At 39.8% G+C, this 57,671-nt stretch carries 45 protein-coding genes (2 of these 45 only partly in view); 4 read left to right on the top strand and 41 right to left on the bottom strand.

Going from position 1 to position 57,671, the window contains the following annotated elements; translation table 11 throughout:
- From metE to KJR31_RS00560, 11 genes are all read right to left on the bottom strand, one after another.
- A protein-coding gene (metE, locus tag KJR31_RS00610; protein ID WP_214261611.1) for a 5-methyltetrahydropteroyltriglutamate--homocysteine S-methyltransferase crosses the window boundary here: on the bottom strand, window positions 1-2,192 show its 5' portion. The gene continues 58 nt to the left of window position 1, outside the view; 2,192 of the gene's 2,250 nt are visible here — the first part of the coding sequence; it begins with the start codon at window positions 2,190-2,192; the stop codon falls past the left edge of the window.
- A gap of 352 nt (window positions 2,193-2,544) precedes the next feature.
- Entirely contained in the window at window positions 2,545-2,838 is a 294-nt protein-coding gene (locus KJR31_RS00605) for a helix-turn-helix domain-containing protein (protein ID WP_000797745.1), read from the bottom strand.
- Window positions 2,828-3,193 carry a type II toxin-antitoxin system RelE/ParE family toxin gene (locus KJR31_RS00600; RefSeq protein ID WP_214261610.1) on the bottom strand — a complete coding sequence of 122 codons (366 nt, stop codon included), beginning with the start codon at window positions 3,191-3,193 and terminating at the stop codon, window positions 2,828-2,830. Before KJR31_RS00600 ends, KJR31_RS00605 begins: the two co-directional genes overlap by 11 nt.
- A 156-nt stretch (window positions 3,194-3,349) precedes the next feature.
- Complete coding sequence (locus tag KJR31_RS00595) at window positions 3,350-3,715, bottom strand: TIGR02328 family protein (RefSeq protein WP_214261609.1); 366 nt, start codon at window positions 3,713-3,715, stop codon at window positions 3,350-3,352.
- Complete coding sequence (locus tag KJR31_RS00590) at window positions 3,699-4,103, bottom strand: YbgA family protein (protein WP_214261608.1); 405 nt, start codon at window positions 4,101-4,103, stop codon at window positions 3,699-3,701. Before KJR31_RS00590 ends, KJR31_RS00595 begins: the two co-directional genes overlap by 17 nt.
- 182 nt (window positions 4,104-4,285) lie before the next feature.
- The gene (locus KJR31_RS00585; RefSeq protein ID WP_214262535.1) at window positions 4,286-5,707 is read right to left on the bottom strand and encodes a hypothetical protein; all 1,422 of its coding nucleotides are present in this window, start codon (window positions 5,705-5,707) and stop codon (window positions 4,286-4,288) included.
- 12 nt (window positions 5,708-5,719) lie between these two features.
- Window positions 5,720-7,240 (bottom strand): hypothetical protein, encoded by a 1,521-nt coding sequence (locus KJR31_RS00580; protein WP_214261607.1) that lies wholly within the window; start codon window positions 7,238-7,240, stop codon window positions 5,720-5,722.
- Window positions 7,237-8,274, bottom strand: coding sequence for a hypothetical protein (locus KJR31_RS00575; RefSeq protein ID WP_214261606.1), 1,038 nt, complete (start codon window positions 8,272-8,274; stop codon window positions 7,237-7,239). The genes KJR31_RS00580 and KJR31_RS00575 overlap by 4 nt, the downstream gene beginning before the upstream one ends.
- A 75-nt stretch (window positions 8,275-8,349) precedes the next feature.
- Window positions 8,350-12,717 carry an Eco57I restriction-modification methylase domain-containing protein gene (locus tag KJR31_RS00570; protein ID WP_214261605.1) on the bottom strand — a complete coding sequence of 1,456 codons (4,368 nt, stop codon included), beginning with the start codon at window positions 12,715-12,717 and terminating at the stop codon, window positions 8,350-8,352.
- A gap of 6 nt (window positions 12,718-12,723) precedes the next feature.
- The gene (locus KJR31_RS00565; RefSeq protein ID WP_214261604.1) at window positions 12,724-13,398 is read right to left on the bottom strand and encodes a methylase; all 675 of its coding nucleotides are present in this window, start codon (window positions 13,396-13,398) and stop codon (window positions 12,724-12,726) included.
- Between the two features lie 72 nt (window positions 13,399-13,470).
- Window positions 13,471-16,116 carry a DEAD/DEAH box helicase family protein gene (locus KJR31_RS00560; protein WP_214261603.1) on the bottom strand — a complete coding sequence of 882 codons (2,646 nt, stop codon included), beginning with the start codon at window positions 16,114-16,116 and terminating at the stop codon, window positions 13,471-13,473.
- Between the two features lie 136 nt (window positions 16,117-16,252).
- On the opposite strand from KJR31_RS00560, the gene KJR31_RS00555 reads away from it, so the two are divergent.
- Window positions 16,253-16,873, top strand: a complete 621-nt coding sequence (locus tag KJR31_RS00555; protein ID WP_214261602.1) for a TVP38/TMEM64 family protein — start codon at window positions 16,253-16,255, stop codon at window positions 16,871-16,873.
- A 41-nt stretch (window positions 16,874-16,914) separates the two neighbouring features.
- On the opposite strand, the gene KJR31_RS00550 is transcribed toward KJR31_RS00555, so the two are convergent.
- The 19 genes from KJR31_RS00550 to KJR31_RS00460 all read right to left on the bottom strand — a co-directional run bounded on the left by KJR31_RS00550 (window position 16,915) and on the right by KJR31_RS00460 (window position 39,540).
- Window positions 16,915-18,069, bottom strand: coding sequence for an MFS transporter (locus tag KJR31_RS00550; RefSeq protein WP_214261601.1), 1,155 nt, complete (start codon window positions 18,067-18,069; stop codon window positions 16,915-16,917).
- A gap of 179 nt (window positions 18,070-18,248) precedes the next feature.
- Window positions 18,249-19,175 (bottom strand): permease-like cell division protein FtsX, encoded by a 927-nt coding sequence (gene ftsX / locus KJR31_RS00545; RefSeq protein ID WP_214261600.1) that lies wholly within the window; start codon window positions 19,173-19,175, stop codon window positions 18,249-18,251.
- Complete coding sequence (gene ftsE / locus KJR31_RS00540; RefSeq protein ID WP_214261599.1) at window positions 19,168-19,860, bottom strand: cell division ATP-binding protein FtsE; 693 nt, start codon at window positions 19,858-19,860, stop codon at window positions 19,168-19,170. Before ftsE ends, ftsX begins: the two co-directional genes overlap by 8 nt.
- Before the next feature lie 15 nt (window positions 19,861-19,875).
- Window positions 19,876-20,971, bottom strand: a protein-coding gene (gene prfB, locus KJR31_RS00535; RefSeq protein ID WP_214261598.1) for a peptide chain release factor 2 whose coding sequence is annotated in 2 segments (ribosomal slippage) — window positions 19,876-20,898 and window positions 20,900-20,971 — 1,095 coding nt in all. Because the reading frame shifts where the segments join, the coding sequence is not laid out codon by codon here.
- Between the two features lie 180 nt (window positions 20,972-21,151).
- Window positions 21,152-22,411, bottom strand: a complete 1,260-nt coding sequence (locus KJR31_RS00530) for a TRZ/ATZ family protein (RefSeq protein ID WP_214261597.1) — start codon at window positions 22,409-22,411, stop codon at window positions 21,152-21,154.
- 121 nt (window positions 22,412-22,532) lie between these two features.
- Window positions 22,533-24,281, bottom strand: a complete 1,749-nt coding sequence (locus KJR31_RS00525) for an ABC transporter ATP-binding protein (RefSeq protein ID WP_214261596.1) — start codon at window positions 24,279-24,281, stop codon at window positions 22,533-22,535.
- A gap of 1 nt (window position 24,282) precedes the next feature.
- A complete protein-coding gene (locus KJR31_RS00520) occupies window positions 24,283-26,007 on the bottom strand; it encodes an ABC transporter ATP-binding protein (RefSeq protein ID WP_214261595.1) in 1,725 nt (574 codons plus the stop codon).
- Window positions 26,008-26,056: 49 nt separating this feature from the next.
- Window positions 26,057-26,995 (bottom strand): peptide-methionine (R)-S-oxide reductase MsrB, encoded by a 939-nt coding sequence (msrB, locus tag KJR31_RS00515; protein WP_214261594.1) that lies wholly within the window; start codon window positions 26,993-26,995, stop codon window positions 26,057-26,059.
- 125 nt (window positions 26,996-27,120) lie between these two features.
- Window positions 27,121-27,990 (bottom strand): homoserine kinase, encoded by an 870-nt coding sequence (gene thrB, locus KJR31_RS00510; RefSeq protein ID WP_214261593.1) that lies wholly within the window; start codon window positions 27,988-27,990, stop codon window positions 27,121-27,123.
- A gap of 1 nt (window position 27,991) precedes the next feature.
- A complete protein-coding gene (locus tag KJR31_RS00505; protein ID WP_214261592.1) occupies window positions 27,992-29,278 on the bottom strand; it encodes a homoserine dehydrogenase in 1,287 nt (428 codons plus the stop codon).
- A 287-nt stretch (window positions 29,279-29,565) separates the two neighbouring features.
- Window positions 29,566-30,288 carry a peroxide stress protein YaaA gene (gene yaaA / locus KJR31_RS00500; protein ID WP_214261591.1) on the bottom strand — a complete coding sequence of 241 codons (723 nt, stop codon included), beginning with the start codon at window positions 30,286-30,288 and terminating at the stop codon, window positions 29,566-29,568.
- A 79-nt stretch (window positions 30,289-30,367) separates the two neighbouring features.
- The gene (locus KJR31_RS00495; protein ID WP_214261590.1) at window positions 30,368-30,532 is read right to left on the bottom strand and encodes a DUF3953 domain-containing protein; all 165 of its coding nucleotides are present in this window, start codon (window positions 30,530-30,532) and stop codon (window positions 30,368-30,370) included.
- Between the two features lie 119 nt (window positions 30,533-30,651).
- A complete protein-coding gene (locus tag KJR31_RS00490; protein ID WP_214261589.1) occupies window positions 30,652-31,062 on the bottom strand; it encodes a peptide deformylase in 411 nt (136 codons plus the stop codon).
- Between the two features lie 107 nt (window positions 31,063-31,169).
- The gene (locus tag KJR31_RS00485) at window positions 31,170-33,854 is read right to left on the bottom strand and encodes a cation-translocating P-type ATPase (protein WP_214261588.1); all 2,685 of its coding nucleotides are present in this window, start codon (window positions 33,852-33,854) and stop codon (window positions 31,170-31,172) included.
- Window positions 33,855-34,045: 191 nt separating this feature from the next.
- On the bottom strand, window positions 34,046-34,786 hold the full coding sequence (locus KJR31_RS00480) for a hypothetical protein (RefSeq protein ID WP_214261587.1): 741 nt from the start codon (window positions 34,784-34,786) through the stop codon (window positions 34,046-34,048).
- Complete coding sequence (locus KJR31_RS00475) at window positions 34,780-35,913, bottom strand: beta-carotene 15,15'-monooxygenase (protein WP_214261586.1); 1,134 nt, start codon at window positions 35,911-35,913, stop codon at window positions 34,780-34,782. The genes KJR31_RS00480 and KJR31_RS00475 overlap by 7 nt, the downstream gene beginning before the upstream one ends.
- Window positions 35,914-35,926: 13 nt before the next feature.
- A complete protein-coding gene (locus tag KJR31_RS00470; protein WP_214261585.1) occupies window positions 35,927-36,904 on the bottom strand; it encodes a glycosyltransferase family 2 protein in 978 nt (325 codons plus the stop codon).
- On the bottom strand, window positions 36,897-37,901 hold the full coding sequence (locus KJR31_RS00465; RefSeq protein WP_250319661.1) for an acyltransferase family protein: 1,005 nt from the start codon (window positions 37,899-37,901) through the stop codon (window positions 36,897-36,899). Before KJR31_RS00465 ends, KJR31_RS00470 begins: the two co-directional genes overlap by 8 nt.
- A 28-nt stretch (window positions 37,902-37,929) precedes the next feature.
- Complete coding sequence (locus KJR31_RS00460; RefSeq protein ID WP_214261583.1) at window positions 37,930-39,540, bottom strand: hypothetical protein; 1,611 nt, start codon at window positions 39,538-39,540, stop codon at window positions 37,930-37,932.
- A gap of 156 nt (window positions 39,541-39,696) precedes the next feature.
- Between KJR31_RS00460 and KJR31_RS00455 the strand changes: the two genes are divergently transcribed.
- The gene (locus tag KJR31_RS00455; RefSeq protein ID WP_250319660.1) at window positions 39,697-40,947 is read left to right on the top strand and encodes a cation diffusion facilitator family transporter; all 1,251 of its coding nucleotides are present in this window, start codon (window positions 39,697-39,699) and stop codon (window positions 40,945-40,947) included.
- A 121-nt stretch (window positions 40,948-41,068) separates the two neighbouring features.
- On the opposite strand, the gene scrK is transcribed toward KJR31_RS00455, so the two are convergent.
- Together scrK and KJR31_RS00445 are read right to left on the bottom strand one after the other, a co-directional pair.
- The gene (gene scrK / locus KJR31_RS00450) at window positions 41,069-41,956 is read right to left on the bottom strand and encodes a fructokinase ScrK (RefSeq protein ID WP_214261582.1); all 888 of its coding nucleotides are present in this window, start codon (window positions 41,954-41,956) and stop codon (window positions 41,069-41,071) included.
- A gap of 141 nt (window positions 41,957-42,097) precedes the next feature.
- Window positions 42,098-43,993, bottom strand: a complete 1,896-nt coding sequence (locus KJR31_RS00445; RefSeq protein WP_214261581.1) for a sucrose-specific PTS transporter subunit IIBC — start codon at window positions 43,991-43,993, stop codon at window positions 42,098-42,100.
- A 364-nt stretch (window positions 43,994-44,357) separates the two neighbouring features.
- On the opposite strand from KJR31_RS00445, the gene KJR31_RS00440 reads away from it, so the two are divergent.
- Both KJR31_RS00440 and KJR31_RS00435 read left to right on the top strand, forming a co-directional pair.
- On the top strand, window positions 44,358-45,812 hold the full coding sequence (locus KJR31_RS00440) for a sucrose-6-phosphate hydrolase (protein ID WP_214261580.1): 1,455 nt from the start codon (window positions 44,358-44,360) through the stop codon (window positions 45,810-45,812).
- A complete protein-coding gene (locus tag KJR31_RS00435) occupies window positions 45,793-46,758 on the top strand; it encodes a LacI family DNA-binding transcriptional regulator (RefSeq protein ID WP_214261579.1) in 966 nt (321 codons plus the stop codon). Before KJR31_RS00440 ends, KJR31_RS00435 begins: the two co-directional genes overlap by 20 nt.
- Before the next feature lie 36 nt (window positions 46,759-46,794).
- On the opposite strand, the gene KJR31_RS00430 is transcribed toward KJR31_RS00435, so the two are convergent.
- The 9 genes from KJR31_RS00430 to KJR31_RS00390 form a co-directional block, all read right to left on the bottom strand.
- Window positions 46,795-48,069: a hydroxymethylglutaryl-CoA reductase, degradative gene (locus KJR31_RS00430; protein ID WP_214261578.1), complete on the bottom strand. Its 1,275-nt coding sequence runs from the start codon at window positions 48,067-48,069 to the stop codon at window positions 46,795-46,797.
- A complete protein-coding gene (locus KJR31_RS00425; RefSeq protein ID WP_214261577.1) occupies window positions 48,069-49,241 on the bottom strand; it encodes a hydroxymethylglutaryl-CoA synthase in 1,173 nt (390 codons plus the stop codon). The genes KJR31_RS00430 and KJR31_RS00425 overlap by 1 nt, the downstream gene beginning before the upstream one ends.
- 162 nt (window positions 49,242-49,403) lie before the next feature.
- On the bottom strand, window positions 49,404-49,853 hold the full coding sequence (locus tag KJR31_RS00420) for a threonine/serine exporter family protein (protein WP_045615322.1): 450 nt from the start codon (window positions 49,851-49,853) through the stop codon (window positions 49,404-49,406).
- 1 nt (window position 49,854) lies between these two features.
- A complete protein-coding gene (locus KJR31_RS00415) occupies window positions 49,855-50,613 on the bottom strand; it encodes a threonine/serine exporter family protein (RefSeq protein ID WP_214261576.1) in 759 nt (252 codons plus the stop codon).
- Window positions 50,614-50,699: 86 nt separating this feature from the next.
- Complete coding sequence (gene pknB, locus KJR31_RS00410; protein ID WP_214261575.1) at window positions 50,700-52,577, bottom strand: Stk1 family PASTA domain-containing Ser/Thr kinase; 1,878 nt, start codon at window positions 52,575-52,577, stop codon at window positions 50,700-50,702.
- The gene (locus KJR31_RS00405; RefSeq protein ID WP_214261574.1) at window positions 52,574-53,311 is read right to left on the bottom strand and encodes a Stp1/IreP family PP2C-type Ser/Thr phosphatase; all 738 of its coding nucleotides are present in this window, start codon (window positions 53,309-53,311) and stop codon (window positions 52,574-52,576) included. The genes pknB and KJR31_RS00405 overlap by 4 nt, the downstream gene beginning before the upstream one ends.
- Before the next feature lie 15 nt (window positions 53,312-53,326).
- Window positions 53,327-54,640 (bottom strand): 16S rRNA (cytosine(967)-C(5))-methyltransferase RsmB, encoded by a 1,314-nt coding sequence (gene rsmB / locus KJR31_RS00400; protein WP_214261573.1) that lies wholly within the window; start codon window positions 54,638-54,640, stop codon window positions 53,327-53,329.
- Window positions 54,633-55,568 (bottom strand): methionyl-tRNA formyltransferase, encoded by a 936-nt coding sequence (gene fmt / locus KJR31_RS00395; protein WP_214261572.1) that lies wholly within the window; start codon window positions 55,566-55,568, stop codon window positions 54,633-54,635. The genes rsmB and fmt overlap by 8 nt, the downstream gene beginning before the upstream one ends.
- 11 nt (window positions 55,569-55,579) lie before the next feature.
- Window positions 55,580-57,671: the 3' portion of a primosomal protein N' gene (locus KJR31_RS00390; RefSeq protein WP_214261571.1), read on the bottom strand. Its footprint extends 305 nt past the window's final position; only the last 2,092 of its 2,397 coding nucleotides appear in the window; its start codon lies off the right edge, out of view — the gene reads right to left on this strand; it ends in the stop codon at window positions 55,580-55,582.

Genomic DNA, 57,671 nt, shown 5'->3' with positions numbered 1-57,671 from the left:
GTTTCTGGAATACCACGTGTTTTCAAACCACAGTCAGGGTTGATCCAAACTTTTCTGCTTGGCACTTTAGCAAGGATTGCTTCGATTGTGTGGTCGATTTCGCCTTCGTTAGGCACACGAGGTGAGTGGATATCGTAAACCCCAGGTCCAACTTCTGTTTGGAAGTTTTTCGCTTTGAGTTCGTCCAAGATTTCAAGATTTGAACGGCTAGCTTCAAATGAGATAACGTCAGCATCCAAGTTGTCGATAGCTGGGATGATATCTGTAAATTCTGAGTAACACATATGAGTGTGGATTTGTGTGTCTGGTGCTACTGTTGAGTGTACCAAACGGAAGGCTGGAATAGCCCAGTCAAGGTAATCTTCGTACCAGTCGCTACGACGAAGTGGCAATTTCTCACGAAGAGCAGCCTCGTCGATTTGGATGATTTTCACACCTGCAGCTTCAAGGTCAAGAACTTCATCCTTGATTGCAAGAGCGATTTGAAGAGTAGAATCCTTGATAGAGATGTCTTCACGTGGGAATGACCAGTTAAGGATTGTAACAGGTCCAGTCAACATACCTTTAACAGGTTTGTCCGTACGGCTTTGTGCGTAGCTAGACCATTTCACAGTGATTGGGTTGAGACGAGTCACATCGCCCCAGATGATTGGTGGTTTAACCCCACGCATACCGTATGATTGTACCCAACCATTCTTAGAGAAGAGGTAACCTGACAAGTTTTGACCGAAGTACTCAACCATGTCGTTACGCTCGAATTCACCGTGTACAAGCACGTCAAATCCAACTTCTTCTTGCCATTTGATCCATTCGTCGATGGTTTCAGCAAGGAAGGCATCGTATTCTTCTTGTGACAATTCACCCTTACGGAAGGCCAAACGTTTGGCACGAACTTCCTTAGTTTGAGGGAATGAACCGATTGTTGTTGTTGGAAGGGCTGGAAGTTTGAATGCATCTTCTTGGATAGCTTCACGTTCTGCGAAGGCTGGCAAACGAGTGTAGTCTGCGTCTGTCAATCCAGCGATACGCGCACGAAGTTCCGCATTTTCACCAACACGTTCAGTCGCAAAGAGTTCTTTGTTCGCTGCAAGAGCTTCTGCACCTTGACCGTTGCGGATAGCATCCAAGTCACGGATTTCATCCAATTTTTCTACTGCAAATGCAAAGTGGTTCAAGATAGCTGGTTCAAATTCTTCGTTAGCAGTTGTAAATGGCACATGAAGAAGTGAACATGAGCTTGTCAAAACAATGTTTTCAGCAGGGATTTGCTCAAGAACAGCCAAGCTCTTTTCATAGTTGTTGCGCCAGATGTTCTTACCATTGACAATACCTGCATAGAGAGTCTTGTCAGCTGGGAAGCCACCTTTAACGAGTTCAAGAGTTTTCTTACCTTCAACGAAGTCAAGACCGATGGCATCTACTGGCAATTTCACAAGGTCAGCGTAAACGTCACGAACGTCACCGAAGTAAGTTTGAAGCAAGACTTCAAGACCTTTTTTATCAGCCAAGAGTTTGTTGTAGATGTTCAAGAATAGGGCTTTTTCTTCTTCTGTCAAATCTTTGACAAGAGCAGCTTCGTCCAATTGGATACGAGTTGCACCAAGTTCAGCCAATTTTGCAAAAACATCTTGGTAAGCAGCTACTAAGCTATCCACGAAATCTTCTGCTTTCACACCTTCTTCAAAGTCTGACAATTGAAGGAAAGTGAATGGGCCTACAAGGACAGGACGAGTGTTAAGTCCAAGCTCTTTTGCTTCTTGGAACTCATCAAAGATCTTGTGACCAGCCAATTTTACTTGAGTGTCTTTTTCAAATTTTGGAACGATGTAGTGGTAGTTTGTGTTGAACCATTTCTTCATTGGAAGGGCACGAACATCCCCTTTTTCTCCTTGGTAACCACGTCCCAAAGCAAAGTAACGTTCAAGATCTGACAATTCCAAGTTTTGAACAGATGCAGGAACTACGTTGAAAAGGAAGGCAGCATCAAGGAAATTGTCGTAGTGAGAAAAGTCATTTGATGGGATTTCAGTGATGCCTTTTTCTTTGACGATGTTCCAGTGTTTTGCACGCAATTCTTTCGCAGCAGCCAAGAGTTCTTCTTCTGAGATTTCTTTTCTAAAGTATTTTTCAGTTGTAAATTTTAATTCGCGGAATTCACCCAAACGAGGGAAACCGATAATTGTAGTTGACATGTTTTGTCCTCCAAAAATTGTTGTTGAAACTATCTTAACAGAAAAGAAATCATCTGTATAATTGTAAAAAATTAGGCTTTGATATAGTTTGAAACTATATCGCTTTTTGAAGCACAAAAAAGGATTTGGAGAAAATTCCCTAAATCCTTTGATAGACAATGATTAACAGATTTTCAAGATAGTCCTGTTCATAGTCAAACTTGAGTAAACTGAGAGTTGACTATGGCTTGGTATTAGAAAAGACTATAGGTTGATTTTTCTTTTGTAATTCTGATATTTCCCTGAAAAAGTGCGGACGGGAGGTAAAATTATCCGGTGGATGATTTTAGCAAACCAAGTAATTTCATCCCTATCAACCTTTTTCCTGTTCAAGCGGTACAACTGCTAGTGTCTTTCCTAAACTGGCTAAAACTTTTAAGACGGTATCTAACTGAGGACTGGTCTTGCCAGTTTCCATCCTGGCTATGACAGGCTGGCTCACTCCACTAAGTTCTTCTAATTTTTTCTGACTAATTCCTTGCTCATGTCTAGCTTCAATTAACTCACTCATGATAGCCACTCGCATATCACTTTCAAGGATTTCCTCCTTGGTAAAAAGTTCTGACCGGACATCCTTCCAATTACTCCCAATGGCACTATTTTTCATCACTTACTCCTCTTTCTTTTAAGTCCTTCAGTTCACGCTTGGCTTTTTCAATTTCTCTTCTAGGAGTCTTTTGAGTCTTTTTGGCATAATGATGTAAAAGAACAAAACTCCCATCAAGCCAAGCGACAAATAAAATCCTATCCCTAAGAGGTCTTAGTTCCCATATCTCATCTTCTAAATGTTTAATATAGGGTTCACCAGCTCTAGTACCATGCTGACTAAGTAGCTCGATATAGTCGTTTAGTTTATTGAGTTTTATGCGACTATCCTTACTTTTACGACAGGCCAATTCTCTCATATAATCCAAGACTGGCTCATTTCCATTTTTGTCCTTATAGAAGTAAATCGTGTGCACCAAGCAACCTCTTTTCAATTTAATTATAACTCAAAAGTTATTAAAAGTAAATCTAAATATTTATAAAAAGAAGACCTTAGAATCATTCTAAAGGTCTCATTTTTATTATTCGAAAAAATTACGAAAAGAGTTCTAAATTAGAGTTAATCCTGACTCTTACTCCAGCTCTATCCCCTTGTCACGGAGATTAGCCAGACACTCCTCATAGTAGGCATGGTCATGCTCGCTATAGATAGGACTGTTCAGCTTTTCCTCTGCTAAGTCTTGATACGGAGGGCAGGTCTTGCCGCGATAGTTCTTGTCCAGCCACTCTGGACTGACATTGTAGCCACGGCCAGCCATCTCCTCCATGATCAAGCGATGATAGGCATAGAGACGATAAGGCGAGTGGGTAAAGACATAGTCAACCGTCGCATGCTTTCTGCCCCAGCCATTGCCACGCAGAGCGCAGCACTCTCGATGTTGCCCCAAGAGCTGCGGACGTGGAAGTTGTGGAATCAAAGCCTCATGCCAAAGTCTCATGGGAGTCTCCTTTCAACAAGGTCGAATCTTGCAGATAAACATTTGGGTAACGCTCAAGCAAGTCTCGAGTGCTAGCAATCAAATCTTCCTTGGAAGCTTGACCAAAGCGATAGCGATCCAGCAGGAGCATGTAGTCTTTGCGCTCATCAAGGCTGGCTTGCTTTTTAAAATAGCCCCAAATATGCTGAAAAGCGTTGCAAACTTGACCCCTGTGTTCTGGAATCTGGCAGGCGCGGTCAATCATCTCTTGAACCTGACTCAGCTCCACTACTTCTTGCTTGAGATACTGGCGAATGTCCTTGTAAATATTGCTAGAATGGCTTAAAACAAGGTATTTATTTTCCGCCCAGAGTTGCTGACAAAGGGCACGTTGGTTGTTAGTTTCCATATTTCTCCTTAACTTCTACTAGTTCCCAGGAAATATGGAAACAAAGTTGTATCTATAAAATGAGCGAATTATAAGTGAATCAACTAGCCCCATCACCCTTTAAAGTTTTTCAAAAACTCTTTGAGTTCAGCATCGGCTTCTGGTGTGGGGCAATTCTTAAACATATACAAAATGACTTTTTTCTAAAACACTTTGTTATTTATTTCCGAAACATTGTTTTTCCCAGCTCGGCCATCACTTGGTGTTTTTGCCATGGTAATAGTATAACGGTTATCATCAAAATAAGTTAGTTTATAATGTTTACCTTCATCAGAAATAGTGAATCCCAATTGTTTCAAATCTTGCTTCAACTTTCCTGTTAAACCACTATAGTCAGTTAGAAGACGTTTAACTTCTTCCCTCTTCTTACTAAGAACATCTTCACTATTATTTTGCTGAATAATATCCTGAACGATATGTTTTTTGCGTGTGTTATCTTTAATACTTGCTAAGCTATCAGATAATACAGATAGAATAAATTCTTTCTTCTCATCTTGGAAAAATTCTTTTTCACTTCCACTAGATAAGAAACCACTATCATAAACAGTTTTATTGTTGAAAGCATCTCTATAGAAAGCTAACTCACTTTCCAGATCAGAAATACTACTACGTAAACGACCATTTTCTTCCGTTAACTCATCAAAATCATTACTAAAACTATCTAGGAGTTCTTCTGTCTCCTCTTTGGTTCTCTCAGCTTTCGTACGTTTAGATTTTTGACTTTCAAAACGATCTCGAAGTAAAGAAGTTAGTACGCCATCCCAAGTGTACAAAGGATCAATGCTTTGCTGATTTGTAAAATTTATAATCTCTTTTACAATGTTTTGTCTAGTTATAGTTGGATCAAAATATTCATAATTTAGAAACCTCTTATGTTTCACTACATCTGATTGATAATAGATTCCAATTGCTCCATTATACTCGTTAGTACTATTACATTGCTCTCGAATAAAAGTATTGGTTTCAAGATCTTCTTGAACAAAAATATGTGCTACCCCTTTAAGAGCATATGCTAATTTATCGACGTCAATGGGGATATTGTTTGAGAATGTTTTTGATACATAAACTACCGGTAAATCATAGAATTTTGTACCATTTATCACAGCAGTCAAAACACTGAGATTCTCACAGCCAATCAGATGGGGATTCATCAATATAGGAAGATCATTGTCATCTACAACGTATCCTTTTTCAATCAATAATCTAATAAATAATGGAGTTGTGAATGAAGGATCAACACCAATAGCATCTTCAGTAAAACTACGATCTAACATGATTGACATTTTATAGTCCTTAAAATTCATGATGTAATCTGTTTTCCAAATAATACCATCATCCAGTTTTTTTACATATCTTACAGCTACGATTTCTTCATTTCTGTATTCTTTAAATTCAAGTGAGATTGTATCATCACCGAATTTTTGATTGTAGGATCCATCCCAATTCAAATTGGGTATAACATTATTTTCGTGTGGGCTTCCTTGATTCCATTCAATCACTAAATTTAAAAAAGCTTCTTTAGTCAATGACTTATCAATCTTTAAAATTGTAGAAAAAAGTAACATTTATTTTCCTTTCTATGGTCTATATAAAAACGTAAATGAATGAATAAGAATTTTCCAGAATTGTTGTTTAGCAACCTGATAAAAGTCTATAAATTTGATATTAGAAACAAAACTATTTAATAGTATAATAATAGTAATTAGTAGAGAAACTCCCAACAGAACTCCCCATATCCAATTTATTATTCTTTTAAAATTTTTAACTTTCTCAATTTCATAATCAAGTTGAATACTATTAAAGATATTTTCTATTTCTCTCTCAAGCAAGACATCCTCATAATTTTTTTTCAAAACATCAAATAGTTCTTTAAAATTTTTCAAATCGTTTCTAAATTTCAAATTTGATATAAGCCAAAAAATGATTGAACCAATCAAAGCAATAACAATTATTATTAGGATATCTTTTGTAAAAATTTTATCTAATTCTCTATCTGATATTGCATTTGCCAAAATAACTGAAAAAAAGAAACCTATTATTGCATACAGATTTTTAAGAAAAGTTTCCAATATGGTATTTGTATAATTTTTTAATTTAGAAATAGATTCAATAATATACTCTGATAAGTCTTTCTTAGCATCCAAATAAATATTCACTTTTTCTTTAATATAGATATTATAAGATTTTTGAAGATCTAGAATCACATTATTATTAGAATTAGAATCAAAAATATCCATACATAAATATTCAAAAACAGAACGAGCAATAGATGATTTATCAATATAGTTATCAGTATTGTAAATCCAATTATAAATCTCGAAAATTGTAGGGTTGTATTCTAGCTTATCATTTAAATTCACTTTTAGTGTTTTACCAATATCATTTAATTGGTAAAATAGGATATCTTCTTTTATTTCTGATGAAGTCGCAATATAAATTGCTCCTAAAATCATCTCTATCCTACTAAAATATTTTTTAAGACGACTTGAATTTTCATTATCTGACAACGTTTCTGTAACATGAAAATCATCTGGTAATAATTCATACTTATCTTGATTATAAAATGAACATGTATTTTTTACTTTAAACAGCCTAGAGGATCTGTTAAAGACAATTTGTGATTCATCCTGAATAACATCAAAATAAATGGATTTCGTATGCAATCTAAACTCTGATACATTAGGATCCAAGATTTCAAATTCAATTTTTTGATTATCATTAGAAAACAAACAATGAAAATATGATAACGTTTCTGAAATATTTTTTTCTATTAAATGTTTTATGAATGAGTCCAAAAAATAAATAGATTGCTTACCATCAATTATTTGTTTATCAATTATCAGAGAGATTTTCATAGTTTCAGATGAACTTATATATTCTTTGAAATCGTATTCCTGAGTTCCCCTTTCGAAAATAAAGATATCGTCATTTTCATTTTGAAAAGTAAATTTACCATTATCTCGTGAAGATATACTATCTAAAATCTGAGTAAAAAAACTAAAATTTTTAAATTCATTTCTATCAAATAAGCATACGTTGGCCTCAAATCGCCTTCTATGATCCCTACACTCGAATATTTTAAATAATTCAGGGTTCATTCATCTATCCTCTTATATGTACCAAAAGTGCTAAATGCATCGTTATTTATAGTCTCTACGATGATATAATGTACTCCGTCTTCGCTTTCAAACGACTGAATCTTTTCTAAATTATCTTCAACTCTTAATTTAATTCCAGGATAAAGGTCGTACGTTGTTCTAATTCTAGCTTTTAAAGCAGTCAACGATACAGTAAATAAACTGTCAAACCCTTTTTTTGAAGGTAAGGATAAAAGATGTTCTCGAATACTCTCTTGCTCAGTTTTTTCAATTGATACCGATTGATAATTATCAAAAATATCAGAAATCATTTTTTCAAAATCTATTAATTCATGAGTTCTAAAATAATTTATAAATGTATTTCGAATGACTGTTCTATCTTCAGGGTATTTTTTCTTCATTGTCCTATTCAAATAAGAGTTAATTGATTTAAAAGCCCGATCCGTATTAATTTCATCCGATGTCTTTTCTTGAAGTTCTAAAAAATCATCAAACCAATATTTCGCAACATTATCAAGATAAATTTTCACCCCCTTAACACTATATGTTTCTCCGTCAATTAGAAAGATACAAGATTTAAAAACCTTCTTTAATTCTTTTTGAAATCCAGTTTGAAATGAATAGTCCTCATCATTAACAAAACTGGTATGCTCAACCTTTGCTAGTAAATATAAATATTCTTCTGAATCATCATTATAAAAAACAGCCTGAATTAGTGAACCAATTTGTAGCTCAATATTTAATTGATTTACTCTTTCTTGTGCATCTAACTCTTTTTCCAGTAGTCTTTGAGCAATATCTTTAAAATACTCTTTTGTTTTTTTCTCAACAGATTCATTAAAAAGAATCTGTTTTATCTTTTCTAAAACAAACGTATTTTCATCCCGTGGTTCATATTCCTTTACGACTTTATTATTAGTTATTGTATCGAAAATTTGCTGTAAATAGAGCGCAAACTCAGCTGGAATTTCTTTTGATTGTGTAGTCTTTTTATCACGATCAATCACTCGAATATCACTTAAAATAAGTTCCATCATTACTCCTAATATATTACATTCTATAGGTGTTTATTAATAAAGCACTACAGATCAAGTCTCATGATCATTGTCTCACTCCATATCTTTAACTTTATCTTCAATAAAAGTAATTTCTTCATCACTCAACCCATACTTTTTATACAATTGCTGATCTATCTCAGATATAGATTTTGACCAATCTATATCTGAACCAATTGTAAAATTCTGTAGAGGGACATTTTCCCACGTGGATGCAGTCTCATTATGCTGGGTAATTTTCAATGTTCCCAACATAACTCTTAAAAATTTAGTTTTTACATATTTTAAACAATTCTCTGCTTCATTTATTTTTTCAAATGCACCAAATGAGATAAAGGTTTGAGTATGCCCAACACCTTGGTCACCAATGATAGGACTTGATAGTGGCTCTCCGAGAGTACCGCTACCGTTAGAACCCGCTACGAACACCTTATATTTATCTAAATTAGGATGACTTTGAACAAATTTGCGATTAATAAACCTATAAACTCGTTCATTTAACAAACGACCATAAATCTGTATATCACTATTTGATTGGCGTTTGTCATAAAAAACTTCAGGTAATCTTGAAAATATATTTGTTAACATATAGGTTCTAGTTTGTGGACTAACAACCCTGTTTTCAAATTCTGGATACTCATCATATATTAATTCAGTTAACTTATAACTATTAAAGCCATATAAAATCTCATTCAACGATTTATGTCTTGAACAAACCACTTTTTCTACAATTGAATTAAGTATAGGATAAGGGGTAAAAGTTTTTATAGCATTAAATTTTTTTTCATTATCCCTATATGTAACAGCAACCCCACCTTTAATATCGGTATTCGGAAAAACTTCTGAACTGTTTTGTGTAAAATATACTACTTTCAAATGTTCATCTTTAAGCATTTTCCTATTCCAGGATTTCGGTGTCTGACCAGCATTAAATAAAAACCTTGCTGGGTGAATCATGATTGCCTTCGACGAAAGAGTTGACGATAAATCTAAAAATTTATGATAAATTGGTTCAGGTCTCTTTCCTAATGCCTCCTCCTGATACGGTGGATTCCCAATCACAACATCAAATTTCACTTTATCAAAGGCCTCCTCTACTTGTTTTTTACCTTCTTCTATACTTGATTTTAATGTATCTGAGAAGTTTTCGATATAGGCTACATTGGTCTTATATTTCTTATAGCCTGTTAAAGTTCTTTCTGTAATAGTCTTAGCCATTGGTGTTTTTGCAATGGCATAAATGTTGTTTTCTAAGATTCCACGATAGACACTGTCAGCATCAAATCTATTATCATCATTATTTTGTACATATTGATAATAGAGACTCATAGCAGCATGCAAAGGATAGAGACCTGTCTTAGCATTAATATCAATAATTTTAGTCTCTGGATGGTAAACATTATTAGTAACATCTGTTTCAACCCAATGGAGATTTGGCTTAGCGCCATCTGTCATTGACTCAAAGTTATCATCATAGAAATTAAGGCCACCAATACCTTTTGCAATTTGCATATTAACCACGCGCCATGGTGTCAAAACAGTTTCCTTATCGGGATTCTTGAAGCTACCAAATAAGGTTGCAACTTCTTCGGCACGTTCAATAAAATCAAGACTATCAAAAGATTTAGCTCGTTGACGAATGATTCGACCTGCTTCAATAAAGACCTCTGCGTCATAGTACTTGGTTATATCTTTGAACATGCCTTTTGTGAATCCAGCAGGCATAAATTCTTTCCAAGATTCGTCATCGACTTCTTTGATAAAATCTTCGATTGTGATATCTTTACTTAAATCGACATCCATTCCGTAGATCATCATTGGAATACGAATAGAAACTCCTCGTAAGATAGAAATCATCGTTTTCTGTTGTTTACGAGCCTCTTTGAGTTTTTCCATTGCGTCTTTTTCCTCTTGACTACGCTCACGAGGACGCTTTTTCTTTGCACGTTCAGCCTTATCATACTCTTCATCAGTCAAACCATTATCATTTATTGTCACCTTGGTCGGTGTTTTTTGTTTTTGAGTTTTACCAACAATAGCATTTAGTTTATTAAGACGTTCAGCATCATCAGAAGTAAGTGTCAAAAGTCTATCATTATAAAGACTATCATCTTCAAAACCTGAACGTACCGCTTTTTCAGCGTATACTTTCTTAATTTGTGTTAGCATGCGATCAACATCAAAAGGTTGCATGCCATTATCACCTTTGCCCAAAATTGGTAAAAAGTTAAGCAGATTTGACATTGCTTGTTTCTGTTGCTGGGTATTTTTCTTACCAACACCTGAGTTAATTTGAGCACTTTCAGCCATTACTGTCAAAGCACGGTCTGGAGCAAAATCAAAGATGTAGCAACGCTTCTTCATCCCTAATTTTTCATGAGAGAATGGTGTCTGCGCGCGAAAAGCAGCTTGCAAATAGTTCATAGAGCTACTTGTATTTGAAAGAAACATGACGGCTGTCCACTCTGGAATATTGACGCCTGTTGTTAACCTGCGAACGGTCAAAGTGATTGTTTTTGTTTGCGAAGGATCATCCGTAATCGCTTGACGTACCTTCGAAAGATCATCCTCTGAAGTATCTAAGATATTATCACTCTTATCATTTCGTACAACATTAACAATCTTATAATCCATCCCAAACACTGGATGTTCTGTTAAAAGCCTTTCAAAAGCGTTAGCTTCTTTAACTCCTGGCATAAGCCATAGAGTATGACGGAGTTCATCACGATATTCTCTTGTTGAAAAAGGATACTTAGTGTCACTATTTGGGTTAGTAATATTATCCAAAAAACGTCGAACATCTGCTTTATAGACTAATTCTCCCTTATCATCAACTCTAAAAAATTCTCGAAAATTAAAAGCTTTATTTTCATCAGTAAATTTTTCCTTATGTTTCATCTCAAAAGTATACATAAGCACTTCTGGAAGTTGTTCATAAGGGTTAGGTTTATCAGGATTTTCCAAGTCCCATTTCAGTTTGGCTTGTTGTTCCATAACATAGTCCCAAGTGTAGACTTGTTCAGGTGCAAACTGATCAAGAAGGTTAAATGGTGTACCAGATAATTCTAGAATCTTGGTGTGACCTTCTTTAACTAAAGCTTTCATGACTGTATCACTTAGTTCAGTTTGAGTTCCTTCATGTGCTTCATCAATAATGATTAAATCCCAGTCTATATCAGTAAATTCAGGAAGATTAGTTTGAGCACCTTTATACCGGAGGAGCTGAATAGAAGCGAAATAGATAAAGGGTTTGTCTCCCTTTTTCAGTGTTGAAAGTTTTTCCCCCTCATCAACTGAACCATATAAATACCCAGCGTTTGCCATATCCATTTTTTTGTAGTCTTCAAACCATGAATCACGAACTACTGGTCTATGCGTCATAATTAGAACACGTTGAAAACCTTCTTGTTTAATAAGCTCCAAAGAGGTTAAGGTTTTACCAAAACGCATCTTGGCATTCCAAAGCATTCGATTTTTTTTCTTATATGTTTCCTGTGTTTGCTTAACGGCAGCATTTTGTTCTGGTCTAAGAATAATATCCGACTTATCTGCTATATATTCAGCCGGTAAATCACTAATAAATGACCGTCCATCTTTGACAGCCTTAATAGCTTCCTTAGCTGTCTCTAAATCAGTCTTAAACCATTCATTACCCTCTAAGTGCTTTGGATGACCAATACCTGAACGTTTCAACACTTCATGAACCTCGTGATCATGAAACCATGATTTTGTTGATTTTTTATATGCTAGTTCAACCCATCCAAGCTTAAATGGAAGACCAGAAGTTCTCATATATTGTTTAATACGTCTAGGTGCTACACTACGTAAAAAATCACTATTAGGGGTCCAGTCTGCTTCAATATCGTCAGAAGCTACAGATCCTTCTCCAATTTTTTGAGCCCCTTCATAAGCAGCAAATTCCCCACTTTCATTATTCACAGTCTGAACATAGATAAACTTGCGTTCGGCAGTTGTATAACGCTCTTGCGCTTTGGGTTCTAAGAAATTCTCATACAAAGAAACTTTAATTTTCTTATCAACATACTCAGTCATGAACCAAACTAAAATCATATAAACTAACTTTAATGACTTTAGTGCATTCTCTTGTGTTGCATCTTTAGGATTTAGTTCATGAGCTGAATTATTTCCATGCCCTTTAATTTCAAAAAATGCATCTACAATAGCCTTGTTATTAATATGATATTTGATGATTTGTAATTTATCATGAAAACTAGAACGAGACGGTAATTCAATGAATAGACGATCGGCAAATAGGATTGCTGTATTCTCAGCAACTTTACGAACTTTAGTCAACACACCCTCGTAATCTTGTTGAGTATAGTTGTTCTCAGCCATATTTATAGTTGAAAAAAGTTCTGCTGTTTCTATGTTCACTCTTAAAAAATCAAAATTCGAAGCCATAATTCTTTATTCTCCCAATGTATAAACCTTTTGAATAACTACTTGTTCCATTTTGCCAACGCTCAAATTTTCATCTAACTCTTCAAAGAGGCTTAGTTGTCCTTCAACAACCTTATCCTCTCCATCAATATTTTCACCAAAAAGTTCAGCAAAAGCAAATCGTTTTTCTTCAACAAGACTAGGGTATCCCTTTACTCGCTTCCACTCACTAAACATAATAAGTTCATTTGAATCAGGATGACGCTTTGTCAGAGTGTTCCCTCTAACAATATTCTTTTTGATTAAGTAATGAGCAGATTTATAGATATCAGTATTGCTACTCAATCTCTCACCAAAAGAGTCTTCATACCAATCCAAATAACACAAAAACATCCTTGCTCTAGCAACTTCAAGATTATCTTCAAGATATTCAATTCCATAAATTGATGATAAAGCAAACAGAGATTTTGTTTTCCAATTTTTCTTGTCGTAATTCCTAGTAACAGCAGAGAGTTTTCTTTCAAGTATTGCTTCTAAAAAATTCCCATCTCCTGCTGAAGGTTCCAGAAAAGTCGCATAAATATCTTCTGTTTTTTCCCTTATTCCAGGAGTATCTAACATCTTTTGTACCATCCACGATGGTGTAAAAACTTCCCCATGTTTCTGTACTCTATCTTTAGATTTTATTATATTCTCTTCCATCGATATCCTCAAATTTATAAATATTCCTTATTTCATTATACCATTTTTATATGAATATTCGTCGTATTCTCCCTACTTCAAAGCACTTTTGACCTTTTTCTTGGTGATGATTCGGTCGTTTTTGTTGGCTAGGGATTTAAGTCTGGCTTCGAGCAGGATTTTTCTACCTGTTTCGTTGCGGGTGTAGACGAGTTGGTAGTTGCCTATATGCGGTGCGACGGCATTTTGGAAGAGCTGGGCATCTTCCTTGCGTTTTTCAAAGAGACTAGGGACTACGAAATACTTGGACTGGCCGGCCGGTGCTTTTTGAGCTACTAAGAGGTATCGTTGATTGTCCACTGGCGCAAAGAATTCTCCTAAAACCTTTGAAAAGAGCTCCTTGTCTCGCATACTGCCACCTTTTAGATAGGCAAAGACATTAAAGCTTTCCTTGTCCTCATCGACTTGCACGCGCGACTGGTCATCAGACAAATGCCCTGCAGTCACCATGACCTTACGAATAGCTTCTCCAATCTGGCGCAAGCGTTTATAGGGACTCTTGTAACTGTAATAGCGAAAGGCTGTGATAGCTAGGACGATAACACAAAGAGCTGTCAACCATGGCAAGGCAAAGAAGGTTAGTCTAAAGACATAGGCTAGGAAGCTAATGGCAGATACCATCAGAACATAGCGAAGCCACTTTTCAGCATCCGCTAGGGCAAGCAGAGGGATTCGTTTACTGTCGGTCGCCACTTCATTGACAATCTCGATCTTATCAGCAACGATGAGAGATTCCTGCCATTTTTTACGAAGGGAGGCGCGATCCTTGGATAGTTCCTTGATCTTCTCGTTATAGTCTTCGAGTTTCTTTTTCTTAAATGGGAACTCAGGAAAGTTCAAGCGATCCAGACCTGTTTCAATGGTATCTTCCTTATAGGACAAGCCAAGAAAATGGTCCATCCGACGGGCAAGGGTTTGCAGGTCCTGATATGGATTGAGGTCTTGTTCTTCTTGATTTTCATTTGAAAAGGCTGGATTTTTGTAAGGTTTGATGGCTACTAGGTGCCAAATATTGCTGGTCTTATCTGGATGTCCTGGCCAGATACGGATAGCACGGCCTCGCATCTGATTACTCAGCATAAAGCTTCCGACAAAACTTCCTAGGATGAGAGAGTTGACACAAGGCGCATCCCATCCTTCTCCCAAGAGAGACTTAGTTCCGACCAAGACCTGGATAGAACCACGTTGGAAGAGCTCGGTCACTGCTGCGACCATCCCCTTAAAGCTAGATGGAAATCCTACTTGGAGATAGGCATCTTGGTCGAGTTTTCCGATGGCTGAGAAGGTCAAGTTGGTATTTGGGATGAGAGCTTCCAGTTCTTCCTTGACACTGGCTGGTATGATAACGACACTACCTGAAAGGACTGCTATAGGGACAGAAAGACCTTGCTTTTGCGCACTTCTACGAATGGTTTCAAAGTAAGGGAGGACACCTAATTGCGTGATTGGTGCTTGGTCATCTCCCAGATAACTGGCAAAATCCTTACGGATATAGTCCGCTAAGACTAACTGTCTCAAGTCCTGACCTAGACTGGCATACTCGGTTTCAAAGATAGATGCGATGCCAGTCAGTTTTCCTAGAGATTGATTGAGGATTTGGTCATTGGCCTTGGACTTGACCAAGAAGACCTGACGTTTTTCAATCAATCCTCTTGATTTCAACTCGGCCTCTATCTTTTTCTTTGTCTCCTGTGGATCCTCATACCAGTCGGGTGTCTGATAGAGAAGACCTTGCAAGAGGACTTCGAGCCAGTAGTAATTAAGAGCAGGCAAGCCTTTCGCCCCCAGTAAATCTCGTAAATACTTAGGAATTTCCAGTTTTTGAGCCTGTAGATAAATGAGGAGGGCTGAGAGATACTTGGGATCTTCGAGAAGCATATCCGCAGCGATTTCCCCTTTTAGAACCTTGGAACTCTTAATCAACTCTTGAAAATCAGGATCAACCACTAGTTGGCTGACATATTGCCACTTGGTGTCCTCAAATTCTTCCAGGCGCTTGTCTTCTTCCTTGGTCGGAAAACAGATATAGACAAAGTCCTGATGAGGGCAGAGGGTGTCTTCCTTGACCAGTTCTGGCACTGTGATTTCTTGGTCGATCTCGCCACACATCTGGAGATAGCGATCCCAGAGTTCTGGCTCACTGTCATAAGGCGGTGTTGCCGTTAGAGAGATGACTTGCAGTTGTTGGTAGTTTTTACGGAAGTCTTCTAGGCTTTTCCACCATTCATTTCTCAAGTGATGGCATTCGTCCAGGCAGAGGGTTTCGACACCCCTTTCCTTGAGTTTGGCAAGCAGGTCAAAGCCGACAAAGTCCTCAACCTCGCCATTATCTTCTTGAGATTGCACCTGTTGCATGGCGCTGTGAAAGGCTTGATAGGTAGCGATGGTGATCTGCTTCATGTCCTTGAGATTCTGAGACACGAGACTGGTAACCTGGTCCTCATTCTCTAAAAAAGCCTGGCGAATCCTATCCACCCATTGTTCCCGAATGGTAACCGTCGGCACCAAAACCAGAGCTGGTTTATCAAAGCGGGCAATCAACTCAATCCCAATGGTTGTTTTTCCTGAACCTGGTGCTGCCACCAAGTGGATATGGCCATCTGCTTGGTGTTCCTGAAAGTTATCCAAGACTTGTTTTTGATAGTTGCGCCAAGTGCCGTTAAACTTCAATCCTAACATGATTTTCCTCATTCTAAGCGGTCATTTTCTTATTCCCATTTTACCATACTTGAGGCAAAGTCACACGAAGTATCTCATGTAGTCTTTCTCCCTAAAATATGATATAGTAGAATCATACTACACAAGAGGAGTTTACATGTCACACGATAAAGAAATGAAAGCTGTTTCTCCCCTTCTACAGCAAGCCATTCATATTTCCTCCATCGTCGGTGGAGTTGGTACCTTAATATTCTGTATCTGGGCCTATCAGGCTGGAATTTTGCACTCCAAGGAAACCCTATCTGCCTTTATCCAACAGGCGGGTATCTGGGGACCACCACTCTTTATTTTTTTACAGATTTTGCAGACGGTTGTTCCCATCATCCCAGGTGCTCTGACATCCGTTGCAGGTGTCTTTATCTACGGTCACATCATTGGAACGATTTATAACTATATTGGCATTGTCATTGGTTGTGCCATTATCTTTTACCTAGTACGTCTCTACGGAGCACCCTTTGTCCAGTCCATGGTCAGCAAGCGCACCTATGACAAGTATATCGGTTGGCTGGATGAGGGCAATCGCTTTGATCGTTTCTTTATCTTTATGATGATTTGGCCAGTTAGTCCAGCTGATTTTCTCTGTATGTTGGCTGCTCTGACCAAGATGAGCTTCAAGCGTTATATGACCATTATCATCCTGACCAAGCCCTTTACACTGGTTGTTTACACTTATGGCTTGACCTACATTATCGATTACTTTTGGCAGATGTTTGGCTAATAGACAAAAAACTCAAGGATGAATCCTTGAGTTTTTCTTTGTTAGGCTTCTTTTTTTAATAAAAGGGAAACAAGCACTGATGTAGCAATCATCCATGCTCCTAGAATGATAAAGGTCATTCGACCATCTGTAGTCACCAAGCCAATCCCTGAAAGAACGAAGGGGGTTAATGATGCTCCAGAAGAACATCCCAAAACAGCATAGGAAGTTGCTTTGTTGAGGAGTTTTGCAGGAATTCGCTCAGATATCAACTGAAAGACTGTCGTCAGAGCGATACTGTAGGCAAATCCTCCCAGGATAGAACCTGCAACCACCACCCAGAGTGAAGGGGAAAGAGCAATGATGATTTGTCCGATACCAAAAGTAACACCAGCGACCAATAGAAGTCTTTCCTTGAAGGTCGAAATCAGGAAAGAAAAGCTGATTCCAGCTAGAATCCCAATCAACTGCATGGCACTGAGTACCAAACTCGACAACTGAGCATCTCCAAAACCTGCCTCAATCATGAGACTAGGGATACGGAAGGTAATGGCAGTATTGGTACAAACAATCACTGCAGCTACAGTAGCGAGAAAGAAAATGAGCTGTTTCATAGAGCGAGTCAATCTCACTGCTTCTTCTGTCTGATGATTGGACTCATGAACTTCTGTTTTGCCATAAGGGACAAAGAGAAGGAAGAGTACCAGAACCACTAGACCAGCTGCATAAGCTAAGAAGGTTGCGGTCCAGCCAAAGGCCAAGAGCTGACCGACTGCCAAAGTCAAGATAGAGGCTCCTACTACTTCAGCTGACCCACGAAAACCAAGCATCTGGATACGGGTTTTGCCATGGTAACGTTCACTGATAATGGAGATAGCCTTGGCATTGAGCATTCCAACTCCGATTCCAAATAGCAAGCGGGTCGCAAAGACAAAGTAATAACCCTGATACCAGAAAGGTGCTATTCCACTGATTGACAAGATCAAAAGTCCCAAGGTCAACTGGAGTCGTTCAGGAAATATACGCTCTAAAACTCCGTTTAGTAGAAGCATGGCCATAATCCCAAAGGATGGGAGACTGACCAAGAGTTCGACCTGACCGGTCGAATAGCCCTGATAATAGTCAAACATGGCAGGTAGGGCACTAGAAATAGAAAACGATGTGATCAATACTAACGATAGGGAGAGTATGCTCACTTTTTCCAAAAATTGTTTCATCTTTTCCTCATTCATTGTTCATTTTTCATATTAGTAAAAAGGTCCTTTCCTATCATACACTCTTTAGCCAAAATTGGCAAGCGACTGAGCACCAAGACCAAAAGAAAAAGCGGGGCATCAAGAGCTGTGAAGTCTTGATGACATCCCACTTTTTTATGTGTTTTATCCAGTTATGTGACTTAGATTTTCAAGAATCGACGCATTGAGATTCCTGAACCAAGTGAACCGATACAGATTCCGATGAGGAACAAGAGTCCGATCATCAATGGAATAAAGGTATTCGGTGTAATCAAAGATAGGTTTTGACCAACCAAGGATGGGTTGACAGATTGGAACACTCGGTTATAGATCAAGTAAACCAAAGCCGATGGGAGGGCTGCTCCCAACAATCCGATAAAGGCACCTTCTAGCAAGAATGGGCCACGGATGTAACCGTTCTTGGCACCAACCAAACGCATGATTTGGATTTCACGACTACGTGAAATGATGGTAATACGGATGGTATTTGAAATCAAGAAGACTGCGATGAAAATCAAGAGTCCTGCGATTACCAATCCCCATACACGGATAAAGGAAGCCAACTTGAAGAGACGTTCGGTATTGGCACCACCGTCTTGAACTTCAGAGACACCTTCGATCTTCTTAGCTGCTTCAGCTACTGGTTTTACATCACTTGGTGAATTGGTATCTACGATGTAGGCATCATGGAGAGGGTTTGCATCTCCTTCAAATACCTTCCACTCATCACCCATAGTTTCAGTCAGCTTTTGGTACTGTTCTTCTTTACTTGAGAAGGTTACATTTTTAACAGCTGGCAAAGCTTTGAGGGCATCGTAGACCTTGTGGTAGTCATTGTTCGTGACTGTTTGGCCTTCTTTTACAATGGTTTCACTGTTGTCCTCAACGTCTTTACGAACATAAACCATGACGCGGACGTTGTTTTCGATATCAGTTGCTAATTTCGCAGTGTTAAAAATAACTGAAGCAAAGATAGCAACCAAGGTCAAGGTAATCATTACTGAACTGATGGCAGCAATGGTCATCCATCCATTACGCTTTAAACTCTTTAAAGCTTCAAACAGATGGCGGAAAAATCTACTAATCATCGTATCCGTACTCTCCTTTCGCTTCATCACGTACCACGCGACCATTTTCGATGGCAATAACGCGGTGGCGTAAGGTATTTACGATTTGGCTGTTGTGGGTCGCCATCAAAACAGTTGTCCCTTGAAGATTGATACGTTCCAAGAGGTTCATGATTTCCCATGAGTTATCTGGGTCCAAGTTACCTGTTGGTTCGTCAGCAATCAATACTTTAGGATTGTTTACAATAGCACGCGCAATGGCGATACGTTGTTGCTCACCACCTGAAAGCTCATTTGGGAATGAACGAACCTTGTGCTTCAAACCGACAAGGTCCAAGACTTCCATAACACGTTTTTTGATGTTACGACGACTTTCACCAACAACCTCCATGGCGTAAGCAATGTTCTCATAAACGGTTTTCTTTGGCAAAAGTTTGTAATCCTGAAAGACTACTCCGACATTTCTACGCAAGTACGGAATATCTTTCTTTTTAATCTTAACCAGGTTATAACCTGCAACTTGCAAGCTTCCTTTGTCGATTTTGACCTCACGATACAAGGCACGGATAAAAGTTGATTTCCCAGCACCTGAAGGTCCTACGATGTAGGCAAATTCTCCTGCATCGATATTTACAGTGATGCCACGTAGGGCTGTTGTCCCGTTGTCGTATTTTTTGACAACATCTCTCATTTCAATGATTGACATGTGACTTCCTTTCTTTTAACTGATACGCCATTTCAGATAAGCATCGATGAAACCATCTAGGTCTCCATCCATTACCTTATCTACTTGCGCTACTTCAAAGTTGGTACGATGGTCTTTTACCATTGTATAAGGCGTAAATACATAGGAGCGGATTTGGCTTCCCCATGTAATTTCCTTTTTCTCACCCTTGAGCGAGTCTACCTCAGCAGCTTTCTTTTCCTGCTCCATCTGGTAGAGTTTTGCCTGAAGCATCTTCATAGCACGGTCACGGTTTCCGTACTGAGTACGGTCGACGGTTGATGCTACGACGATCCCTGTCGGAATGTGAGTCAAGCGGACACCTGTTGAAACCTTGTTGACGTTTTGTCCACCTGCTCCACCTGAACGGAAGGTATCCATCTTGATATCATCCTCACGGATTTCAACTTCGATGGTATCATCCAACTCTGGCATCACTTCTACAGAAGTAAATGAGGTGTGGCGACGTTTAGCAGAGTCAAATGGTGAGATACGGACCAAACGGTGAACTCCCATCTCTGACTTGAGAAGACCATAAGCATTTGGTCCTTCAAAAGACAAGGTTACTGACTTGATTCCTGCCTCATCGCCTGCTTGGTAGTCTAAGACCTCAACTTTGAAACCTTTGGCATTTCCATAGCGAGTATACATACGAAGGAGCATATCGCCCCAGTCTTGAGCCTCTGTCCCCCCAGAACCAGGATGGATTTCAAGGATGGCATTGTTGTGATCATAGGGTTCTGACAAGAGAAGGGTCATTTCGTAGCTGGTCATCATCTGATTTAACTCAGATAGTTTTTCAACCAGCTCATCCTTAACGGATTCATCCTCTGCTAAAAAGTCCAGTAAAATCTCAACTTCATCCTGTAGCTCATCCATCTTGTGGAAGGTATTATAGGTATTTTTGAGTTCGTTTAATTCTTGCGACGTTTTTTGGGCCGCAATATTATCGTTCCAAAAATCAGGTTCTGTCATTTTGTTTTCCAAAATGGCAATTTCTTCCTCTAAACCTTCGAGGTCAAAGAGACCCCCTGAAAGAAGCTAATTTTTCACGATTTGCGTCAATTTTTTGACGAATTTCTGAAATGTCCATACATACTCCTTTAATTGTATCGTTTTATTATACCACAATTTTTCTTATTTATCTAATCGGTGTTTTTTAAAATTTAGTATCAATATATTTCTGTAAGAAGTCAAACAGGCTTATTTCTAGCAAAACTTTAAAAATCTCACAAGAAATTTCCTATGAGATTTAGTAATTTTATGCTTATTTTTACAAGTTAACAGTCAGCACTTGACCGTCTTTTACGACTTGTTCACCAGCAATATAGACATGATCAACATCACTGGATTTGACAGCGTAAACTAGGTGAGACAGCATGTTTTCTTGAGGTTGGAGATGGATTTTGCCTTGAGGCTGGATGACGAGGAAATCAGCCTGCTTGCCAACTTCCAGACTACCGATCTCATCTGCCATTCCTAATACCTTAGCTCCCTCGATCGTCAGGGCCTTGAGGGCAGTTTCGATTGGAAATTGGCTGGCATCGCCACTCTTCATTTTCTGTAAAAGAGCTGCTGTGCGTCCTTCCTCAAACATATCGAGGTTGTTGTTAGACGCAACGGAATCTGTCGCAATACCGACTGGCACTCCTGCTTTTTGAAGTTGGACGACTGGTGCAATGCCTGAGGCTAGCTTGAGGTTGCTGATAGGATTGTGGGCAATAGCAACTTGCGAATCTGCCAAGCGCTCAATCTCTTTTTCATTTAACTCCACACCATGGGCAAAGACAGCTTGATGGTCTAAATATCCGAGCTCATCTAGAAAAGCTAATGGGCGTTTGCCATAGCGTTTCAGGATAATTCCTGACTCTTCCTGAGTTTCTGCCACGTGGATATGAAGGGGAATATTTTCTTCATTCGCTAGGTCAAGACTTGCTTCAAGCAACTCTCGACTACAACTGTAGGGCGAATGAGGGGCTACCATGGCCTTGAAATTTGGATCCTGATAACCTTTGATTGTCTCGATGACAGCTCGAGTTCTAGCTATGGTCTCAGCCGTCGTCTCGTTTTCTGAAGAAAAGAGAGTTGGAGAAAAATAGCAACGCATCTTGGATGTCTTGACAGCCTCATATATCTTCTCTATCTCCACACCATTGGGATTATACATGTCATTGAAGGTCGTTGTCCCTGATTGGAGCATCTCTGTCAGAGCTTCTTTGACAGCCTTTGTGGTCATCTCTGGTGTAAACTGAGCTTCTGCTGGCCAGATATATTCCTCCAACCATTCGTGGAGATTGCTATCATCACGAATCCCTCTCAAGCCTGTCATGGCAGAATGGGTATGGCAGTTGACCAAGCCCGGCATGATCCAGGCTCCCTGATAGTCTATCAGCTGTTCAGCTTGATCTAAGATTTCTTGTTTCTCTTGGCCGACATAGACGATTTGAGATCCTTTGACCGCTAAAATCCCATCTAGATAGACATGGAAATCTTGGTCACAAGTCACGATATTTACATTCTGATAGACTTTCATCCCTAGGCTCCTTTTCTATATAAGTATTCATACTGGATAATTTTTCTAGCTATTGTAACAAAAAAGTCACCCGAAGGCAACTTTTCTTGTTTGTTTATTGTCTCTAAAAACCTTTTACCATTTACTCTGGACTAAATGCTGCTGCTTGCTGCATTTGATAGTATTTGCCTTTTCTCGTCATCAGTTCCTTATGATTGCCATATTCGACAATATCTCCATCGACCAAGACAAGAATCAAATCAGCATCCTGAATGGTCGACAAACGATGGGCAATGATAAAACTTGTCCGCCCCTTCATGAGTTTAGCAAAGGCGTCCTGAACCAGCACCTCTGTCCGAGTATCGATGGAGGAAGTCGCTTCATCTAAGATAAGAATCTTAGGGATGGCTAGAAAGACACGTGCGATGGTCAAGAGCTGAGCCTGACCGACTGACAGTGATTCACCCGCATTTTCAAACTTGGTATCATAACCCTGAGGTAATTGTTGGATAAAGAAATCTGCGTTGGCTGCCTTGGCTGCTGCAATGACTTGCTCTCGACTAGCATCAGGATTTCCAAAGGCAATATTGTCATGAATGGTTCCTTGCTTGAGCCAGGTTTCTTGAAGCACCATCCCAAACTGCTGTCTCAATGAGGCTCGGGTATAGTCATAAATCGAGCGACCGTCTAGTAATATATCTCCTGAGTTAATAGGATAAAATCGCATGAGAAGATTGATGAGTGTAGACTTACCAGCACCCGTTGGACCAACGATGGCGACCTTACTACCAGCTGAGATATCAATAGACAAGTCCTTAATCAAGATCTTTTCAGGATTGTAGCCAAAAGAAACATGTTTAAAGGAAATGGCACCCTTGACTTGGTCACTAGTCAATTCTTCCAGACCAGTTTCTGTAACTTCAGGACTTTCTAGAACTTCATAAACACGTTCTGCGCAAGCTAAGGCGCTTTGCAACTCTGCTAAGACTGATGAAATATCGTTGAAGGGTTTGGTATACTGCTGTACAAAGTTTAAAAAAGTTACCAAACGACCAATGGTCAAAGTGGAACCCGCCATGATGCGTAAGGCTCCTACCCCAGCAAGAAGGGCATAAATGAGAGAATTGACAAATCGCGTTGAAGGATTGACTGTTGACGAATAAAAGATAGCCGATTGAGAATAACCTGAGTAGTTGTCATTAGCTTCATGAAGTCTATCGATAAATTCTTCCTGAGCATTAAAAGACTGGATAATGTTTTGCTGACTAAGTGACTCTTCAATCAGCTGGGTTTGAATCCCCCTAGTCTCCGTCTGCTTCTGAAAGAGATGGTAGGACCTCTTAGCGATAAAGCGTGAAATGATCATAGACAGAGGTGTTAAGAGCAGAACTAAGAGCGTCATCAAGAGATGAATTTGGAGCATGGCAAGAATGCTGACCAAAATCATCAAAACTCCGATGAAAAATTGGTTGAAAATCATATTCAGACCCGCTGCCAACTGTTCAATATCTGTCGTCACACGGCTGACCATTTCCCCACTACCTTGTCTATCTACAAGGGCAATCGGCAAACGATGGAGTTTTTCAATGATTTTCTCCCGCAAATCTCTGGTGTATGAAAAGATGAGACGATTATAAAGGAGCGGGTTGATCCATTGTACCAGCGTATTTCCAATAACCACCAAAATCATCTGGAGAAAAATCTGCCAGAATACCTGAGATGAGCCTGTCACCAAGACTTGATCAATCACCTGTCCAATCAAGATTGGTAGATAGATGGATAGGGCCACCTGGGCAATGGTTCCCAAGAAAGCCAGGAAAAGAAGGACGGGATGGTTTGCTAAATCTTTCGCTAAGCGTTTAAGGGTTTGACTTGCATGTTTGCCTTTCATTCTAGTCCTCCTTTCCATGTTGGGAAGCATTGATCTCACGATAGACTTGACTCGTCTTCATCAATTCTTCATGATTTCCAAGTGCTAATTGTTGACCCTTCTCTAAAAGAAGAATCTGGTCTGCAATCTTCAAGGTCGAAGTTCGTTGGGAAATCAGGATCAAACTAGTATTTGGCAAGTTTTCCTGAATGGCCGTTAGAAGATTAGACTCGGTAATGGTATCAAGGGCAGAAGTCGCATCATCCAGGATAAGAAAAGGTGCTTGGCGTAAAACTGCTCGGGCAATGGACAAGCGTTGTTTTTGTCCACCTGAGAAATTACGACCTCCTGCTTGGACCTCTGCGTCCAAGAGCCCTTCTTTTTCACTGACAAAGTCCTTGGCCTGGGCAATTTCCAAAGCCTGCCAGAGTTCTTGGTCAGAGACTGTTTCTTCCATCCCCAAAGTCAAGTTAGAACGAATGGTTCCCTTAAAGAGTTCAACTTTTTGAGGGACATAGGCCATCCAGGACCGCCATTCAGAAAGATTGCGAGGACTACGTCCATCTCGATAAAGGGAAATGCTTCCCTTATCTGCCGGATAAAGGCCAAGTAGGACCTGAACCAAGGTTGACTTACCAGAACCCGTCCCACCGATGATCCCAAGAATTTGCCCTTCTTTCATTCCAAAAGAAATATCTCTTAGAGAAGGTTGAGCTGCATCTGGATAGGTAAAGGTCAAGTGACTGGCTTGTAAAACTTGGGCAACAGACACTCTTCCTGCCTGAATCTCAGAATGAATATCTTCAGGTTCTTCAGCAAAAACTTCCTCAACCCGCTTGGCAGAAATATAAGACTGGTTGAGTGAATTGATGAGCATGGCCAGTTTGATTAACTCTACCAAGATTTGCAGGAGATAATTAATCAGGGCAATCAAGGCACCTTGACTGAGCCAACCTCCTTGGATAGAGATATAGCCATTCCAGATAATCACTAACAAGGTTCCGTTGACGATCAAATAGGTCAAGGGCGTCAAAAGACTAGACCAGTATCCTGTTTTCATTTGGATAGCAGTATAGACTTGATTGAGTCCTTGAAAATGTTCAATTTCTCTTTTTTCTTGACCAAAGGCACGAATCACGCGCATCCCTTGTATCTGTTGGCGCGTTTCCTGAACCAGCTGGTCTGTCTTCTTTCTCAAGCTACTATATAGAGGATTGACCAAACGTGATAGACCTACAATGATAATGGTTAGAATGACCACCATGACCAAAAACCAGAAGGTCAATGCAGGCGATAGGCGATAGGCCATAAAGATAGCCCCAAAGACGATAATAGGCGCTCGTAAAAATAGACGTAAAAATTGATTGATGCCCGTTTGAATCTGATAAGTATCTGAAGTCAAACGCGTCACCAAACTCGAAGTGGTCAAGCGGTCTCTAGTGTCCTTGGGCAAGGAGAGAATGTGGCGATAGAGGTCATTGGTCAACTCCTTGGTAAAGCCTACTGCTGCCTTGGCTGAGTAAAACTGGGCGACTAAAGCTACCAAAACACCAATAACTGCGAAAACAAAGAGGAGCCCCATTTGCATCCAGAGGTGACCCTGATCTTTTTGGGGGATAGATTGGTCGACAATCCCAGCTATCACCATGGGAACCAAGAGTTCAAAAACGGCTTCTAGCAGCTTAAACAAGGGCGCTAGAAACGACTCCTTGAGGTAGGGTTTAAAGTAAGAAAGTAATTGTTTCATGTGTCCCTTCTATTTCCAAAATGAAGAAGGTGGAAAAACCACCGTCTTTTTACTTATTCAAATATGGAAGTAGGTAGCCATAGCCAGCTGCTTCCATTTCATCCTTAACGACAAAACGTAAGGAGGCAGAATTGATACAGTAACGAAGACCACCTAGTTCCTGAGGGCCATCTGTGAAGACATGACCCAAGTGAGCATTCCCCGAACGTGAACGAACTTCGATACGCTCCATCCCGTGACTCAAGTCTTGATAATAATGGATAAGCTCTTTAGAAATTGGTCGGCTAAAACTTGGCCAACCACAGCCAGAGGCAAACTTATCCTTGGCAAAGAAGAGGGGCTCCCCAGTCGTGATATCGACATAAATCCCTTCCTCAAAAGTTTGGTCATAGGCATTGCTAAAAGGAGCTTCCGTTGCAGCCTCTTGGGTAACTCGGTAGGATTCCTCAGATAGTTTTTCTTTTAGCACTGCTTGACTCGGTTTTTCATAGTTGGCCGCATCAATCAAGGGTTTCTCTGCATCTCTCACATCAATGTGGCAATAACCACCAGGATTTTTCTTGAGATAGTCTTGGTGATAGTCTTCAGCCAAGATGTAGTGACGTAGTTTCTCCACTTCCACTGCTATTTTACGACCGATGAGGAGTTCTTGTTCGCGAACTACTGTATTGATCGTTGGTAGATCAGCTTCTTCTAGGTAATAAATCCCTGTGCGGTATTGACGACCACGATCATTTCCTTGTTGATTGACAGATAATGGATCAATAACTCGGAAATAATAGAGTAAAATCTCACGGAGCGAGACTGCCTTTTCATCATAAATGACTTGCACAGTCTCTGCGTGATCTGTTTCTTTGATCAGTTGATAATTGGTGGTTTCTACCTGACCATTGGCATAACCAACACTTGTTTGCAATACTCCAGAAATACGGGAAAAGTATTCCTCTAAGCCCCAAAAACAACCGCCTGCTAAATATATTTCTGCCATTTCAAATCCTCCTTGACCGTCTGTCGGTCACTAAACACGGGAAATAGTTCAGTTCCCATGTTTCCATTTTCAAAAAAAGGACAGGAAGCCCTCTAATAGAGAGTTTCCCCATCCTATTGCTCTGTTTATTTTGCTTCGACGCGAACGCCTTGTGTATCTACTTGCAAATCATGAAGCTTGCCTTTGAAAGGTTGCTTTTCAAGCTCTGCCTTAATCTTAGGCATCTTGTCAGGATCAGCCAAGACCATGACGGTCGGACCAGCACCAGAGAGGTAGGTCGCATAAGCACCATTTCTCTTGGCAATTTTCTTGATAGTCGCAAATTCTCTCACCAGTTCTTGACGGTAACGCTCATGGAAAAGGTCACTCTCAATAGCCTGGCCTGCTTTGACCATATCTCCAGTCAGTAGGGCTGCAATTGCCACATTGGCGATAGAACTTGCTGCAACAGCTTCCTTGTATGAGAGTTTCTTAGGCAAGACACCACGACTATCGCGAGTTCGCAATTCATAGTTTGGAATATAAGCTAGGAAAGCACACTCTGGGAAAGGCACCACAACAGCTGAAACCTGACCTTCTACCGAGCTCGCAATGACCAGATTTCCATAGATAGCAGGTGCAACATTATCAGGATGTCCTTCAATCTTAGTTGCCAATTGCAACTTCTCGTGATCCGTTAATTTAAGATTTCCTAATTGATTTGCCAGTTCAATCCCAGCAACAATGACTGAACTAGAAGAACCGAGTCCACGCGCAAGAGGAATATCACTGACCATCTTCAAACGTCTTGGTTGTAGGTCTGGAGCAATTTGTAGAGCAATCTTGAGCAAAAGATTACGCTCGTCACGTGGAATCCATTTGCCTAATTGATGCTCAATCATCCATTCTTCACGTTCCTCACAAACCTGAATTTCTAGATACTTAGTTACAGCTACACCAACCGAGTCAAAACCAGGACCCACATTGGCACTTGTAGCAGGTACAATAATCTTCATCTTATTCTCCTAAAACCTTGAAGGTGTTGAGAAGTTCAAATTCAGCTACACCCTTCAAGGCTGCTGTAATATTTTCAAGCTGTGCCTTGTTAATCTTATGGGTAATGATGACAATGCGAGCCTTGCCTTCTTGCTTACCATCTTGAAGGATTTGCTTGAAGGAAATATCTTCTGCATTAAAGAGCTCAGCCAATTTCAAGATTTGACCTTTTGAATCTGGAGCCAAGATTGAGAAATAGTAGTTTGCTTTGACATCTTCTGGCTTAGCTAAGATTACTGGGCGGCTATACTCATTGAAGGCTTTCCCAATTGTGCCATCATTTATACGACGAACGATACGTGCAATATCAGCCACAACACTTGTTGCAGTTGGTTTTTGACCTGCACCTGGTCCATAGTACATAGACTCACCGATACCAATAGATTCCACAAAGACAGCATTCATAACACCATTAACACTTGCAAGTGGGTGAGCTTTAGGAAGGAAGGTTGGCGTAACCTCAGCAGCAATACCAGAAGCTGTTTCTTCGATAGAACCAACTAATTTCACAACATAACCAAGTTCTTGAGCTACTGCTACATCTTCTGGAGTGATGTTGCGAATTCCTTGGTGATCGACATCTTCAAACTTGACGTTCATCCCAAAGGCGAATTGGCTGAGGATGACCATTTTGTAGGCTGCATCAATCCCGTCAACGTCATTGGTAGGATCGCTTTCAGCAAAGCCAAGTCGTTGGGCTTCTGCCAAAGCATCTTCATAAGACCAACCTTCTGTTACCATTTTGGTCATCATGAAGTTAGATGTCCCATTGACAACACCAAGAACACGTGTGATTTTATCTGATGCTAGTGAGTTAACCAAGGTACGAAGGATTGGAATCCCTCCTGCAACAGCTGCTTCGTAGTATAGGGCAACATTGTGCTCTTTGGCTACCTCAAGCAATTCTGCACCATGGACTGCCAAAAGATCCTTGTTGGCTGTTACGACGTGTTTGCCTGCTTCTAAAGCACGAGTGATAAATGTTTTAGCAGGTTCGATACGCCCCATCAACTCAACAACAATTGTGATGTCTTTATCTGACAAGATTTCATCGATATTTGTTACAAAATTAAAATCATTTCCTGCTTCAAGCAAGCGTGCTTTCTCTTGATCGTCTTTGACCAAAACTTTAGCGACTTCGATTTCTGACTGGGCTGCTTGAACGATTTTTTCTTTATTTTCCTTTAGCAAGAATGGCACACCACTGGCTACTGTACCAAATCCAAGTAAAGCAATCTTAACTGACATATTTGTCTCCTCGAAATTTTCTAACAGTCCTATTATACCAAAATTGTGTGAAAATTCCTACCATTCTAAACTAAAAATAGGACTACCAAATCACAAAAAGAGGCTGGGACAAAAGTCCTAGCCTCTTTATTGTCTTTGGATTGTCGAGCAAGATGCAGTGGTTGAGTGGGCTCTACTAGGCTGATTTCATCAGCTTTTACAGCCCTACTCAACTGTGCGGAGGTGGGACGACGAAAATCGAATTCTAACGAATGACCGATTTCTGTCCCACTCTCTCTATTTTCAATCTATTTCACAAAAGCCAATTCCTTGTCACTAGACAAGTCTTCTCGATAATTGAAACCCGCAAAGCTGAGCTTTTTAATCTCTTCAACCGAAGTTACCTGACCTTCCATCAAGGCTGTTAAGAAATCCCCTCTAGCTTTTTTAGAAATGGTTGAGTGGATTTTTAGTTTTCCATCTCTATCTTCCATAAACTTGAAGGTCACCATTTTCTTACGGATTTCTTTAGGAAAGACATTTTCAAATTCCGAAGACAAGAGAGAAAAGATTAAATCCTGGTCTTTCATTGACTCCTCATAGGCTCCTTGCCAGTGACTTTTCAGGGTTTTTCCAGCGACTTTAAGTTTCATCAAAAAGTCCAGTCTGTGAGGTGCAATCGGCGCAAAGGCTGGAATCACACCATAGAGAGCTGACGTTATCATGAGGTGTTTTTCGAGATAGGCTTGCTCCGCTTTGGTTAGATTATCCCGTTTGATATTGCGATACATGAGTCCATCAAAGAGGTGCAAGGCTGGATAGTTTGTCGCAGTTTCATTTTTCAAGGCCTGGATATGGTCATACTCCTCTTGTGCTTTTTCGGCAGATATCTTGTAAAAGCTCTCCAGTTCTTGGGCAGAGTATGTCGCCAATGCATCCAGCACTGCCTGACTTTCAGGACGCAAAGGTTGCGCCTCTAAACTAGGGATTTGGGTATTCATTTCTTTTGCAGTTGGGATTAGAATTTTCATAGTGTTAGTGTAGCATATTTTTTTAGGACTACCAAGGATTTGCACTTAAAAACCTCGGTTACTACCGAGGCTTCTTTCCTTATTTTGGCAATCCTAACCAGATTGCAAAGAGAACTAGTGCTGTTCCAAGGCAGCTCGTCAAGATAGATGAAAGAGTAAACTTTTTCTCCTTTAGGTGAGAAAATCCTATCTTCAAAGCAAAAAGACCAAGCAACATCGAACCAATCATCAGATAAAATCCCATTTGACTGTCCTCCATTTATTATTCTTTCATTTATTATCACAAATTTCAAACAAGAGTGCAAGAAAAACGATGTTGTTTCCTTAAGCTTGAAGGATGGACCCTGATCTAGGATACAAGGCCTATATGATAATCCCTTCCAAATGATCGAGTTCATGCTGACAAATCTGCGCTGGAAAACCCGTCAGGGTAATGGTCTGCTCTTGCCAATGGATATCCCGATAAGCCACGGTAATTTTTTCGTAACGAGTTGTCGGTCTGACTCCTGTCAAAGATAAACATCCTTCCTCCGTCTTATAAGGACCTTCAAAGGATTGGAGAATAGGATTAAACATGACCATGGGAATCATTCCGATATTGAAAATAATGGCGCGTTTTTGTACCCCAATCATATTGGCGGCTAGTCCAACACAAGTTTCTCGGTTGGCCTGTAGGGTATCCTGCAAATCCGTTGCTAGGGGTAAATCTTCCTGACTAGCTGGCTGAGATTTCTGCGACAAAAACAAGATATCTGTTACAACTTTCTTTTCCAAAATTCTTCCTCCATCTGTATCATTCTACTTGATTATAGCATAAAATCTTTGGCAGTTTATATTTACATAAAAACAAAAAGCCATCCGAAGATGACTTTTCATAGTGCTTAAATAGCGTTTTTATCTTTTCCAAGCGCTCGTTGAACTGCTTTGACAATCTCAACAAGAACCACAATCATGAGTGCTCCTACAGCGACCGCCATCCACTGAGTCAAACTCAAATGAGAAACGTGGAAGAGACTGTTAAATCCTGGAACTACAATCGTAGCCATCAAGAGGACAAATGCAACTGGGATTGACCAGTTAAAGGTTTTGTTCTTGAAGAGTCCAACCGTAAAGATTGATTGGTAAACAGACTTGACGTTAAAGGCATGGAGCAATTGGATCAAACCGAGAGTTGCAAAAGCCATGGTAAGGGCATCTGCGTGGATTTCACTTTGAACTTGATGCTCTGGGAAGAGAAGAGCCCAACCATAAACACCAAGCACTAAGATGGTTTGGAATACACCTTGATACATGATGGCACCGAAGACACCACCGTCAAAGAAGTTGGATTTACGTCCACGAGGCTTGTGAGTCATGACTCCTGGTTCAGCTGGTTCAACACCAAGAGCGATAGCTGGTAGCGTATCTGTTACCAAGTTAATCCAGAGTAGATGCACTGGTTGCAACACATCCCAACCAAAGAGGGTTGCAAAGAAAATGGTGAAGACCTCAGCCATATTGGCAGACAAGAGGTATTGGATGGATTTTTGGATATTAGAGAAGACCTTACGTCCTTCTTCTACCGCTACGATAATAGTTGCGAAGTTATCATCAGCAAGGACCATATCAGAAGCTCCCTTAGAAACCTCTGTACCAGTAATCCCCATACCGATACCGATGTCAGCTGTCTTAAGTGATGGCGCATCGTTAACTCCATCACCTGTCATGGCAACAACCTTACCTTCTTTTTGCCATGCTTTCACGATACGAACCTTGTGCTCAGGTGATACACGTGCATAAACAGAGTATTGCTTGAAGACTTTTTGGAACTCTTCATCAGAGAGTTCATTCAACTCAGCACCAGTAAAGACATGATCTTCCGTATCATTTGGATCGATGATACCGAGACGTTTAGCGATAGCTTCCGCTGTATCTTGGTGGTCACCAGTGATCATAATCGGACGGATACCCGCTTCCTTAGCGACACGAACAGCTTCTGCTGCTTCAGGACGTTCAGGGTCAATCATTCCGACCAAACCAGAGAAGATGAGGTCAGACTCAACGATTTCAGATTCCAAGGTTGGAATTTCGTTACTTGTCTTGTAAGCCATCATCAAGACACGAAGGGCTTGTTTGGCCAAATCTTTGTTGGTAGCAAGGATGGCTTTCTTATCTTCTTCTGTGATTGGACGAACTTCCCCATTGACTTCGATACGAGTCACGAGCTTGAGCAATTGGTCAGGCGCACCCTTCACAGCGATGAAGTAAGAACCGTCTGTTTCCTTATGAATGGTAGACATGAGCTTACGGTCTGAGTCAAATGGCAATTCAGCCACACGTGGCTCATCCTTCAAGACTTCACGAACGTCAAAGTTGTGGTCCAAACCAAACTGTACAAGAGCTGTCTCCGTTGGATCACCAATCAATTTGCCAGATGGATCCACCTTGGTATCATTGGCAAAGTTCATGATACGAAGGGTATTGTTGCTAGCAGCAATTTCAGATGCCGAGCTTTGCAATTGACCGTTGGTATAAACCTTTTCAACCGTCATTTGGTTCATGGTCAAAGTACCTGTTTTATCAGATGCGATGATTTCTGTTGAACCAAGTGTTTCAACTGCTGGTAATTTACGAACAATCGAATTACGTTTGGCAAGGGTTGTTGTTCCCAAAGATAGAACGATGGTAACAATGGCAGGAAGACCTTCTGGAATCGCAGCAACCGCAAGAGCAACCGCAACCATCAAGCCTTCCAACGGATGTTCACCACGAACGAATACACCAACCAAGAAAGTAATAACGGCAATCACAACAATCAAGTAAGTTAAGGCCTTAGATAATTGTTCCAAGCTTTGCTTCAACGGTGTCTCTGTCTCGTCGGCATTAGCCAACATATCTGCAATCTTACCAACTTCTGTATACATACCAGTATTGGTTACGACACCAATACCACGACCGTAAGTTACGTTTGAGTTTTGGTAACCCATATTGACACGATCACCGATACCAGCATCTACCTCAACAAGTCCTGTCACATCTTTTTCAACTGGGACAGACTCCCCTGTAAGAGCAGCTTCTTCGATTTTAAGCGAAGCTGCTTCAAACAAGCGCATATCCGCAGGAACGACATCTCCCGCTTCTAGTAAGACAATGTCCCCAGGTACCAATTCTTTTGAGTCAATCTCAATAACATGACCATCACGACGAACACGGGCCATGGGACTAGACATATTTTTCAACGCTTCAATGGCTGCTTCTGCTTGACCTTCTTGGTAGACCCCGAAGGCAGCATTCAAAACAACAACGGCCAAGATGATGATGGCATCTGTTAAACCATCCATCCCTTCTGTAATGACCGAAAGTGCCGCTGCCGCAAGCAAGATGATAATCATCAAATCCTTAAATTGATCAAGGAATTTAGCTAGTAGGCTACGTTTCTCTCCCTCTTCCAACTCATTACGACCATAAGTCGCTAAGCGTTCTTGAGCTTGAGCAGTTGACAAACCTTCGACAGATGAGTCCAAGTTCTTTAGGACTTCTTCTGCGGTCTGGGTGTAAAACAAGTCTTTATTTTGTTCTTTTGACAAAACAGTCTCCTCCTTTTTGGCCTCTTTTTACAAAAAAAGAGACCTGTTTTTTAAAAAAACAAGTCTCGCTGTTTAATATAGTACCGGAAATGATTTCGTAATGACGACACTATCGCGGTTTCCCGCCAGCTACTCCCTTGAGTAGTTCTATTATATCAGAATTTCAAAAGTTTTCAAGGGTTGAGGTGGAATCACTCATCACTCTCATCATAGATGCGATCACTAGTAATATTTCTTGAACCACACTTATTTTCTAGATAGATTCTTCCGATATAGTCACCAATAACTCCAAGACTAATGAGTTGAACACCCCCAAATAAACTTACTATTGCATAAGTGCTTACCCATCCAGCAACATCTGTGCCAACAAGATTACTCCAAAAAATCCAAATTATCATTAAAAAACTAAACAGTGAAGTTATGATTCCCAAGCTAATAATCAAGCGAATCAGTTTAGTAGACTGGCTAGTAATTACATCTATTATCAGACCATGCACTTTAGAGATTTGATTGTGGCTCTTATCTGCTATCCTTTTCAAAATAGGTATTGATTCCAGTTTCTCTAATCCTTTTGCAGCAGAAGGAATCAAGAGTAGGACATAAATGTAGACATATTGACTCTTTGTTTCCCAGAAGATATGGAAAAAGAATCCTCCGAGAAAGAAAATAATTGTAAACAGTTCAAAAGCAGAAAACTTTTTACTTCTAATATTATAGACTACAGAAATCAAAGTTAGTAAATAGATTGAAACCGTAAGAACTTTACCAAAAGAATTCAAAAAATGGTATCCATTTTTTTCTTCATAAATACTCTTCAAAATTCTAGAATTCTGGACATTTCCTAAGTCAGGAAGTGGACCAGTCCATATTGATTGGAAAGTTGGTTCCAACCATGTTGATAGAATTTTTTTATAAAAAAATTCTATCAACATGGTTGATTATAAAAAGTTAGCATATTTTTTTTAAGATCATTTTTTGCTTGTTCAACAGCTTTAGGTCTATCAAAATCATTATTTTTTAGTAGCCATGTATTGTAACCATCCCACCAACCTCCGATACTAGGTGCGACAGGACTATCTTGTGTCCCCATAGTAACATAAGCAAGCATAGGTAACCCTTGAGAAATGGGAACATGAGTAACACTTTGATAATAACTCTTCAAAAGGAATGAAGATGCAGGAATACTTATTACTATTAGGAATGTTACAATTAATTTCCGCCAATTAACATTTTCTAAAAAATTGAAAACTTGTATCAATGTAATCGCGATGACGAAAATAAAATAATTATTTCTAATCAGACATGCTATAGCGAAACTTAGTATACTAATCATCGCATTAGAATAGTGAGAAGTTTCATTGTATTTTAAAAGGTGATAGTATCCCAATAAAACAAAAAATAACCCTGGTATAGTTCCATAAGCAAATAGCTGGAAGAAAAAATGTGGGAAAAATAAGAACGACAATATAATGGTGTAATTCGTTACTAACTTATTTTTAAAAAGCTTCAAACTAATTCTATAAATAAAGAAATTTGTTCCTAAAATAAAGAGGAGGTTAAAAAAATATATAATTCTTTCATTCTTAAAATACTGAAAGAAAAAAGCGTATATCCTGTCAAATGTGGTTAATCCTAATTGATGTGGATATACATACAAATAAGCACCCTCTTTAGTTAAACTACTAAAATTACCGTTATTAAAATCTACTGCAGTATTAAAAACAATGGAAGCATCGGCTCTTAATCCACCAACTATACGAATAATAAGAAAGAGTCCTAAAACAAAATAGACAATGGACAGGATTAAGAATAATTTTTCGGATGAGATTTTTTCGATTAACTGTTTACTTTTAAAGAATAACAGTATAAATAGCATAATTAGTATTGGAAAATACCAAGTTGAATATGAAAATTCAATTCTTTCTTTTGCAGATAAAGGCATATAAACCGTAAATACTAACGAAGATAAAATTAGCCATGAAAGAATAGCGGATGTTAAATAAAAGATAATTTTATAAAGTAATGATGCTATTTTATTAAATTTGTTATATAGTTTCATTGTATCAATCTTTCTATTCTCCCTCTACCTCTGTACTCTGATATGTACGTTCGCTAATAATATATCTTGGACGGCGCTTGGTTTCTAGATAGATTTTTCCAATATATTCCCCAATTACACCAAGACTAATCAGTTGAACCCCGCCAAGCAAGCTTACAATGGCGTAGGTACTAGCCCAACCAGCTACAACCGTTCCTGAAAATTTACTCCACAAAACCCAGATTATCAACAAAAAACTAAAGAGGGAAGTCATAACACCCAAGCTGGTAATCAAGCGTATGGGTTTAATAGACAAACTCGTAATTCCATCCATTGCTAGGCCGAGCATTTTAGAAAGTGGATAGTGGCTCTCACCAGCAATCCGCTCATGGCGTTTATAAGTTACATATGAATACTTAAATCCTACAAGTGGCATAATTCCACGAAGGAACAAGTTTACTTCTTTAAACTTAGCAAGTTCATGAATAAATCGTTTGGAGACTAAACGATAGTCCGCATGGTTAAAAACGACATCCGCTCCAAATAGTTGCATCACTTTGTAAAAACCTTCTGCAGTAATCCTCTTGAATGCTGAATCTGTATCACGATTATCGCGAACGCCGTAGACTATCTCTGAACCTGTCTTATATTCAGCAATCATCTGATTCATACAATGAATATCATCCTGTCCGTCTGCATCAATGGTAATCACGATATCCGCAAATTCTGCAGCTTCATACATTCCAGCAAGGACACTACTTTGATGGCCTCGATTTCGGCTCTGTGAAATACCTACTACATATGGATTTGATGTAGCATATTCTTGGATAAGCTCCCAAGTTTGATCCTTACTTCCATCGTTGACATACATGACCTTACTTAATGGATGGACTTCTTGGTTTTTCACAAGCTCCTCAATTTTTCCAACAAACATTGGGTTAGTATGAGGTAATACTTGCTCTTCGTTATAACATGGAATCACGATATATAAAATCGGATTATTTCTACTCATTTTTGACTCCTAACCTTTTAATCCCAAAGGGAAAGTTTGTCCCTCTAAATACCCTTACAATCAATTCACAACCTATTAAAGTCAATATTACCACAACACTTGTTGTAATATAACCATTCACAAAAATACCGGTGTATCTTGTAGATAATTGTAAAACTAATTTTTCAACCAGTACTAAAACAATCGGAGCATGTACACCATAGTATATTAAGGTTCTTTGACCAATTGATTTCAAGAGAGTCAGTTCAGGGATTGATTTAAAAAATATGAGGGTGGACCATATACCTGAAATTGCAGCAATGTAAAATAAGAGATGGTTCCCTATCCGCTGATAGTAGAGATCAACAATCTGTTTTTCACTCAAATGATAGTTCAATCTACCAACAAATATAGTTAGCAATAAGGCAAGTGGCAGATAATAAATTGCAAAAAACTTTTCTAGTTGCGCTATATATTTTCTCAATCCTACACCTAAGAGTGTAAAGATAGTGGCTACAGGGACTAAGTCAATATTCCAGATAAGATAAAAATTCCAGGCATAGATTTTTTGTCCCAAAATAACTAAAAATAAGAGTGATACACTAATCAAAAACCATTGGATGATGGTCCATTTTTTTCTGAGAATAAAGTAACTAAAAACATGTGCTAAAAACATGACATTCAGAAACCATAACTGAAAATAAACATGCAAGCGGTCTGACAACAATAACTGTTTAGCAAAATGAATAAGATTAAAACTAAACACTTGTTCAGGGTACATGACAAAAAGTTGAAAGAGAAAAACAAAAATATTCAGGCAAAAAAAGGGAACAACCAAACTTTTCACCTTGCTAAGAAAATACTCCTTAAATGTTTTGTATTTAGTCACATTTAAAGTAAAACCTGACAAGAAGAAAAATAAGGGGATATGAAAAACATAGAGAAGTATTTTGGCACGAAGAGGTACAAAACTACTGTGTCCTATAATAACAAGTATGATTGCTAGACCCTTAGCCATATCTAGGTAGCCTATTCGCTTTTTCATCCTATCTATCTTCTCCTGTTCTTAGTCGATAAAGATTCATATCAGAAGTGACTTCCTCAACTTCTTCAAAATAAACATCTTTCTGGTAATGTTCTTTCATAATTTTTTTTACTCTATCCATATTTCCTGAGGAAGGTGACCAGAAGAATAGGATATTCTCCTTATCAATAGCTGAAGAAAGAAGATTGCTGGGCTCCTCAACATTATACTTTTTCATTAATTGATAATAATGTGGCGAAAAAGTTTGCCAGTTACCTAAGGTGGTTGTATTTTCAATCAATTGATCGGGCTTCGTTCTAATCGTAGCCAAGCTCGGTTGAGAATTGACAAGTGTTCCATAGCCACCAAAAACAAGCAATTTATCAGAATGTTTTTCCACTACATCATGATACTCTGATACCATTGATGATTGAATGTTTGGAAACCAATAAAGTCCTTCTCCTACACTATTAACCCAAACCAGACACGCCACCATTCCTACTAGTTGACAGCTATAAAAAATTCCTCTTTTTTTCAACAGTTTACGCTTTGAGTAAAATAAAGGAGCATAGTAGACAAAAAAGATTAAAAAGCTAATGATAATTGGAATATAGACACGCTCTACTACTCTTTGCCTAACAAATAGAGCACCAATCAGCGCAAACGGGACAAGAGGGAGTAGCCATCCATAGAATTTCTTGGGCTTCAAAAACACAAACCAGCCAATCATAACAAAAAGAAAGCTTGTCAAAATGATATTTTGGAAATAATCTGACACCATCTGAAGCACATTAAACGAGTACTTTTCAGAGAAAGAACGTACGGATTGAATTTTTGTTAATAGCTCATTGTTCAAAGCATCTTTTTCAGCAAACAGCCAATAAGTTGAAGCAGATAAATCATTTTCACTGACTCCCAGTTCCTGAAATTCCTTTGCATGTTTCTCATAATCAATCGCAGGAAAATCTCGTAAATTGGTACTCAGAGTATTCCAAGTTAGGTATTCTTGAACATCTGGTCTCGTTAAGGTATAAACTTTATTGGAAGCAAAGATAAGCAAAATAACAGCAGATAACAAGAATAATTCTTTTTTCTTGTTTTCTTTGATTACTTCAAAAACTAGGAAGGGGAGTAAAAGTAATAATAAACTGGCAATAATTTGTGGTCTAATCGACAACCCTATTAAAGACAAGAGCATTCCTGTTACGTATTTTCGATCAAATAATAATAGTATAGCTGCTGTCGATAACAAGTAAGCAATTACTGAGAACGAAAAATACTTCATTAAAACCATTTGAAGTAACATTACTAAGGGAAGTAAGAAATAATATTTCTTTCTAAAAAAGAAGTCCAAATAGATGCTAAAACTCAAGCAAAAACTAAGAGCTAAGAAAATAAAATAAATATTCCAATTTGTAAATAATTGCTGAAGGAATACTAAAGCAGATGATAACAAAATCCCAATATAGGGAAGCAACATATTATCTCCAGACAATATGGTTTGATTGACCATGATATCATCAACCACTGGATAATCAAATCCCTTCATCAATCTATATCCATAAAAAATAAGAAATGGTAGCAACAGCAAACCAATTCGAATCACTCTATCTATGATTTGTTTATGGTTCATCAAAAAACTCTTTCCAAAATAAATATTACCTTATCATTCTATCATATTTCAAAATAAAAATCTGTTGATTTCTGAATAAATATCCTAATGGCCATTTGAATTTTCCATGGAAAACTAGTATAATGAAAAAATACAAAATCCTAGAAAGGGAGTTAGATGAATCAATCGGTTTCAAACTTAAAATTAGCTGAGCGTGGTGCCATTATCAGCATCTTGACCTATCTATTCTTGTCTGCAGCTAAGCTAGCGACCGGACACCTCCTCCATTCATCCAGTTTGGTAGCTGATGGTTTTAACAACGTTTCAGATATTGTTGGAAACGTGGCCCTTCTCATCGGGATTCGTTTGGCTCGCCAACCGGCAGATAGAGATCATCGCTTCGGCCACTGGAAAATAGAAGACTTGGCAAGTCTCATCACTTCCATCATCATGTTTTACGTCGGTTTTGATGTTCTACGAGATACCATTCAAAAGATACTCAGCCGAGAGCAAACAGTCATTGATCCTCTTGGGGCGACTCTGGGAGTCATCTCTGCTATCATCATGTTTGCAGTTTATCTCTACAATACTCATCTGAGCAAGCAAGCTAAGTCCAAAGCCCTTAAGGCAGCAGCCAAGGATAATTTGTCAGATGCCGTAACATCTATTGGAACATCTATTGCTATTCTAGCCAGCAGCTTCAATTATCCAATCGTGGATAAGCTGGTCGCCATTATCATTACCTTCTTTATCCTCAAGACTGCCTATGATATCTTTATCGAATCATCTTTCAGTCTTTCTGACGGTTTTGACGAACACTTGCTCGAAGATTATCAAAAGGCTATCATGGAAATTCCTAAGATTAGCAAGGTCAAATCACAACGCGGTCGTACTTACGGAAGCAATATCTATCTGGATATCACACTTGAGATGAACCCAGATCTGTCTGTTTTTGAAAGTCATGAAGTTGCGGACCAAGTTGAATCCATGTTATCAGAACGCTTTGGTATCTTTGATACAGACATTCATATCGAACCAGCACCAATCCCTGAAGATGAAATCTTAGATAATGTCTATAAAAAATTGCTCATGAGAGAGCAACTGATTGACCAAGGAAATCAACTGGAAGAGTTACTTGCAGAAGACTTCATTTATATCCGCCAGGACGGACAAGAACTGGACAAGGATGCCTATAAGGCTGAAAAAGAACTGACATCTGCCATTAAAGAGCTTCATCTAACCTCTATCAGTCAGAAAACAAAACTCATCCGCTACCAAGTCGGTGATACCATTCATACCAGTATCTGGCGCCGTCACGAAACTTGGCAAAATATTTTCCATCAGGAAACGAAAATAGAAAAAGAGAGTGGGACAGAAATCGATAATTCGTTAGAATTCGATTTCGTCGTCCCACCTCCGCACAGTTGAGTAGGGCTGTAAAAGCTGATGAAATCAGCGTAGTAGAGCCCACTCAACCACTGCGTCTTGCTCGACAATCCAACATCAAAAAGAGGCTAGGACTTTTGTCCCAGCCTCTAATTTTTTATTCTTATTTTGCAACGCTCTTAGCAAGAACGAAGTTCCCTAGTGTAGCTGAACCATTACCCGCAACTGCTGGAGTTACGATATAGTCACGTACATCTGGTACTGGTAGGTAACCATTGAGTAAGGCTGTGAATTTCTCACGCACACGGTCAAGCATGTGTTGTTGAGCCATAACTCCACCACCAAATACAATCACATCTGGTCGGAAAGTTACAGTAGCATTTACTGCAGCTTGAGCGATATAGTAGGCTTGAACATCCCATACAGGGTTGTTCAGTTCAATGTTTTCCCCACGAACACCTGTACGAGCTTCCAAACTTGGACCAGCTGCATAGCCTTCCAAACATCCATTATGGAAAGGACAAACACCGTTGAATTCTTTTTCAATATCCATTGGGTGTCTAGCCACATAATAGTGACCCATTTCAGGGTGACCAACACCACCGATAAACTCCCCACGTTGGATAACACCTGCTCCGATACCTGTACCGATTGTGTAATAAACTAAGTTTTCGATACGTCCGCCAGCATTATTACGGGCCACCACTTCACCGTAGGCAGAACTGTTAACGTCTGTTGTGAAGTACATTGGTACGTTCAAAGCGCGACGTAGAGCACCAAGCAAGTCTACATTTGCCCAGTTAGGTTTTGGAGTTGTTGTGATAAATCCGTAAGTTTTTGAGTTTTTATCGATATCAATAGGACCAAATGAACCAATGGCAAGGCCTGCAAGATTATCAAATTTTGAAAAGAATTCGATCGTTTTATCGATTGTTTCAATAGGAGTCGTTGTTGGAAATTGTACTTTTTCTACAACGTTAAAGTTTTCATCACCGACAGCACAGACAAATTTTGTACCGCCCGCTTCCAAGCTTCCATATAATTTTGTCATGATAAACCTCTAGTTTTTATTTTCTCTATTATAGCATATTTCCAGACTGAAAATTGCTCAATATTTTAGATTTTCCTCTGTAAATTTTACCATTCAAGCAAAAACGAACAAACATGACATTTGTTCGTTTTTATGAATCTATTAAGCTTTAACTTCGATGATTGCATCACCCTTAGCAACTGATCCAGAAGCAACTGGATTTACTGAAGCAAAGTCCGCAGTGTTTGTCACGATAACCATTGTTGTGTTATCAAGACCTGCAGCAGCAATCTTAGCTGAGTCAAATGTTCCAAGAACATCTCCAGCTTTAACCTTGTCACCTTGAGCAACTTTATGGTTGAATCCTTCACCGTTCATTGAAACAGTGTCGATACCAACGTGGATCAAAATTTCAGCTCCGTTAGCTGTTCTTAGGCCATAAGCATGTCCTGTTGGGAAGACAATTGTCACTTCAGCATCAGCTGGTGCGTAAACGACATCTTCACTAGGTTTTACAGCGATACCTTGTCCCATAGCTCCACTTGAGAAGACTGGATCATTCACATTTGAAAGAGCAACGACATCACCAACGATTGGTGTTTGAATAACACCTTCGCTCGGTGCAACAACAGCACCAGTAACTGCTTCTTCAGTCAAACGATCTGTTTCAGCTTCAGTAATAGCACCTGCAGCTTCTTCTACTTCATCTTCATAACCAAACATGTAAGTAAGAGCAAAACCAAGTACAAATGATACAGCTACCATAAGAAGGTATTGTAGAAGTTGTCCGTTACCAATGTAAAGCATTGTACCAGGGATGATTGTGATACCATTACCAGTACCAGCAAGTCCAAGGATAGATGCCAATCCACCACCGATTGCACCAGCAATCAATGAAAGGAAAAATGGTTTACGGAAACGCAAGTTAACCCCGAAGATAGCAGGCTCAGTAATACCTAGGAAGGCAGAAAGAGCAGCTGGGAAAGCAAGTGTTTTAAGTTTAGGATTTTTAGTTTTCACACCAACGGCTACTGTCGCAGCACCTTGAGCAGTCATGGCAGCTGTGATGATAGCGTTGAATGGGTTAGCATGGTCAGCAGCAAGCAATTGAACTTCAAGCAAGTTGAAGATGTGGTGAACACCTGATACGACGATTAATTGGTGAACTCCACCAATCAAGAAACCACCAAGTCCGAATGGCAAGTTAAGAATTGCTTTAGTTCCAATGAGGATGTAGTTTTCAACAACGTGGAAGACTGGTCCGATAACAAACAATCCAAGAATTGACATTACAAGGAGTGTTACGAACGGTGTTACCAAGAGGTCAAGTACATCTGGAACAACCTTGCGAACTGCTTTTTCAAACTTAGCTCCGACAACCCCGATAATGAAGGCTGGAAGAACTGAACCTTGCAAACCTACAACTGGGATAAATCCGAAGAACTGCATTGCAGTTACTTCACCACCAGACGCAACAGCCCAGGCATTTGGAAGCGAACCAGAAACGAGCATCATACCAAGAACGATACCAACGGCTGGGTTACCACCGAATACACGGAAAGTTGACCAAACAACCAAACCTGGCAAGATAATAAAGGCAGTGTCAGTCAAGATCTGAGTATAAGTTGTCACATCTTCTGGAAGTGTCATTCCAAGAGCAGTCAAGAGACCACGAACACCCATGAAGAGACCAGTTGCTACGATAACTGGAATGATTGGAACGAAGACGTCACCGAAAGTACGGATGGCACGTTGGAACCAATTTCCTTGTTTAGCAGCTTCTGCTTTCATTTCAGCTTTTGTTGAAGTTGGCAAACCAAGAGCTACGACTTCATCGTACATCTTGTTTACTGTACCAGTACCAAAGATGATTTGGTATTGACCTGAGTTAAAGAAAGCACCTTGAACTTTTTCCAAGCTCTCGATAGCATCTTTGTTAATTTTCGCTTCATCTTTAACCATAACGCGAAGACGAGTCGCACAGTGAGCTACACTATTAACGTTCTCACGTCCACCTAAGGCTTCGATGACTTTTTTTGCAATTTCTGTATTCGTCATTTGCAAAAATCTCCTTATAAAAAATTTGTAAAATGTTTGAAAGCGATTTTATCCGCCCTACGCATATAATTCTATCATGTTTTTAAAATATGTCAAGCGTTTTGCAGAAAAAAAATTAGCATTTTGAATTTTTTGATTGTTTTTGATGTTTTTGAATAGAATATTCTTGTTAATTGCCTATTATTAAAAGGTTTTTGCTAGGTAATTTTCAAAAACTTTCATATTTTCATTCATTTTCATAAAACATCACCTTTATTTTCTGTCAATCGTTTGACATTTTTTTCTTAAATCCGATATAAAAGACTTGCTTTTTTAAAAGGAAACGTTTACTATAAAGATAGTAGAATTTATGGAGGGAATATAAATGGAATGGACAACGGAACGTCGCTACAGACGCTATGAAGATTGGACTCAAGAAGAAATCAAACAAATTCAAGAAAATATGGCTCAGTCTCCATGGCATACAAGCTATCACATCGAACCAAAGCAAGGTCTTTTAAACGATCCAAATGGTTTTTCATATTTCGATGGCAAATGGGTTGTTTTTTACCAAAATTTCCCCTTCGGAGCAGCTCATGGTTTGAAATCTTGGGTTCAGCTTGAAAGCGACGACTTGGTTCACTTTACTGAAACAGGTGTAAAAATATTACCTGATACTCCTCTGGATAGCCACGGTGCTTACTCAGGATCTGCAATGCAGTTTGGGGATCAATTGTTCTTATTTTATACAGGAAATGTACGTGATGAGAATTGGATTCGCCACCCTTATCAGATTGGTGCCTTAGTGGACAAGGATGGAAAGATTGAAAAGATTGACAAAATCTTAATTGATCAACCTGCTGATGCTACTGACCACTTCCGCGATCCACAGATTTTCAACTTTAAAGGACAATACTACGCTATCGTTGGTGGTCAGGATTTGGACAAAAAAGGATTTGTCCGTCTCTATAAGGCTATCGATAACGATTATACAAACTGGCAAGAAGTCGGAGACCTTGATTTCAACAATGACCACACTGCTTATATGATGGAGTGCCCAAATCTAGTCTTTATCAAGGAACAGCCAGTTCTTCTCTACTGCCCTCAAGGTTTGGACAAAAAGGTCCTTGACTATGACAACATTTACCCAAATATGTATAAAATTGGCGCTTCCTTTGATCCAGAAAATGCTCGTATGGTCGATGTCTCAGAACTTCACAATCTTGATTGTGGATTTGAAGCCTATGCCACTCAAGCCTTCAACGCTCCTGATGGTCGCGCCCTGGCAGTCAGCTGGCTTGGTCTCCCAGACGTTTCTTACCCATCTGACCGTTTTGACCACCAAGGAACTTTTTCATTAGTCAAAGAACTTACCATTAAAGATGGCAAACTCTATCAGTATCCTGTAGCTGCTATCAATGAACTCCGTGCTTCAGAAGAGGAATTTTCAAATCGTTCTGAAACTAAAAACACCTACGAACTTGAACTGAACTTAGAAGCTGATAGTCAAAGTGAAATCGTCCTTCTTGCTGATAAAGACGGCAAGGGGCTATCTATCAATTTTGACCTTGTCAATGGCCAAGTAACCGTTGATCGTAGTCAAGCAGGTGAACAATACGCACAAGAATTTGGAACCACTCGCTCATGTCCAATTGACAATCAAGCTACAACTGTCAATATCTTCATTGACAATTCAGTCTTTGAAATTTTCATCAATAAAGGAGAAAAAGTATTTTCTGGTCGTGTCTTCCCAGATAAGGATCAAAATGGAATCCTTATCAAATCTGGAAACCCAACTGGAACTTACTATGAATTAGAATATGGTCGCAAAACTAACTGATGTCGCTGAGCTAGCCGGTGTTAGTCCAACAACCGTCTCACGCGTTATCAACAAAAAAGGATACCTATCAGAAAAAACGATACAAAAAGTTAAGGATGCTATGCGTGAGCTAGGCTATAAACCCAATAACTTAGCTCGCAGTCTTCAAGGAAAGTCTGCCAAATTAATCGGTTTGATTTTTCCTAAAATTAGCCATGTCTTCTATGCTGAATTGATTGACAAATTGGAACATGAACTTTTTAAAAAAGGATACAAGACTATCATCTGTAATAGTGAACACGATTCGGAAAAAGAACGCGAATACATCGAAATGTTAGAAGCCAACCAGGTGGACGGTATCATTTCAGGAAGTCATAACTTAGGTATCGAAGATTACAATCGCGTGACTGCTCCTATCATCTCCTTTGACCGTAACCTATCTCCAGATATTCCTGTCGTTTCTTCTGACAACTACGCTGGCGGAGTCCTAGCCGCTCAGACCTTGGCTAAAACCGGAGCCAAATCGATCATCATGATTACAGGAAATGACAATTCCAACTCTCCAACTGGTCTTCGTCATGCAGGTTTCGCTTCGATCTTACCAAAGGCTCCTATTATCAATGTTTCCAGTGATTTTTCTCCTCTTCGTAAGGAAATGGAAATCAAAAACATCCTAACCAAACAAAAACCCGACGCCATCTTTGCATCGGATGATTTAACAGCTATCCTCATTATCAAAATCGCTCAGGAACTTGGTATCTCTGTTCCTGACCAGCTTAAGGTGATTGGCTATGACGGAACTTACTTTATCGAGAATTACTACCCTCATCTCACTACCATTAAACAACCTATGGAAGAAATTGCTCGCCTGACAGTTGATTTACTACTGCAAAAAATTGAAGGCAAAGAGGTTGCCACAACAGGTTATTTCTTACCCGTTAGTCTCTTACCAGGTAAAAGTATTTAAGCACAAGAAAACTCAGACTGTTTTAGTCTGAGTTTTTTATGATCTTAAATGTTTCAAAAGTGTTTGGGCTTTTTCTAAATTAAAGGTTTTTTCAGCAATCAAGCTTTCTACCAACTTAGGCACTTCTACCTCTGTAGCTCCTGCAAGGAGGGCTAGAGACTTCGCTTGAAGTTTCATGTGTCCATGCTGAATCCCTGTACTGACCAGAGCTTTAAGAGCTGCAAAGTTTTGGGCGAGACCAATTGAAACGATAATTTGAGCCAATTCTTTGGCGGATGGATGGCCTAACAACTCATGACTGATGACGACTCGAGGATTGAGACCAATCGAACCACCTTTGGTAGCAACAGGCATGGGCATAGTCAGATCACCAATGAGTTCTTCTGTTTCCAAATCCATAGTCCAACGACTGAGACCTTTATAGCTACCATCATGACTTGCATAGGCATGAGCTCCTGCTTCAATGGCACGCCAGTCATTTCCAGTCGCAATCAAGAGGGCATCAATCCCATTAAAAATTCCCTTGTTGTGAGTAGCTGCTCGATAAGGATCTGCTTGAGCAAACTGGCTGGCTAAAACCATTTTTTCTGCCAGTTCACGCGCTTCATCCTTCTGGCGACTCAAATAACGAAAGGCAATCCGACAAGTTGCAGTTACTAGAGAGTCTGTTGCGTAGTTGGATAAAATGCCCATTAAACTTTGCCCTTGACTGAGAGTTTCTAGACTAGGTTTTAAAGCCTCAAGCATGGTATTGAGCATATTGGCGCCCATGGCTTCCTGAGTATCTACATGGAGATAAATCACTAAAAAGTCTGTCTCACCAGAAATTTTCTCAACCTTTAAATCACGAGCACCGCCACCCCGTTTGACAATAGAGGGATAGGCTTGGTTTGCTAGTTCCAGCAATTCCGCCTTCTGACTCAGAATAGCCTGACAAGCTCGCTCTCTATCCGGAACCTGATAGAGGGCAACCTGACCAATCATTTGTCGTTGATGAACCTGAGCAGTAAAACCACCCGCACGTTTGATAATCTTGCTTGCAAAACTAGCTGCAGCAACAACAGATGGCTCTTCGGTCACATAAGGAACGGTGTACTCTTGACCGTTTACCAGTACTTCTGGCACCACTGAGTATGGAAGTGAGAAGGTCCCCACTACATTTTCACTCAGTTGGTCCGCAACTGCTATACTAAGATTTTCATTTTGCTCGAGACTTTCTTGGGCTTCCATAGAAGTAAGCGCCTGAGACTTAACAAGCTCTAGGCGCTCTTGAATTGATTTTTTAGCAAATCCATTCCAATTTTTTTTCATTATTTTTCAACCTTGCTGTAGCGACGTTGGTGTTCTACAATCTCAACCAGAGCATAGTCCTGTCCCTCATAGCCTGACATGGTTGCTGAACCAGACTCATCCAAGTTTGCTTCCTCAAAGAAGATTCGTTCATAATCAGCTACGCTCAATGCTTGGCGCTGGTCTAGCAATTCTAAGCGATTTTTCTGCAATTGCTGTTCATAGCCTTCAACCAATTCTACACTGAAGAACTCAGATACAGCACCACTACCATAGCTATAGAGAGCTAGCTTGTCCCCTGCTTTGAGACTATCAGAATTTTCAAGAAGAGACAAGAGCCCTAAAAAGAGTGAACCTGTATAAATATTCCCCACCTTTTGGCTATAAATAATGGATTCATCAAAGTGTTTTTGAAGTAAATCCTTTTTCTCTTGAGGTAGAGATTTATCAAGAATTTTTTTCAATCCCTTGAGAGCAAGCTTTGGATATGGCAAATGGAAACAAATAGCTTCAAAATCATTCAAGTCGCAATCATAACGCTTTTGGTACTCTTCCCAAGTCGTTTTTAAGCTGTCCAAATACTGCTGTGTTGAATATACTCCATTAACAAACGGTGTCGTTGAATAATTTGGACGCCAAAAGTCCATGATATCACGAGTCTGCGCAACGTTATCGTTGTTGAAGACCATAACACGTGGATTTTGACTAATCAACATGGCAACACAGCCTGCTCCTTGGGTTGGTTCCCCAGGAGTTTCGACACCATATTTTGCAATATCACTAGCTAGTACCAACACTTTTGATTTTGGAGAATTTTCTACGTGTAACTTAGCATAGTGAAGAGCCGCAGTTGCACCATAGCAAGCTTCCTTGATTTCAAAACTACGAGCAAAAGGTTGAATTCCAAGCAAACCGTGTACAAAAACCGCAGCCGCCTTACTTTGATCGACTCCTGATTCTGTCGCTACGATAACCATATCAATCTCTTGCTTATCTTCTTCAGTCAGGATAGAATTTCCTGCACTAGCAGCCAAGGTAACAACATCCTCTGTTAAAGGAGCAATACTCAATTCTTTTAAAAGGAGTCCTTTACTCAATTTTTCAGGATCAGTTCCTCGAGCTTCTGCTAAATCTTGTAATTTCAAAACGTATTGACTGGTCGCAAAACCAATCTTATCAATACCGATTTTCATATTTACCTCTATTTTTATCATTCATTATAAAAATTCGTTCACCTCTATTTTATCATAATTGAGGTCAAATGAGCGAAAAAAGACTTGATTCCCCAAATCAAGTTCATCTCCATCTTCCTATCCATGTTCTTTCAGCCACTCTACCAACGAAAAAATCGAGTCTTAGCTCGCTCGATTCTTTTTGAGATAATGATACAATTTCAACAAAACTGTTCCACTGGCCATTCCAATGGAAATTACGAGAGCCAACATCATGACTAACATGGCACTAGAAATGGCATGTCCGTAGTCACCTGTAACGAAGAAGGAAGTTGTTCTATAGGATAGGTAACCTGGAACTAGTGGTGCCAGAATAGCTAGTGCAAAAACTACTGCTGGCGTTTTGTAGAGGATACTCATAATCTGACTAATACACGAACCAATTACAGCGGCAATAAAGGTCGCCAAAATAACATTAGTTGGCTCCTTGAGTATTAGATAGAGCAGCCAGATTGACATACCCAAAACTCCACCAGGAATGAGCATGGAACGTTGGACATTTAAAACGATTAAAAAGGTGATAATGGCAAGCAAACTTGCCAGAGCTTGCAATAAAAATGTTGTTACTGTCATATTAGTTCATGAGTACGAGGGCGACTGATGTTCCAGCCCCCAAGGCAAGGGTAATCAGCAAGGATTCAAACATCTTGCTCATACCAGAGTTAATGTGATTGGTCATAATATCTCGAACAGCATTGGTCAGGGCAATTCCGGGAACAAATGGCATTACCGCACCTGCAATGACCAAATCAGCTGTCGATGGCAAACCAGAATAGCGTGCCCAAAATTGTGCAATCAAACCGAAGACAAGAGCACCTGCAAAAGCTGTCATAAAGGGAATACGGATAAATTTTTCTACATAGAGGGAGAAGGTAAAGGCAAATAAGGTTGCTACTCCTGCACCAATGGCATCGTAGGCATTCCCCCCGAACATGATCGAGAAGAAGGGAGCACTAAGGGTCGCTGCAGCAGTTAGCTGAACATTGGTGTAGGGAGATGCCTTAGCATTTAATTGCTTGAGTTTGATAAAGGCTGTCTCCAAATCAAGCTGCCCTGATACAAGCTGCCGTGAAATCTGATTGACATCGCAAACCTTCTCGATATTATAGGAAGAGGAAGTCACTCGTTTCATTCGAGAGATATTTGTGTTCTCAATGGAGAAAAAAATGGCTGCAGGCATGGCCAAAACATTACAATCCATAATGCCTTGTGAATGCGCAATCCGAATCATAGTATCTTCGACACGATAAATTTCAGAGCCATTGCGAAGCAGAATCGTTCCTGCTAGCATAATGAGATCAATAACTGCGTTCAGTTTTCTTGATTCGTCCATGTTCCCCTCCTTTTTAAACTTCTTTTATTTTATCATAAATTTTAAGGAAAAAAAATCTTTGCCACAAAAACTGTGACAAAGATTGATTAGTGATCACCATTATGATTCTCAGACGGAACATTAGATGATGGAGCTGTAGTAGTTTGAGGTTCTCTAATCTGTGGCGAAGTCTCTCCACGATTTGGATTTACTTGTGAAGGATTTGTTGTTGTCGTAGTTGTTTTCGGCTTATAGATAGAAATCTTAATCCGAGTTTTATTCAAATCTACACCTTCACCTGGTTTTGGACTTTGACTAACTACAGTCTCTTCAGCAGTTCCTTCAGGAGCTGTTGAGACCTCTACCACTTCAATATTAGCCTCTTTTACACCTACAATCTGAATCAAGTTATTCTTGGTAAATTCAAGGCTTGATCCAATATAACTTGGCATAGGAACAGTTGTTACCTTCTTGGCTACTGTCAAAGTAATCTCTGTCGCCTTACTGAGATCATAAGTGGTTCCTTCTGACAAACTCTGTTTCATAACAAGGCCTGCCTCTGTTTCACTTGATTCTTCTTCTACAACTTTAATGAGATTTTCAGGGACTTTTTTCCCTTTCAGTTCTGCTATGACGTCCGTAGATTTGCGTCCAACATAGTTTCCAATCTTAAACGATTGCTGACCTGAAGAAATAATAAGATTGACTTTAGTCCCTTCCTTGCGAGCTGAACCAGCATTTGGATCTGTTCGAATAACTCGGCCTTCTTCTACTGTATCACTAGCTTCAGACTTCTCTTCACCAATTTCAAAATTAGCTTTTTTAAGTTTTTCCTTAGCTTCAGCTACAGTTTGTCCTGCAACATTTGGAATTTCAACAGTTGCTGGTGTTTTCGATACAATCCAAAAGAGAGAAGCTAAAACAAGTATAAAGCTGGCTAAAAGCACCAAATATCTCGCTTTAAAACGACGCTTCTTGACTGGTTTTGCAACAGCTTCTTTACCCGGTGCCTTTTTAGCCGGATTTTGGCTCTGTGGAGCTTCTTCCTTCGGTTGCACTTTAGGAATCGCTGTTAAGGTAGACTGTGACATTTTCGGTAAAGTTTTTGTATCAACTTTACTCGTATCTTCAAATACTAACTTTGGTTCATTTCGACGGTTATAAGAAAGGCTGCTCAATAAGTCAACATACATTTCTGAAACAGTTTGATAACGGTCTATTAACTTTTTAGCTGTCGCTTTTATAACTACGTTTTCCAAGGATTGTGGTACTGATGGATTTTCAGCAATGACAGAAGGAAGTGGTTTTTGGAAATGTTGAAGTGCAATGGTCACAGCACTATCACCATCATAAGGAATATGACCTGTCAACATTTCGAAAAAGATAATTCCCATTGCATAAATATCACTCTGTACGGTTGCCTTAGACCCACGCGCCTGCTCAGGTGATAGATAATGAACAGAACCCAACATGGAATTGGTCTGTGTCAAACTGGTTTCCGCAAAGGCCACTGCAATCCCAAAGTCAGTCACTTTTGCAGTTCCATCAGGAGTCAAGAGTATATTTTGAGGTTTTAAATCTCGGTGAATAATCCCCTTTGCATGCGCTAAACGCATCGCCAAGAGAATTTGACCCATGATACGAACAGCTTCCTCGTTTGATAGAGGGTAGTGTTCTTTGATATAGCGTTTGAGGTCAAGCCCAGCTACATATTCCATAGCTAGGTACTGTTGACCGTCTTCTTCACCGATATCCGTAATTCGAACGATATGAGGATGATCTAGGTCTGCCATCGCACGCGCTTCACGCTGAAAACGTGCAACAGCGATAGGGTCCGTCTGATAGTTGGTCCTTAGGACCTTCACAGCAACCTCTTCCCCATCAAGAATCAAATCTTTGGCCAGGTAGACATCTGCCATTCCTCCCCGGCCAATTTGTTTGATAATCCGATATCGTCCGGCAAATATCTTGCCGATCTGGATCATTTTGATTCCTCCTCAATCGCAATCAAGGCAACCGTGATGTTGTCAAGCCCTCCAGCATTGTTTGCAAAACGTACTAAGGTTGCCGCCTTGTCATCAAGCGAAATATCACTTGTCACGATATCATAGATTTCGCTACCAGAAATCATGTTGGTTAGACCATCACTATTTATAACGATATAGTCACCCGGTTCCAAGCTCATGATCCCTAAATCAGGTTGAATCTCATCCTTTTGTCCAATAGACTGAGTAATGATATTTTTTTGTGGATGCGCTTCAGCTTCTTCAGGTGTTAATTGACCTGCCTTGAGCAACTCATTAACTAATGAATGATCATTCGTTAATTGGTGGTACTCTTCACCACGAATCAAGCCAATACGAGAATCACCAATGTGAGCATAGATAGCTTGATTATCAATGATTGCAAGGGCTTCTAGAGTTGTCCCCATTCCTTTATATGCTTCATCACGCCCCAATTGATAAATCTTTTGATTTTCAATTTCTAGGTGTTCTGCAAACCATTCTCGAACTTCATTCACAGTGTCAATCTGAGTATCTACCCAGGCAGCACCTAAATCCGTTACCGCCATCTCACTGGCAATATTACCCGCTCGGTGTCCTCCCATCCCGTCAGCCAAGATGATCATCGTGCGACCGGCACGGTTGACAAAAAGATTGACATAGTCTTGATTATTTGTACGTTTCTGACCCACATCTGTTAATAATGAAATCTCCATTGTGTCAGTTCCTTCCTAATTGGATATCTTGCGAAATTGGCTGATAAAGAATCCATCACTTCCATACAATTCAGGAGTAATGAGGATACAACCATCTTTCAGAATATCCTTGCATTCGTGTTCTAGTTTAACCTGCTCGAACTCTGGATGACTTTCTAAAAATGCTTGAACAACTTGAAAGTTCTCCTCAGAGACAATAGTGCAGGTACTATAAGTTATTATACCACCTTTACGTAGTGTTTGACAAACACTACCTAATATTTCCAACTGAATTTTCTGTAATGACGCGAAATCAGCAGTGTCTTTATTGTATTTGATATCTGGTTTTCGACGTAATAGACCAATCCCTGAACAAGGAGCATCAACCAAAATCTTGTCAAATTGATCCTTGCCAAAAAACTCATGCACTTTTCGTGCATCCAATTTTTGCGTTTGAACACGGTCCGCTACACCTAAACGCTCCGCATTTTCTTGAATCAAAGTGAGTTTATGATCGTAGAGATCCAGAGCTGTTACCTGACCTGTCGTTAGATAAGACGCCATATGGGCTGTCTTGCCACCTGGAGCCGCACAAGCATCTAAAACCTGCTCATCTCCTTGTAACTCTAGTGTCGGTGCAACCAACTGACTAGACTCATCCTGGATGGTAATAGCACCTTCAGCAAATAAGTCATGGCTAGCAAAATGCCCCTGCTCCTTGACTAGACCAGTGGGTGCCAAGAGCGAATCACTTGCACCAAGCAGAGCTTTTATTTCCTCTTTTCGACTCAAGTCGGTTACGCGAATACTGGCTTTATTACGCTTGAGTAGACTTTCAAAAATCGCTTGAGCTCGCTCTTCTCCATACTCTTCCTTGAGCTTAGAAACCAACCAAACTGGAAGAGAGTAAGCAATGGAATCACGCTTATTTTTTCGTTTGATAGTGGTGATATCTGGCAATCCCTCACGCAAGATACGGCGCAAAACTGCATTGACCAATTTTTCACTACCTTTCTTACGAGCTTTTGCAATTTCTACTGCTTCATTGACTACTGCATGGTCAGGAAGCTTATCCAAGTACTGGAGTTGATAAACGCTCATAAGAAGCAGAACGTAGAGCCAACTATCTAGCTTATCTCTATCTTGGATAAAATGAGACAGGTACCATTCCAGAGTCAGTTTTCGGGCTACCGTACCGTAGACAATCTCTGTCACCAAACCTTTGTCAGCCGCTGACAGTTGACTTCCCTTGAGGTGTTTATTTAAGGCGATATTTGAGTATGCCTGATTGACAAGGACGTCCTCTAGCACCTCCAAGGCTAAACTTCTAGCCGTTTCTACTTTAGTCACCAAATCGTTCTCCCACTGCCAAAGTCCGTCCCACACCGTTAAGGAAGGAAGCAATGTCCATCTTAGGTTTTCCTGCTGGTTGAACCTGTTTAAGAGACAGGGCTCCTTCTGCTGTTGCGACAATCAATTCTTTCTTACCGATGGAGAGTATCTCACCCGGATTTCCCTGACCTTCTACAGGCAGTGCTTCATAGATTTTGAAGCGTTCTCCCTTGAGGAAGGTATGGGCAACTGGCCATGGATTCATCCCACGAATTTGGTTAAAGAGTTGGCGGTTAGTCTTGTTCCAGTCCAATTTTTCTTCCTCAGGTTTGATATTTGGTGAGAAAGTTACCTGGCTTGGATCTTGCGGTTCTGGCTGAATTTCACCAGCTATATAAGCAGGAAGAGTCTCCAAAAGCAAATCACGCCCCACTATCGCCAATTTTTCAAACAAGGTACCGACATTATCCTCATCTGTAATAGGGATGCTCCGACGGGAAATCATATCTCCTGCATCCATTTCCTTAACCATTTCCATAATGGTCACTCCTGCTTCCTCATCACCTTGAATCAAAGCATAATGGATAGGAGCTCCACCACGGTGCTTTGGAAGAAGCGAAGCATGAACGTTGACTGCAAAGTCCATGCTATCAAGGAGCTTACTTGGGAGAAATTGTCCAAAAGCTGCAGTCACAATCCCATCAGCACCCAAATTCATGATAGCTTCCATCTCTGGACTACACGATAATTTTTCTGGTTGGTAGATAGGAAGTCCTGCTTCTTTGGCAGCTTGTTTGACTGGGGTTTCTTGGATAACTTTCTTACGGCCGACAGCTCGATCTGGCTGAGTTACAACCGCTACAATCTCATAGCGATCATCTGTCAAAAGACCCTTTAAAACGGTCGCTGAAAACTCGGGAGTTCCCATAAAGATTAGTTTTGTCATCTTTTCTCCTTTTATAAAAATTGCTGCGGTTCGTGGTCAATACTGAGACGAAGCTCGCTATTTTCCCGTTCTTGAGTTAGAGCCAAGACCTGATTCAGGGTTGAAGCTAACTCATCTTCTAAACGATATTTGATTAAAATCTGATAATGATAGAGGTTATGAGTACGAGCGATAGGTTTTGGCGTTGGTCCAAGGATGATACAAGTATCCGATAAACCTGACCGCAAAATCTCCATGACTTCATAAGCACGTTTGACGACCTCTTCTTCCTTCTTGTGAGAGAGGGTAATTCCAATTGTAAAATAATAAGGTGGATAACCTAGCTGACGTCTGATACCCATTTCATAGGCATAAAAACCTTCGTAGTCCTGATCCTTGGCGAACCGAATGGCATAATGCTGAGGATTATAGGACTGAATCAAGACCTGACCTGCCTTTTCAGCTCGACCGGCACGGCCTGCTACCTGGGTCAAGAGTTGGAAGGTTCTCTCAGAAGAACGAAAATCAGGCAGGTTCAAGGCTGTATCCGCATTGAGAACACCAACCAAGGTCACATTTGGAAAATCCAATCCCTTGGCAATCATCTGAGTTCCTAGCAATATGTCCGCTTCACCGTTGCCAAATTTTTCAAGTAAAGCTTGGTGACTGCCCTTCTTACGAGTTGTATCCACATCCATGCGCAGAATTCGTGCTTGAGGAAAGAGCTCCACTAGCTCATCGTAAGCCTTCTGAGTCCCCGTTCCATAGTAACGAATACTGCGGCTCTGACAGTTGGGACAGACATGAGGAATTTCCTTGGTAAAACCACAATAGTGGCAGTTCATAGTCTTGGTATCCATATGCAGCGTCAAAGAAATATCGCAGTTAGGACAGGTATCAACAGTCCCACATTCCCGGCACATGACAAAACTTGAATAACCACGACGATTGAGCATGAGTACAACCTGCTCTTTTTTGTCCAGACGATCTTGAATTGCCTCAATCAGTGGTGGTGTAAAGTTTGATGTTTCATTCTGCCCGATGTAATCACGGAAGTCAATGAGTTGAACTTCAGGAATACTTGCTAAAGGATTGGCCCGTTGAGTCAGACGTAGATGTTGATAAACACCCTTGCCAGCACGCGCACGACTTTCTAAACTTGGCGTTGCAGAACCAAGGACTAATGCTGCTTGATTGTACTGTGCTCGTAAAAGAGCCACATCTCTAGCATGGTATCGAGGATTGCTGTCTTGCTTGTAACTTGCCTCATGCTCTTCATCAATAATGATGACCCCTAGATTTTTTAAAGGTGCAAAAATAGCCGAGCGAGCCCCAACGACTACCCGAGCTTCTCCACGCTCCACCTTGCGCCATTCATCATACTTTTCACCATTTGACAAGCCAGAGTGGAGAATGGCTACTTTATCGCCAAACCGTGCAATAAAGCGCTCCGTCATTTGAGGTGTCAGAGAGATTTCCGGAACTAGAACAATTGCTGTTTTTCCCATATCCAAAGCACCTTGGATAATCTGCAAGTAAACCTCGGTTTTCCCACTTCCTGTAATTCCTTGAAGTAGAAAGGGAGGTTGCTGCTTACCAATCGCTCCAACAACTGCCTCACAGGCTTGTTTTTGCTCTGGGTTTAACTCTAGGGCTTGATTCGACTCAATTCCTTCAAAGTAGGCAGCTGAGCGTTGGACTTCCTTTTGAACGATGGTAACAGCACCATGTTCCACAAAGAAGTTAACTTGTTCGCGTGAGTAATGTTCTAACAAATCAGCCAGAGGAACTGTTTCAGGATGTGCTAATAAATAATCTCGCAGTTCCAATTTCTTCTTGGCACGGTTTGAGATTTCTAGTTTTTCTAATTTGTCACGATTCACTTCAACCCAAGACTGCGTCTTAACTTTCTTCTGATCCACAGCCTGGTACTCTAGTTTTAAAAGACCTTTTCGAGTCAACCGCATCATCTCAGCCTGCTTTTCTAAGTCTAGAGATGAAAATGCTAGAGACTCCTGCGAACCAAACAAACGATGTCTGTCTTCTTGACTCAAGCCTTCCAGAGGATAGAGGATTTTATCATAACTAGAGTTCAAAAACCCAGGAAGCATAGCTTTAAGAATG

It is taken from the genome of Streptococcus infantis (assembly GCF_018499575.1).
Lineage (GTDB): Bacteria > Bacillota > Bacilli > Lactobacillales > Streptococcaceae > Streptococcus > Streptococcus infantis_K.
The sequence above is the reverse complement of the archived record's forward strand: the minus strand, read 5'-3'. Positions and strand labels throughout refer to the sequence as shown.

Excerpts from the sequence above, each read along its gene's own strand:
- KJR31_RS00605 (WP_000797745.1), bottom strand. The coding sequence starts at position 2,838 with ATGAAAAATAGTGCCATTGGGAGTAATTGGAAGGATGTCCGGTCAGAA.
- KJR31_RS00595 (WP_214261609.1), bottom strand. The coding sequence starts at position 3,715 with ATGAGACTTTGGCATGAGGCTTTGATTCCACAACTTCCACGTCCGCAG.
- KJR31_RS00590 (WP_214261608.1), bottom strand. The coding sequence starts at position 4,103 with ATGGAAACTAACAACCAACGTGCCCTTTGTCAGCAACTCTGGGCGGAA.
- KJR31_RS00585 (WP_214262535.1), bottom strand. The coding sequence starts at position 5,707 with ATGTTACTTTTTTCTACAATTTTAAAGATTGATAAGTCATTGACTAAA.
- KJR31_RS00580 (WP_214261607.1), bottom strand. The coding sequence starts at position 7,240 with ATGAACCCTGAATTATTTAAAATATTCGAGTGTAGGGATCATAGAAGG.
- KJR31_RS00575 (WP_214261606.1), bottom strand. The coding sequence starts at position 8,274 with ATGGAACTTATTTTAAGTGATATTCGAGTGATTGATCGTGATAAAAAG.
- KJR31_RS00570 (WP_214261605.1), bottom strand. The coding sequence starts at position 12,717 with ATGGCTTCGAATTTTGATTTTTTAAGAGTGAACATAGAAACAGCAGAA.
- KJR31_RS00565 (WP_214261604.1), bottom strand. The coding sequence starts at position 13,398 with ATGGAAGAGAATATAATAAAATCTAAAGATAGAGTACAGAAACATGGG.
- KJR31_RS00560 (WP_214261603.1), bottom strand. The coding sequence starts at position 16,116 with ATGTTAGGATTGAAGTTTAACGGCACTTGGCGCAACTATCAAAAACAA.
- KJR31_RS00555 (WP_214261602.1), top strand. The coding sequence starts at position 16,253 with ATGTCACACGATAAAGAAATGAAAGCTGTTTCTCCCCTTCTACAGCAA.
- KJR31_RS00550 (WP_214261601.1), bottom strand. The coding sequence starts at position 18,069 with ATGAAACAATTTTTGGAAAAAGTGAGCATACTCTCCCTATCGTTAGTA.
- ftsX (WP_214261600.1), bottom strand. The coding sequence starts at position 19,175 with ATGATTAGTAGATTTTTCCGCCATCTGTTTGAAGCTTTAAAGAGTTTA.
- ftsE (WP_214261599.1), bottom strand. The coding sequence starts at position 19,860 with ATGTCAATCATTGAAATGAGAGATGTTGTCAAAAAATACGACAACGGG.
- KJR31_RS00530 (WP_214261597.1), bottom strand. The coding sequence starts at position 22,411 with ATGAAAGTCTATCAGAATGTAAATATCGTGACTTGTGACCAAGATTTC.
- KJR31_RS00525 (WP_214261596.1), bottom strand. The coding sequence starts at position 24,281 with ATGAAAGGCAAACATGCAAGTCAAACCCTTAAACGCTTAGCGAAAGAT.
- KJR31_RS00520 (WP_214261595.1), bottom strand. The coding sequence starts at position 26,007 with ATGAAACAATTACTTTCTTACTTTAAACCCTACCTCAAGGAGTCGTTT.
- msrB (WP_214261594.1), bottom strand. The coding sequence starts at position 26,995 with ATGGCAGAAATATATTTAGCAGGCGGTTGTTTTTGGGGCTTAGAGGAA.
- thrB (WP_214261593.1), bottom strand. The coding sequence starts at position 27,990 with ATGAAGATTATTGTACCTGCTACAAGTGCCAATGTGGGTCCTGGTTTT.
- KJR31_RS00505 (WP_214261592.1), bottom strand. The coding sequence starts at position 29,278 with ATGTCAGTTAAGATTGCTTTACTTGGATTTGGTACAGTAGCCAGTGGT.
- yaaA (WP_214261591.1), bottom strand. The coding sequence starts at position 30,288 with ATGAAAATTCTAATCCCAACTGCAAAAGAAATGAATACCCAAATCCCT.
- KJR31_RS00495 (WP_214261590.1), bottom strand. The coding sequence starts at position 30,532 with ATGGGATTTTATCTGATGATTGGTTCGATGTTGCTTGGTCTTTTTGCT.
- KJR31_RS00480 (WP_214261587.1), bottom strand. The coding sequence starts at position 34,786 with ATGTTGATAGAATTTTTTTATAAAAAAATTCTATCAACATGGTTGGAA.
- KJR31_RS00475 (WP_214261586.1), bottom strand. The coding sequence starts at position 35,913 with ATGAAACTATATAACAAATTTAATAAAATAGCATCATTACTTTATAAA.
- KJR31_RS00470 (WP_214261585.1), bottom strand. The coding sequence starts at position 36,904 with ATGAGTAGAAATAATCCGATTTTATATATCGTGATTCCATGTTATAAC.
- KJR31_RS00465 (WP_250319661.1), bottom strand. The coding sequence starts at position 37,901 with ATGGCTAAGGGTCTAGCAATCATACTTGTTATTATAGGACACAGTAGT.
- KJR31_RS00460 (WP_214261583.1), bottom strand. The coding sequence starts at position 39,540 with ATGAACCATAAACAAATCATAGATAGAGTGATTCGAATTGGTTTGCTG.
- KJR31_RS00455 (WP_250319660.1), top strand. The coding sequence starts at position 39,697 with ATGAATCAATCGGTTTCAAACTTAAAATTAGCTGAGCGTGGTGCCATT.
- scrK (WP_214261582.1), bottom strand. The coding sequence starts at position 41,956 with ATGACAAAATTATATGGAAGCTTGGAAGCGGGCGGTACAAAATTTGTC.
- KJR31_RS00445 (WP_214261581.1), bottom strand. The coding sequence starts at position 43,993 with ATGACGAATACAGAAATTGCAAAAAAAGTCATCGAAGCCTTAGGTGGA.
- KJR31_RS00440 (WP_214261580.1), top strand. The coding sequence starts at position 44,358 with ATGGAATGGACAACGGAACGTCGCTACAGACGCTATGAAGATTGGACT.
- KJR31_RS00435 (WP_214261579.1), top strand. The coding sequence starts at position 45,793 with ATGGTCGCAAAACTAACTGATGTCGCTGAGCTAGCCGGTGTTAGTCCA.
- KJR31_RS00430 (WP_214261578.1), bottom strand. The coding sequence starts at position 48,069 with ATGAAAAAAAATTGGAATGGATTTGCTAAAAAATCAATTCAAGAGCGC.
- KJR31_RS00425 (WP_214261577.1), bottom strand. The coding sequence starts at position 49,241 with ATGAAAATCGGTATTGATAAGATTGGTTTTGCGACCAGTCAATACGTT.
- KJR31_RS00420 (WP_045615322.1), bottom strand. The coding sequence starts at position 49,853 with ATGACAGTAACAACATTTTTATTGCAAGCTCTGGCAAGTTTGCTTGCC.
- KJR31_RS00415 (WP_214261576.1), bottom strand. The coding sequence starts at position 50,613 with ATGGACGAATCAAGAAAACTGAACGCAGTTATTGATCTCATTATGCTA.
- pknB (WP_214261575.1), bottom strand. The coding sequence starts at position 52,577 with ATGATCCAGATCGGCAAGATATTTGCCGGACGATATCGGATTATCAAA.
- KJR31_RS00405 (WP_214261574.1), bottom strand. The coding sequence starts at position 53,311 with ATGGAGATTTCATTATTAACAGATGTGGGTCAGAAACGTACAAATAAT.
- fmt (WP_214261572.1), bottom strand. The coding sequence starts at position 55,568 with ATGACAAAACTAATCTTTATGGGAACTCCCGAGTTTTCAGCGACCGTT.